Source organism: Paenibacillus ilasis, from assembly GCF_043195395.1.
GTDB lineage: Bacteria > Bacillota > Bacilli > Paenibacillales > Paenibacillaceae > Paenibacillus_AQ > Paenibacillus_AQ lautus.
In genome coordinates this window covers 2292013-2349683 of record NZ_JBHDJG010000001.1, presented here as the reverse complement: position 1 = coordinate 2349683, position 57671 = coordinate 2292013, and the positions used below count along the sequence as shown (strand labels likewise).

The 57671-nt window shown below is 51.0% G+C and carries 49 protein-coding genes and 1 pseudogene (1 of these 50 running past the window's edge); 9 read left to right on the top strand and 41 right to left on the bottom strand.

The window, feature by feature from the left end; translation table 11 throughout:
* From ACETK5_RS10910 to ACETK5_RS10845, 14 genes and pseudogenes are all read right to left on the bottom strand, one after another.
* Positions 1-903, bottom strand: partial view of an extracellular solute-binding protein gene (locus ACETK5_RS10910; RefSeq protein WP_326120558.1) — the 5' portion only. 549 nt of this gene lie to the left of the window's left edge; only the first 903 of its 1452 coding nucleotides appear in the window; its start codon is at positions 901-903; its stop codon lies beyond the left edge, outside the window.
* A 92-nt stretch (positions 904-995) separates the two neighbouring features.
* Positions 996-2024, bottom strand: a complete 1029-nt coding sequence (locus ACETK5_RS10905; protein WP_394055571.1) for an alpha/beta hydrolase family protein — start codon at positions 2022-2024, stop codon at positions 996-998.
* Positions 2011-3918 (bottom strand): hypothetical protein, encoded by a 1908-nt coding sequence (locus ACETK5_RS10900; RefSeq protein WP_394055570.1) that lies wholly within the window; start codon positions 3916-3918, stop codon positions 2011-2013. Before ACETK5_RS10900 ends, ACETK5_RS10905 begins: the two co-directional genes overlap by 14 nt.
* The gene (locus tag ACETK5_RS10895) at positions 3899-5137 is read right to left on the bottom strand and encodes a DegT/DnrJ/EryC1/StrS family aminotransferase (protein WP_394055568.1); all 1239 of its coding nucleotides are present in this window, start codon (positions 5135-5137) and stop codon (positions 3899-3901) included. The genes ACETK5_RS10900 and ACETK5_RS10895 overlap by 20 nt, the downstream gene beginning before the upstream one ends.
* Before the next feature lie 23 nt (positions 5138-5160).
* Positions 5161-6864: a polysaccharide deacetylase family protein gene (locus ACETK5_RS10890; protein WP_394055566.1), complete on the bottom strand. Its 1704-nt coding sequence runs from the start codon at positions 6862-6864 to the stop codon at positions 5161-5163.
* 125 nt (positions 6865-6989) lie between these two features.
* Entirely contained in the window at positions 6990-8585 is a 1596-nt protein-coding gene (locus tag ACETK5_RS10885) for an extracellular solute-binding protein (RefSeq protein WP_394055564.1), read from the bottom strand.
* 88 nt (positions 8586-8673) lie between these two features.
* Positions 8674-9549 (bottom strand): carbohydrate ABC transporter permease, encoded by an 876-nt coding sequence (locus ACETK5_RS10880; RefSeq protein WP_394055562.1) that lies wholly within the window; start codon positions 9547-9549, stop codon positions 8674-8676.
* Positions 9550-9582: 33 nt separating this feature from the next.
* Complete coding sequence (locus tag ACETK5_RS10875) at positions 9583-10545, bottom strand: ABC transporter permease (protein ID WP_326113491.1); 963 nt, start codon at positions 10543-10545, stop codon at positions 9583-9585.
* A complete protein-coding gene (locus ACETK5_RS10870) occupies positions 10533-13031 on the bottom strand; it encodes a heparinase II/III family protein (protein ID WP_394057390.1) in 2499 nt (832 codons plus the stop codon). Before ACETK5_RS10870 ends, ACETK5_RS10875 begins: the two co-directional genes overlap by 13 nt.
* A 428-nt stretch (positions 13032-13459) precedes the next feature.
* Complete coding sequence (locus ACETK5_RS10865; protein WP_394055561.1) at positions 13460-16492, bottom strand: Ig-like domain-containing protein; 3033 nt, start codon at positions 16490-16492, stop codon at positions 13460-13462.
* A 282-nt stretch (positions 16493-16774) separates the two neighbouring features.
* On the bottom strand, positions 16775-17671 hold the full coding sequence (locus tag ACETK5_RS10860; RefSeq protein WP_394055559.1) for an RCC1 domain-containing protein: 897 nt from the start codon (positions 17669-17671) through the stop codon (positions 16775-16777).
* A gap of 529 nt (positions 17672-18200) precedes the next feature.
* Positions 18201-18359 carry a beta-xylosidase family glycoside hydrolase gene (locus ACETK5_RS10855; protein ID WP_394055557.1) on the bottom strand — a complete coding sequence of 53 codons (159 nt, stop codon included), beginning with the start codon at positions 18357-18359 and terminating at the stop codon, positions 18201-18203.
* A gap of 187 nt (positions 18360-18546) precedes the next feature.
* Positions 18547-18851, bottom strand: a pseudogene (locus tag ACETK5_RS10850) (beta-xylosidase family glycoside hydrolase).
* 43 nt (positions 18852-18894) lie between these two features.
* Complete coding sequence (locus ACETK5_RS10845; RefSeq protein ID WP_243390709.1) at positions 18895-19113, bottom strand: family 43 glycosylhydrolase; 219 nt, start codon at positions 19111-19113, stop codon at positions 18895-18897.
* Positions 19114-19211: 98 nt separating this feature from the next.
* Between ACETK5_RS10845 and ACETK5_RS10840 the strand changes: the two genes are divergently transcribed.
* Positions 19212-20078 carry an AraC family transcriptional regulator gene (locus ACETK5_RS10840; protein WP_326120547.1) on the top strand — a complete coding sequence of 289 codons (867 nt, stop codon included), beginning with the start codon at positions 19212-19214 and terminating at the stop codon, positions 20076-20078.
* Between the two features lie 100 nt (positions 20079-20178).
* Here the strand turns inward: ACETK5_RS10840 and ACETK5_RS10835 are convergent, their stop codons facing one another.
* The 18 genes from ACETK5_RS10835 to ACETK5_RS10750 all read right to left on the bottom strand — a co-directional run bounded on the left by ACETK5_RS10835 (position 20179) and on the right by ACETK5_RS10750 (position 41278).
* Positions 20179-21612, bottom strand: coding sequence for a family 43 glycosylhydrolase (locus ACETK5_RS10835; RefSeq protein ID WP_394055554.1), 1434 nt, complete (start codon positions 21610-21612; stop codon positions 20179-20181).
* 140 nt (positions 21613-21752) lie between these two features.
* Complete coding sequence (locus ACETK5_RS10830; RefSeq protein ID WP_394055552.1) at positions 21753-24095, bottom strand: beta-L-arabinofuranosidase domain-containing protein; 2343 nt, start codon at positions 24093-24095, stop codon at positions 21753-21755.
* A complete protein-coding gene (locus tag ACETK5_RS10825) occupies positions 24092-25315 on the bottom strand; it encodes an NAD(P)/FAD-dependent oxidoreductase (protein ID WP_394055550.1) in 1224 nt (407 codons plus the stop codon). Before ACETK5_RS10825 ends, ACETK5_RS10830 begins: the two co-directional genes overlap by 4 nt.
* Positions 25312-25644: a (2Fe-2S)-binding protein gene (locus ACETK5_RS10820; RefSeq protein ID WP_394055548.1), complete on the bottom strand. Its 333-nt coding sequence runs from the start codon at positions 25642-25644 to the stop codon at positions 25312-25314. Before ACETK5_RS10820 ends, ACETK5_RS10825 begins: the two co-directional genes overlap by 4 nt.
* The gene (locus ACETK5_RS10815; RefSeq protein WP_100537396.1) at positions 25644-25916 is read right to left on the bottom strand and encodes a (2Fe-2S)-binding protein; all 273 of its coding nucleotides are present in this window, start codon (positions 25914-25916) and stop codon (positions 25644-25646) included. Before ACETK5_RS10815 ends, ACETK5_RS10820 begins: the two co-directional genes overlap by 1 nt.
* Before the next feature lie 10 nt (positions 25917-25926).
* Positions 25927-27363, bottom strand: a complete 1437-nt coding sequence (locus ACETK5_RS10810) for an aldehyde dehydrogenase family protein (RefSeq protein WP_394057388.1) — start codon at positions 27361-27363, stop codon at positions 25927-25929.
* 42 nt (positions 27364-27405) lie between these two features.
* Positions 27406-28299, bottom strand: coding sequence for a dihydrodipicolinate synthase family protein (locus tag ACETK5_RS10805; RefSeq protein ID WP_394055545.1), 894 nt, complete (start codon positions 28297-28299; stop codon positions 27406-27408).
* A 48-nt stretch (positions 28300-28347) separates the two neighbouring features.
* Complete coding sequence (locus ACETK5_RS10800; RefSeq protein ID WP_394055543.1) at positions 28348-29367, bottom strand: proline racemase family protein; 1020 nt, start codon at positions 29365-29367, stop codon at positions 28348-28350.
* 24 nt (positions 29368-29391) lie between these two features.
* On the bottom strand, positions 29392-30393 hold the full coding sequence (locus ACETK5_RS10795; protein ID WP_100537399.1) for a proline racemase family protein: 1002 nt from the start codon (positions 30391-30393) through the stop codon (positions 29392-29394).
* On the bottom strand, positions 30390-31586 hold the full coding sequence (locus ACETK5_RS10790) for an NAD(P)/FAD-dependent oxidoreductase (RefSeq protein WP_100537400.1): 1197 nt from the start codon (positions 31584-31586) through the stop codon (positions 30390-30392). Before ACETK5_RS10790 ends, ACETK5_RS10795 begins: the two co-directional genes overlap by 4 nt.
* Before the next feature lie 22 nt (positions 31587-31608).
* Positions 31609-32679, bottom strand: coding sequence for a M24 family metallopeptidase (locus ACETK5_RS10785; RefSeq protein ID WP_394055540.1), 1071 nt, complete (start codon positions 32677-32679; stop codon positions 31609-31611).
* A gap of 116 nt (positions 32680-32795) precedes the next feature.
* Positions 32796-33626, bottom strand: a complete 831-nt coding sequence (locus ACETK5_RS10780) for a carbohydrate ABC transporter permease (RefSeq protein ID WP_326113476.1) — start codon at positions 33624-33626, stop codon at positions 32796-32798.
* Between the two features lie 6 nt (positions 33627-33632).
* Positions 33633-34499: a carbohydrate ABC transporter permease gene (locus ACETK5_RS10775; RefSeq protein ID WP_246059525.1), complete on the bottom strand. Its 867-nt coding sequence runs from the start codon at positions 34497-34499 to the stop codon at positions 33633-33635.
* 100 nt (positions 34500-34599) lie between these two features.
* Positions 34600-35976 (bottom strand): ABC transporter substrate-binding protein, encoded by a 1377-nt coding sequence (locus tag ACETK5_RS10770; protein ID WP_100537403.1) that lies wholly within the window; start codon positions 35974-35976, stop codon positions 34600-34602.
* Positions 35977-36075: 99 nt separating this feature from the next.
* Positions 36076-37881, bottom strand: a complete 1806-nt coding sequence (locus tag ACETK5_RS10765; RefSeq protein ID WP_394055537.1) for a sensor histidine kinase — start codon at positions 37879-37881, stop codon at positions 36076-36078.
* A gap of 34 nt (positions 37882-37915) precedes the next feature.
* Complete coding sequence (locus tag ACETK5_RS10760; protein WP_394055535.1) at positions 37916-39433, bottom strand: response regulator transcription factor; 1518 nt, start codon at positions 39431-39433, stop codon at positions 37916-37918.
* Positions 39434-39572: 139 nt separating this feature from the next.
* Complete coding sequence (locus ACETK5_RS10755) at positions 39573-40118, bottom strand: helix-turn-helix domain-containing protein (RefSeq protein ID WP_100537406.1); 546 nt, start codon at positions 40116-40118, stop codon at positions 39573-39575.
* A 275-nt stretch (positions 40119-40393) separates the two neighbouring features.
* A complete protein-coding gene (locus ACETK5_RS10750) occupies positions 40394-41278 on the bottom strand; it encodes a LysR family transcriptional regulator (protein ID WP_394055532.1) in 885 nt (294 codons plus the stop codon).
* A gap of 124 nt (positions 41279-41402) precedes the next feature.
* On the opposite strand from ACETK5_RS10750, the gene ACETK5_RS10745 reads away from it, so the two are divergent.
* Complete coding sequence (locus ACETK5_RS10745) at positions 41403-42884, top strand: carboxylesterase/lipase family protein (protein ID WP_394055530.1); 1482 nt, start codon at positions 41403-41405, stop codon at positions 42882-42884.
* Positions 42871-43644: a sulfite exporter TauE/SafE family protein gene (locus ACETK5_RS10740; protein WP_326120532.1), complete on the top strand. Its 774-nt coding sequence runs from the start codon at positions 42871-42873 to the stop codon at positions 43642-43644. The genes ACETK5_RS10745 and ACETK5_RS10740 overlap by 14 nt, the downstream gene beginning before the upstream one ends.
* Before the next feature lie 73 nt (positions 43645-43717).
* On the opposite strand, the gene ACETK5_RS10735 is transcribed toward ACETK5_RS10740, so the two are convergent.
* Positions 43718-44626, bottom strand: a complete 909-nt coding sequence (locus tag ACETK5_RS10735) for a LysR family transcriptional regulator (protein WP_394055528.1) — start codon at positions 44624-44626, stop codon at positions 43718-43720.
* Between the two features lie 143 nt (positions 44627-44769).
* On the opposite strand from ACETK5_RS10735, the gene ACETK5_RS10730 reads away from it, so the two are divergent.
* Positions 44770-45789 carry an alpha/beta fold hydrolase gene (locus tag ACETK5_RS10730; RefSeq protein WP_100537411.1) on the top strand — a complete coding sequence of 340 codons (1020 nt, stop codon included), beginning with the start codon at positions 44770-44772 and terminating at the stop codon, positions 45787-45789.
* 289 nt (positions 45790-46078) lie between these two features.
* On the opposite strand, the gene ACETK5_RS10725 is transcribed toward ACETK5_RS10730, so the two are convergent.
* Positions 46079-46579, bottom strand: a complete 501-nt coding sequence (locus ACETK5_RS10725) for a DinB family protein (RefSeq protein WP_100537412.1) — start codon at positions 46577-46579, stop codon at positions 46079-46081.
* A gap of 88 nt (positions 46580-46667) precedes the next feature.
* Complete coding sequence (locus tag ACETK5_RS10720) at positions 46668-46976, bottom strand: hypothetical protein (RefSeq protein WP_326113467.1); 309 nt, start codon at positions 46974-46976, stop codon at positions 46668-46670.
* A 238-nt stretch (positions 46977-47214) separates the two neighbouring features.
* On the opposite strand from ACETK5_RS10720, the gene ACETK5_RS10715 reads away from it, so the two are divergent.
* The 3 genes from ACETK5_RS10715 to ACETK5_RS10705 all read left to right on the top strand — a co-directional run bounded on the left by ACETK5_RS10715 (position 47215) and on the right by ACETK5_RS10705 (position 50496).
* Complete coding sequence (locus tag ACETK5_RS10715) at positions 47215-47889, top strand: response regulator transcription factor (RefSeq protein ID WP_394055525.1); 675 nt, start codon at positions 47215-47217, stop codon at positions 47887-47889.
* On the top strand, positions 47874-48956 hold the full coding sequence (locus ACETK5_RS10710) for a HAMP domain-containing sensor histidine kinase (RefSeq protein WP_326120528.1): 1083 nt from the start codon (positions 47874-47876) through the stop codon (positions 48954-48956). Before ACETK5_RS10715 ends, ACETK5_RS10710 begins: the two co-directional genes overlap by 16 nt.
* Before the next feature lie 61 nt (positions 48957-49017).
* On the top strand, positions 49018-50496 hold the full coding sequence (locus ACETK5_RS10705; RefSeq protein ID WP_100537416.1) for a serine hydrolase domain-containing protein: 1479 nt from the start codon (positions 49018-49020) through the stop codon (positions 50494-50496).
* A 67-nt stretch (positions 50497-50563) separates the two neighbouring features.
* On the opposite strand, the gene ACETK5_RS10700 is transcribed toward ACETK5_RS10705, so the two are convergent.
* Positions 50564-51793 (bottom strand): multidrug effflux MFS transporter, encoded by a 1230-nt coding sequence (locus ACETK5_RS10700; RefSeq protein WP_394055522.1) that lies wholly within the window; start codon positions 51791-51793, stop codon positions 50564-50566.
* A 158-nt stretch (positions 51794-51951) separates the two neighbouring features.
* Positions 51952-53001: an NAD(P)-dependent alcohol dehydrogenase gene (locus ACETK5_RS10695; protein WP_394055520.1), complete on the bottom strand. Its 1050-nt coding sequence runs from the start codon at positions 52999-53001 to the stop codon at positions 51952-51954.
* 210 nt (positions 53002-53211) lie between these two features.
* Between ACETK5_RS10695 and ACETK5_RS10690 the strand changes: the two genes are divergently transcribed.
* Positions 53212-53760, top strand: coding sequence for a TetR/AcrR family transcriptional regulator (locus tag ACETK5_RS10690; protein WP_100537418.1), 549 nt, complete (start codon positions 53212-53214; stop codon positions 53758-53760).
* Positions 53761-53871: 111 nt separating this feature from the next.
* Here the strand turns inward: ACETK5_RS10690 and ACETK5_RS10685 are convergent, their stop codons facing one another.
* The gene (locus tag ACETK5_RS10685; RefSeq protein ID WP_100537419.1) at positions 53872-54648 is read right to left on the bottom strand and encodes an NAD-dependent epimerase/dehydratase family protein; all 777 of its coding nucleotides are present in this window, start codon (positions 54646-54648) and stop codon (positions 53872-53874) included.
* Positions 54649-54982: 334 nt separating this feature from the next.
* Between ACETK5_RS10685 and ACETK5_RS10680 the strand changes: the two genes are divergently transcribed.
* The gene (locus tag ACETK5_RS10680; protein WP_100537420.1) at positions 54983-55168 is read left to right on the top strand and encodes a LapA family protein; all 186 of its coding nucleotides are present in this window, start codon (positions 54983-54985) and stop codon (positions 55166-55168) included.
* A 265-nt stretch (positions 55169-55433) separates the two neighbouring features.
* On the opposite strand, the gene vat(I) is transcribed toward ACETK5_RS10680, so the two are convergent.
* From vat(I) to ACETK5_RS10665, 3 genes are all read right to left on the bottom strand, one after another.
* Positions 55434-56063 (bottom strand): streptogramin A O-acetyltransferase Vat(I), encoded by a 630-nt coding sequence (gene vat(I) / locus ACETK5_RS10675; RefSeq protein ID WP_394055517.1) that lies wholly within the window; start codon positions 56061-56063, stop codon positions 55434-55436.
* 398 nt (positions 56064-56461) lie between these two features.
* Positions 56462-57316 (bottom strand): stalk domain-containing protein, encoded by an 855-nt coding sequence (locus ACETK5_RS10670; RefSeq protein ID WP_394055515.1) that lies wholly within the window; start codon positions 57314-57316, stop codon positions 56462-56464.
* Positions 57317-57382: 66 nt separating this feature from the next.
* A complete protein-coding gene (locus tag ACETK5_RS10665) occupies positions 57383-57661 on the bottom strand; it encodes a hypothetical protein (protein ID WP_394055513.1) in 279 nt (92 codons plus the stop codon).
* Between the last annotated feature and the right edge of the window lie 10 nt (positions 57662-57671).

Genomic DNA, 57671 nt, shown 5'->3' with positions numbered 1-57671 from the left:
CGGCGACACATGCTCCTTGTACATCAGCGATACGCAATACTCCAGCGCTTCGATGTTCCGCTCGTCCGCCATCGTGCTCCGGCTGCGGTCTGCAGCCATGATGCTGCCTTCATTTTGAAGCAGAAAGACCGGCCAGCGGTTGGGGGACGAAGAGAAGCAGAAGCCGTAATGATCGGTCATTCCGTCTTCGTTCGGGGCCGATGTGCAGGCTTTGGCCGCCTCCAGCAGCTCCTGCCAGTCGCCAAGACTGACAGGGTGAGTCAGTCCGTGCTGACGGAAGATCGAACGGTTATAGCAGATGACTACCGGAGAGAACACAAACGGCGCCGCGAGCATGCCGCCTTCATGATTGAACAGCTCGAAGACCTGCGGATAGCTTACTCCTTCCTCCATGAGACGGGGAGGAACATATCCTGTCAGCAGATTCGTGCGCCCGCTTTCGGCCCATTCCCGGAAATGCTGATCCGACATGATAAACAGATCTGGCCCTTGACCCTCCTCCATGGAACGGATGATGGTTTCGGTGTAGAAATCCTCGGAGTACAGCACCATCTCCACCTGAACGAACGGATGCTTCCGCTCGAACGCCTCGATCATTTTTTCGATAATCGGAATCTCATAGGAGGAAGAGAACCAGGCGAGTCTCAGCACGACAGGCGTTCTGTCCTCATCCGGCACCTTCACCCGGTTGCCCTTGCCCGCGATTTTCTCGATCAATCCTTCGTTCACCAGCTCATCCAGCGCCTTCCGGATTGATACCCGGCTCATTTCATATTTCTGGCTAAGCGTATTTTCCGGCAAAATAAATTCACCCGGCTGAAGAACACCGGCAACGATTTCATTCCTTAATTCCTGAATAAAGCGTTCATAACGCTCATGAAATTCATTTCTTCTACGCAACAATATATACCGCTCCTATACATGTCTATAACATTCAGTATATCATGAGGGACATCAGGATTCCATGCACTCCGGATAAAGAACGCGGTTATATTTTACTCCGCAAGCTGTTTTTCAAGAAAAGCGTAGGCTCGCTGCCGGATATCCGGCGGAAAATCGTGCCCTTCATGACCGATCCAGCTCTCGAAAGCAGATGAAGCTCCAAGAAAATCATACAAACCATCCAGCTCCCCCAGTCCCGAGGCAATCTCCCTCCAGTTCGGAAAAATCCGGTCTCGCGTTCCGCACCACATCAACATCGGCACCGGAGCCGCAAGCGCCGCGATTTCATGCCACTCAAACGGAAGAGAGCCGTTGTTCATACTGTCCGTAATGGAAGGGATATGGGAAAACCATTCCCGAAGGCCCCAGCGGTTCGGCTCCGGATCGCCGCGAAACATCGTAAATCCGCAGCTCGAGACGACGGCCTTGATGCGTTTATCCATTCCGGCTAGAAACCAGCCGTTATAGCCGCCCAGCGAGTGGCCAATAACGCCGATCCGGCGTGGATTTACCTGGGGCAGCGAGGTCAGCACGTCGACCCCTACCATGTGATCGGAGAGCATTTTGCCGACTGCGGTCCACGCAGGGTGCCGTTGATAGAACGGAGCCGTTTGAAACGGCGCTTCTCCTGGATAGATTCGGGCGCCGAACGTGATGGAGTCCGGAGCCAGCACGGCAAAACCGCGCTGTACCAGCTCTAGTCCGTATCGCCGGTTCGCCCTTCCGGAAGCCAGACTTACATCGTCTTTTCCATTCTCGGTTGTCGGGTGAAGGGCAAGTACAGCGGGATATCCTCCTTCAGCAGGCTTTCCCGAAGGGAGCAACAGATAAGCAGGGATCGAATCCCCGTCCGGTGATTCGTACATGATCGCCTGTCTTATGTGATCTTCTTCCTCATGCACAGAAAGCACCCGGAAGCCCCCGCTGTCTGCGACGGCTCTCGGCCTATAATCAACCGGCTCCGGGGGCTCCCCCAGCAGCTGCAGCCATCGTGCTCTCAGCCTGGACTCCTTCTCCCTCCAGGCCTCAAGAGTATGGATTCCCTCTAACAGCGGCACAAATTCCCCATTAAACCGAATCATAAAAGTAATCACCCTCCTCGTCCATCCGATACCGCCACACCTCAGCACCGGAACCGAAATACACGTCTCCGTTAATGCAGGCGATTCCGCTGGTCGCTTCGACCGGAAGCACTTCCAGCAGTTCCGGCTGCATGCTCGCCGTATTTACGGTGAACATAGCCCGGCTCAGCAGACCCAGAAGGAATGGATGCCCCTTTCGCTCTATCATGAGCAGTCCCTGCCGGACGATACCGCCCCAGGAAGAAAGATCGCGGCAATGAATGACCTTTTGCAGTCCCGCATCATAAACAAAGAACACCGATTCCGAGGTCAAGCCATAGAGAAGCCCGTTTGGCCCGGAAATCAGCTGAGCGATTTCCCTGGCACCCGGAACCGGCACCCAGCGCCGAATCACTTGTCGGGCAGGCCAATTCAGCTCATACATCACCGCTCCCTCCGCCGTGCTGATCCCGCCGCCGGGCGTCTCGATGCTGGTGCCGCCGAATACCCTGCCATCCGGGAGCACTGCAATTGAAATCGTACTCTGCCCGCTGATAATATCCCGGTTCTCCAGCATCTCCACCTGCCCGGCCAGCACATCCACGATGCCGAGCCCGCCGCCTGCCGCACCATAACCGGGAAAGCCGCCGTACAACACATGGCGGCCGTCCGGATGCGCGGCTGCGCATCTCGGCCTGTGGACAGCAGCATTTTCATAGATCAGGCGGGGATTCCGATGGGGTCCTGGATCCGTACACCATTCTTTCGCCGTGTCCAGCAAATGGACCATGCCGCCGGCATAAGCCGCACCCGCGATGATGTTGCCTTGAGCCGCATAAGCGGCAATATTGCCGCCACCTCCCCGCTCCACGATATCGCCGCCCCAATCGGTCAGATGTCCAGCTGCGGTATCGTACGTGAACAGATGAAGCGGGTGATTGGAAGTGCCGTATAGAATGCCGTCCGGACCGCCGAACAGCGGGGAGAGCGGTGTTCCGCCACCCTTGTAGGTAAGCGGTAGCCGGCTCAGGCTTTCGTCCGCTTCCATGATTTCGATCTGCCTGTCGGACAGCTGCCATTTCAGCAGCACTCGACCGGCGTCAAGGTCCAGGTGCAGCTTGTTGTAACCTGTCCCCTTATACAGGGACGGGTTGACCTCCTCCGCCGACACCTGCTCTGCCCCCTGCTCGCTCAGCCGGTGCCATACGCCGTCTCCGTTCTCCCCGGATGGCAGCCAGCCGTAAACGGCGCCGTCACAGCCTTGGTGAACGGCAGCGCTGCCTGTCGTACCCGGCGCTCCCTCCAGTATTATCTCAAGCTCTCCGGTCTCCTCATGAAAACAGGTGATGGCCGGCGACGACGTGCCCAGTCCTGCATAGACCTTTCCGCCGCTCCCGCAGGCAAGCGTCATGGCATACTTCCTCTCGGCATCGAGCCTGCATAAGGTACGCGAGGAGTTCGACGAAGCATCAAGCTCAATCAGATAACTTCCCGGGTAAGTTGTAGCGTAGACCCGACCATCTCCATTCACGGCAAATGCAAAGCCGGCTCCCTCTTCCCCTTCAGGTACCCGGTACTGACCGACAAATGCCGGTTTGAACGGATCTACGACGTAAAAATAGCACCCGGCTCCCGTATAGAACCGTCCCTGGGAATCACTGATCGACGCAAACGGATACTTGCCCTCGCCCTCCGGAAAATAAAGCTGGATGCTGTTACCTGTTCCCGGATCCGTGATCAGCACATATCCCCGGGCTGCGATTACGATGCGCTCGGTCCCGTCGGCTCTCCGGCACACCGCCGCGGATCTGCTCTCGTCGACATCAACGGGTACGCCGATCCGCTCGAAAGCCCCCATCGTCCCCGTTGCCTTGCTGTCGTTCACTTCTTCCGTATCATTCATGGCTTTTCGCATAATAAGCGCCCACCTTGGCAACAGCCTGGATGATATGCTCAATATCCTCGGGCGAGTAGAATTCGTTCATCGGAATCTGCACCGCCGTATCTAAGATCGCCTCCGCGACAGGACATCGGCCAGACTCATAAGAGACGCTGCTGTCATCAAACGGAAAATGGCTCCCCGGATAAGCCTGCCGGTTCTGGAACAGCGGCTGCAAATAGCATACCTGCGGGATATAGCCGGCACGGTTGGGGATCCCCTCTGCCTCCAGCGCCCTGCAAAATTCTTCGCGGCTGCAGGTCAGCTTATCCAAGTCGAGGCGCAGCATATAGAACCAGTATGTACAGTCATGCTCCGGGTCGACCTGCGGCGGAATGACGCCCTGGATTCCCTGCAATCCTTTATTGAGCCGGTCGCCGTATTGCTGACGCCGCCCGCAAATCCAGGGCAGTTTCTTGAGCTGGGCGATTCCGACGGCTCCCTGCAGCTCGGTCATCCGGTAATTCGGTGCAATATAGCTGGTTCCCCGGTCAACCGTGGTTCCGAGACGGCGGTAGTTTTTGTCCGCAAAGGCGTGAGCGGTTTCGTAATCCTCGCGCTTTCCCGAATTGATCAGCACCATGCCCCCGTCCCCGGTGGAGATATGCTTGAAATCGTTCGTGCTGAAACAGCCATAATCGCCGATGGTGCCGGCCAGCCTGCCCTTGTACCTGGTCAGATAGGCCTGTGCGCAATCCTCAATAACCTTGATGCCGTGCTTTCTCGCGACCTCCATGATCGGGTCCATATCGCACGGATATCCCGCCAGATGGACGACAAGGATCGCTTTCGTTCTTGGCGTAACGCAGGCTTCGACCGAGGCCGGATCCAGATTGTAAGTGTACGGCTCCAGATCGGCAAACACGGGAATCGCATTCTGGTACAGAATGCCGATCAGCGTTCCCTGGTCCGTAATCGGGCTTGTAATGACCTCATCCCCTACGGAGACGCCAGCCGCACCCAGCGCGACATGAATCGCCGCGGTGCCGGAGGATGTCGCTACACTGTATTCCCGGCCGTACATCGCATTGAAATCGGCCAAAAACTGTTTAACCTTCGTGCCGAAATGATAAAAGAGCGTGTTCTGCTCCAGCGCTTCAAGCAGCTGCGCGGCCTCCTCTTCCCCGAATCTTTTGCCTGTGCCAAAAGGACCGGTCTTGACCGGCGTCCCCCCATGAATCGCTAACGGTGCCACTGTCTGATTCCTCCTCATTGTCGTTATTCGGCTGCTGTTTTCATAATGCTCGCCGCTTCTGCACACGGCCGCCCAAAGCGCATGACCGCCTGCGAAGCTGACCGCTCCACCTTTGCATCCGACGGCTGGCGCACTACCGCTCCCTGCGGAAGATTCTCGGTGATGAGGGTACCGTCTGCGCCTACCCGGAGCACCGCAGCTCGTCTGGCCTGCTCCCAGCGGGTGATCTCCTCGCTCGTCCAGAACGCATAACCGAGCCCCTTCGCGGTTTCGACCGCTAGCGAAAACGCATGCCGGACGTTCCCTAGATGATGGATGTGCTGCTGGTGAAACAGAAAATGGGCGACGCCGCGGACTTCCGCCACCTTTTCGAGAAACGGGGCAATCACCGACGCATCCGAAAGCGTGGGATGCTCCAGGTCCTGGGTCAGAAAGCCGATCTGCAGCACCCGGTATAGCCGGTTGCGATCATTCGAACGAGCGATCGGGTAATACGGATGGCTGGTACCGAACGGAAAGCCGACATTTCCTTTTTTGCTCGGCCCTCTAGTTTGATCCGCTTCGATGCCGTTCTGTTCGCACCATTCATAGAGGTCTCCCCAGCCCTCAAAGCGGGTGTAGTGGTTCTTGTTCGAAATGACCGGCGCGCCGCTGGTGCTCCGGATTACGTTCAGTTGACGGGAAAATTCCTCGGCGCTCCATATCCCCTTCTCCTGCTCCAAAGCATTATAGTGAAATGCCAGCTCATGTCCGGCAGCCTGAATTTCTTTGTAGAGCGACGGGGAGTAGCCCGGTTCGATCATGCACCAGGTCGAGCGGACGCCGTTATCCTGAAGCACGCTCAGGGTCGTTCGGGCCGCCTCCTCCATGTTGAAGTCGCTATCGTGCGAGATCATGGCCACCTGATTGACGCCTTCCGGCCAATAGTCCAGAAACGGAAGTGTCATTCCCTGCGCATCCGCTTCCTCCATCAGCTGGCGGACCATCACCTCGCGCCACCAGTCTGCATACGGCGTATCAAAGTATGGCATCCCGGTCTCCGTCACCGAGCGGTCCTCATTCCAATCCAGCTCACACCGGTCATCGGCCTTCAGAATGCCTTCGTCCACCGCTCCCGTACCGTCCGGTGCAGGGATGCCGTCCTGGACGACCGGGCCGCTGCCCTGCTGCAGCATAACGATATTCGAGGGGATGTCCACATTCCAGCGGATCAGCCGGCCGGCACCTAGCGGAAACTCCAGAACGGCTGCGGCTGACTCGGCACCAGCTTTACGGAGCCGGCGCAGAACGCCATCCGCTTGAACCGGGATGACGGATTTCTCTGACACCGTCCACGGATCGCTGCATACCGCCCTTAGAACCGGTATGCCTTGCGCATAGCTTAATCCTGACAGGTCCCCATACACCGCTTCCCGGATGGCAAAGCGGCTACAGCCCAGCCGGCCGGCCATACGGTTCAATTCGCCGTAACTGATGAGTGTCGCTCCTCGGCGGGCCCACTGCTCCAGTCGGTTCAGATCCTCTTCCTTCTCTCCCGGGTGCAGTACGACGATGATATCGGGTTCATAAGACTCAAGGGATTCGGCATCGTCAAACCTTGCATAAGGAATGCCTGCATGACCAAGCACCTCCTCCACATAAAGCTGAAACAGGTCCTGACCGTGTCCCCAGAAGTATTCCGCCGACTGCCTGTTAAACCACAGACCGATTTTCGCTGTCTTTCTCATGATTCATGTCTCCCTCCTCCACAGCTCGCATTTCCATAGGCGCTAGGTATCCCAATGCAGAACAGGGGCAAAAAGAATTGCCCCGCTGTCCTACAGATCATCTATAAGGCGTCATTTCAAAGGTCTCACTTAAACAGGGCCTTCGGATCCTTCTCTTTGATATTCGCGTTGTATTCCTGGATGATTTGGGCACCGCCTTTGTCCAGATACTCCTGAACCAGTTTATCCCAATCGGAAACCGGACGGGTGCCTGCAATCATTTTTACCTGCTCATCCATGACATACTTTCTCAGCTCGGCGCCTTTCGAGTTGTCGGTCGGCGACTCCAGTCCATTGATCGGGTTGATATAAAGCTTCATATCCTTGTACATCGTCTCGATGGCGGCTACAAGATCCACAAGCTGCTTGGTCTGATACGTAATGGAATATACATTGTCCGAGTCCTGCGGTACCCACGAGGAATTATCAACATAATACGTTGATGGGCCAAGACCGTCTCTGCCGAAGTTCTCGTTGAAGACAGGTAGGCCGTCTTTCATAACGTAACCTGAACCGACTTTGCCTGAATACCAGTCAAAATCGGCATTCTTTTCATTTTTCTGATCCTGCGGGTAGAATTTGCGTCCGAAATCGATCATCTCCAGTACTTTCTTCAGCTTTTCCGGTTCATCTTGAAGTTTGGCGCTAAGCACGGTAAGACCGTTATAACCTGCTCCGGCCATAAGTCCCTGGTTCCCATATTGGTCTATAAATGGATCCAGATGCATAAACTCGGCTTCGGGATGGATCGCCAGCAGACCGTTCATATAATCCTGCGACATTCCACGAGGCGTTCCGATGAAGATGCCTGCCTTGCCGGAGTAAAACTCCTTGTTCGTGTCTCCCCAGTTCAGTACCGCGTAGTCTTTCGACATCGCTCCCTGCTTATAAAGCTCGGTCAGCATGGTGATGAACTCCCGGCGGCCTTCGCCAATGATGCCTGGGATGTAGTTGCCCTGAGCATCCTGATGGTACCAGGCATCCGGGTCCCAATACGGTCCCTGGTTAAAGTTCGGGTTAATGTCCTGGCCGATGGCGATCCCGTATGTGTCCTTTTTGTTGTTGCCGTCCGGATCTCCGTTCGTAAACGCCAGCGCTACCTCTTTCAGCTCCTCGTAATTTGTCGGTAGTTTCAAGCCAAGCTTATCAAGCCAGTCCTTGCGGAGCACGGTGACGACCTGATACTTCGGGGCATATTGCGGAATCGCATGGATTTTGCCGTTTACCCGCATGGAGTCCCATATGTAATCAGGCACAGCCTTCAAGGTCGGATAATCGTTGATGTACGGCTCGAGATCCAAAAACGCCCCCTGCTTCGCAAACTTATTGTAGCGATTTTTCAGGTCGGTCGACATTAAGCCGATCATATCCGGAATCTGACCCGATGCAAATACGGCGTTGATCTTCTCATCAAATGCGGTATTCGGTACAAAGACAGGCTTGTAGTCTACATTGAATTTTTCGTTGATCATGTCAATGCCTGGACTCGAGGTCGGCGGCGGATCTCCGTAACGGAAATCGATTGCCGTAATCGTAAACTTTTCGTTAGCCTCTACCGGTTTCTTCCCTCCCGAAGCCGGCGCTTTCGGCTGCTCCTCCGCTTTCGGCTGGCCGCCGCATGCAGCCATGCTGATGGAGAGCAAGGCCGCCATGACTGCGGTAAGTCTGCGTTTCTTTAACATGAGCTTTCCCCCATTCTTATCAATGTTGGAGTGTGACCTCCATTTATGATTCATTCGGACAGCTCCATGATCCGGCCGTTCGAAGTCATCAACCCTTGACGGCGCCCAGCATAACGCCCTTGGCAAAGTGCTTTTGCAGGAACGGATACATGATCAGGATCGGCAGGGTCGCCATCAGAATGGCGGCCATCTGAATCGTTTCGGGAGGCGGCGGATTTTCGAGGAACAGGTTATCTCCCCCGAGCGTGCCTGTCGTTTCCCCCACCACCACAATCTGTCTCAGCACGACCTGGATCGTCCATTTGGCCGGATCATTGATGTACAGAATCGGCGCAAAATAGTTGTTCCAGTGCGTGACCGCATAAAACAGGCTGAATGCCGCCAGCGCAGGCTTCGAGAGCGGCAGGATGATGCGTCCGAAAATCTGCAGGTCATTCGCGCCGTCCACGATGCCCGCCTCGATCATATCGCTTGGTATGTTCATGAAAAATTGACGGATGACAATCAGGTTGAAGGGCGCGATCGCCACCGGCAAAATAAGCGACCAGATGGAATCAAGCAGCCCAGTTTCCTGGACGACCAGATAGGTCGGAATCATGCCGGCCGAGAACAAGAGCGCAAAGACGATCATAAACATGACGGTGCGCTGGCCGACGATCGGCCTGGACAAGGCGTATGCCATCGTCGCCGTAAAAAACAGATTGACGATGGTGCCGAGCACGGTAACCACCGACGTGTTCAGCAGCGCCTGCCGAAACGTCCTGGATGCCCAGATATATTCATAGGCGTCGGTCGTCCATTTGGACGGCCAGAGCAGCAGTTTGCTGCCCAGAAAATCCTCGAACGAGGAAAATGAAACCGAGAACAAATATACAAACGGAAAAAGCATGACTGCGGATATGACAAGCAGCAGGCTGATATTCACGCCACTGAACAAGCGGTCCGCAATGGATTTTTGCTTCATACGTCGACCTCCTCCCAGAAAGAATCGAAGCCCCTAATATACGCCCTGCTCGCCGAACCGCTTGGACAGCTTGTTGGCGGCCATAACCAGCACAAGACCGACCAGACCCTTGAAAACGCCGACCGCGGTGGAGAAGCTGTAGTCCGACTGCTGGATCCCCTTGTAATACACAAAGGTGTCGAGCGTATTGCCGATGTGCATGTTAAAGGCGTTCAGCTGAAGGAACACCTGCTCGAAGCCGACCTCCAGCACGTCGCCCAGACGTATGATCAGCATGATAATGATCGTACTTCGGATGGCGGGCAGCGTAATATGCCAGATTTGGCGGAAGCGCCCTGCACCGTCCATGACGGCTGCCTCGTAAAGAGCCGGATTAACGCCTGCCAGCGCCGCCAGGAAAATAATCGTTCCCCAGCCGGCTTCCTTCCAGATGACCTCCAAAACCAGAAAAGCTCGGAAATAATCGGGCTCGGTGAGAAAAGGGATCGTCTGCTGCAAGCCAAACAATTCTCGCAGCACGTCGTTGATCAAGCCCTCGTTGCGGAAAAAGATCGTCACGATGCCGACAACCACGACCCAAGATAGAAAATGCGGCATGTAAACGATGGACTGCAGCCCTCTTTTCAAGAGCGGATTTGCCACCTCGTTCAGCATGATGGCCAGAATGATCGGCGCCGGAAATGCGAACGCGATTTGCAGAAAGGAAATGGTCAGCGTATTCCAGATAACCTGGATAACCTCCGGGCTTTCGAAAATCCGGGCAAAGTTCGCGAATCCGACCCAAGGACTCTCCGCGAACCCCCGGAACGGGCTGTATTCTTTAAAGGCAAGCGATATGCCCAGCATGGGCAGATACCGGTACACGATAAAGTAAAGCAGGCCCGGCAGCAGCAGCAGGTACAGATAACGGTCCCTCCACATTCGGGTCCGGATTTGCTTCCATGCGCTCTTTTTGGCGGCAGCGGATGGATTGACCTCCGAAATCACGGTTTCCACACAGCTTCTCTCCCTTCCGCCTGATCACCTCTGCCGATATTCATAAGAACATAATAGCCAGGTGGTGCGGTTTGTTCGACTTCCACGCCAGCAGTTACCTGCTTCAGCTTGAAGGAGACCTCCACAGGGTGGGGGTTATGAACAATGCAGGATGAACGGCGGGCATCGCTGTATACGCTCAGAGGCAGCTCCGCCTCAAAATCGATGTCCCCGCCGGACAAACGTTCAGCCTTCCACAAATTAAGCAGGCCGTTACCCGATATGCGGGCGGCTTCTCCCTGGAAAGTAACCCCCCGGTAGCAGGCTTCCACAGCGTCAGCGCAGAACAGCCAGATATCCTCCGCCCCGCCGGGCCTTTCCACCGTTAACCCGGCAGCCAGGCTTCCGGTATCCTGCTCCTCCTGACGGATGGCCAACCTCTCGCCGTAATGGACCCGCGGATTGATCAACGTGACGAACCGCCGTCTTTTCCCCCTCGTGCCACCCACGGCTACATAAGGACCGTAGGTTTCAGCTCCGGGGTACTCGCGGAGGGCGAGCACCTTCTCCTTGGGAAAAGGACTCATAAGCTGCAGAGCGGCCTTTTCACCCTGGAATACAACGGATTCACTTCCCAGATTCTCGCCCGGAGCCTTGAGCTCTTCCCCATCCTGAACCGCCGAGGTCGTATGAAACAGCAGCTCGACCTCATCCGAATCCTGATGAAGCTCCACCTCATCCACGACGAAGTAATATGACGAATCGATATGTAGGACAGATCGTCGGAAGGATTTCAGCAGCCCGCCATAGCTTTCCGCAGCGTCCCCGACAACCGCCTCAAATGACGGGAGTAACAATTCCTCTTGGAGACCCCCGCCTCCCAGGTGGATCTGCCCCTGACCATTGACGAGCAGCGAATTGTGGCCGACCGTGCCGGTCGTGTAATCCGCCTTCGGACCAGGTACATAATCCTGGTAGCCGGGATTGGTCAACAGCCACTCTCCGCCGACATTGATCACCAGATTGTTCTGGTCCTTGTGATTATGGTCCTTCGCCGAGCAGCTTGAGGTAAAGCACAGCAGATGATCCTCATCGCCCCATCCCGACCGCAGGGCGGCCCAGCCAATGCTCCGGAACACCGCGGAAGCGCTCTTGCCGTACAGTTCCGATGGGCTTGTTGGTGAGGTATCTTTCCGTAAATATAGAAGCGATGCGTGATGCGTTGCAGCATGCTTATGCAGGTACCACAACGCTGCCGGATGGTCGTAATGGGTAGCTGTCATGGCCATGAGATAGGCGATATCCAGCTTGTAAAACGAATCCGACAGATTCGGGAATGAGCTTTCTTCCCCCGGCGCCAGCAGCCGGAAAAAACGTTCAGGAAGCTCTTCCCGTAAATACGGATGCTGAATCAGGCTGTCATCGCCGCTGATTCTCCGATAAAGATCCGCCGCCATCCAGGCATGGCGCGCAGCCACATTGTCGTACAGCAGCCCCTCTGTTTCTCCGGATTCCCTTTTTCGGTCCAGATAGCTTTGAAGATAAGTGAATCCGGACTGTAAATATTTGGCGGCGAACGGGCTCTCATCCATGATGGCCGCCGCGCCGTACAACATCGCTACCTGCTTGGCTGCCACGATGTTGTGCATATCACGGCTTCCGATATCGATGGCCAGCGGATGAAGCCCTTTTTCCAGAATGGCTTGGCGAATGGATCGCCGCTCTTCTTCCGTCAGCAAGCTGTGAATGGCATCATAGGCGCACGAAGCGCCAAGCAGCAGATGGGCGTTGCTCAGATTTCCTTCCGCGCCCCGCTCGTCAAACTCATACCATTTGCCGAAGGCGGTCAGGGACAACAGATGCTGCTTCACTCGAACCGCATACTTTTTCTCTTCCGTCACCAGGAAGGCCGTGGACATGACGACCAGCCGATCCTCTATCGTCCTGGCATACATCGTCCAGAACGGGAAGAAGGTATGGCCTTGCGGTTCTGGCATCCGCTTCGGCTCCGTTAGAGGCAGCGCTATCTTCCACCGATCCGATATGGACGGATACAGCACCTCGAAGCTATCTTCCTCCACATAGGCATCAGCTTTTGCCAGGTATCCGGCCCATAGCCTGGCTGCATCGACTACCTTCGCGGAACTGCCATCATCCCGCTTAATCCGTTCCCGAAATTCCGCGAGCTCCTCGTTCGAAAACAACATCCTCGGACGGTCCTGCAGCTTCATTTTCGCCGATAAACCTGCCGGCCGTACAAGAACCTTCCATCTAAACACCGAGAATCTATCGTTCAAAAGGTCTAAGGCAATTTCGGTCTCGCCCGGCTTTAGCCCGGTGATCACGCTGCCGTTCACCTCAACGATCTCCGGGTCGCTGCAAGTCATGCTAAAGGCCATATCCGATTGCGGCTCCATTCTTCCGCAGGGGTGCACAAGCATGAAGTTAAGCCGATGTTTCTCCCCGGTCTCCAGCAGCGAGGGCTTTATAAATTCCATCCGCAGCATCAATCGTAAGCTCCTCCTTTAATACATGAGTTTCTTTCTTTTCAATCGATCAAGAAAACGCTGTCATAAGTTTTTGCAACAAAGCCCTAATCGAAGCCATCCGCTGTTCCGTAACTCCTGGTCGCCACGCTTCAATTGAATTCTCTTGTTAATATACATGTATATTACTTGTATTTTAAACGATCTGTCAATTCAAAATTTTGTCTTATTCATCCAACTGCAACGTGATCAACAGAAAGCCAATCCCCTTCATAGGGCCTGTACAGGGAAACTTGCCCGTTCCAAAGCGTTAGGCTGTAACCCTATTTATTTCCGACTTAAATCCTTGTTGTTAATCTCGGATCCGTTACTTACGGCGTCCGATAAGGGTAATCCCAAATGTAAAGCAGCACCAAACATTCCATTTGGTGCCGCCTCTTTTTGGCCTGCTATTTAACCGTGACTACACATTCCGCCGTCTTGCTGCCATCCAGTGTCGTGACCTTAATAACCGCCGTGCCCGGCTGCAGTCCTTTGACGACTCCGGCATCGCTGACGGAAGCAACCGCGCTGTTGCTGGAGGTCCAGGACACATTCTTTACCGTTGCAAAAGATGGCTGAACCTCCGCTTTTATTTCGGCCGTTTGATCGACGGACAGCTCGAGGGTGCTGACGCTTAGACGCACCTCGGTAACCGCAGCTTTGTTATCCTCGATCACATGACGCCAGAGCTCGTTACCTGTCACAAAGTACAGGTTGCCCATGATATCCCGTGATAACCAGGCGGCCTGATTCCTCATGATCGTCATTTTTTTGTCCTCAGGATGGATGGAGAACAACTTGCCGCTCATTGTTCCGTAGACGAGGCCGTCTTTCCCGATAACGAGGCTCGCATCTCTCCACTGTCCCCCCGCTTCCGGAAACTTCTCATCCTGATACACCACCTCTCCGGACGAAGGGTCATAAATAAACAGCGTGCCCATGGCAAAACCCCAGATGTTCCCGTCCGGACCTTCCATCAGTGAAGTGATAGCTCCTTTGCCGGGGACAGGAACCAGCTCCCTTTCCTTGACTCCCTTCGCAATGTCCCACACCAATAACTTCGCTTCGCTTTCGGTCGGCGTGCTGCCGAGACCTCCACGGATTGAACTGCCTGCATAAATCTTTCCGTTCTTGTAGGCCAAAGACACGATGCTCTGATTCGGCACGATCTGCGTATGAACCGACAAATCATGGGTTGCCGGGTCATAGACGCTGAAGGCTCCGCCAAGCTTACCGTAGTCCGGAACCGTGCCAATGAACAGCTTGTTTTCCGCTCCTAGCATGGCAAACGGCCGATCCTGCAGATGATCCGTTTTCAAATCAAACAGCTTGCTCACCGTTCGGTTAGTACCGGAGCTTCTCCAGGGCTTCGTCGTGTCATATTCAAAAATATTGGCGCCCGGATAGGTGCCGAAGTACATTTTGTCTCCGATAGAGGTCATCCCCTCGGTCTGCCCGATCGAGTTATTGGTGGAGAGCCCTGTGTCCGGATCATAGATGCCCATGCCGCCGGGAAGAAATCCGCCGGCATAGATGTTCCCGTCAGGTCCTTGTCCGGTAATATGCAGATCGATAGGCTGCTTAGGAAGCGGCATGACGGCCTGCTTCAGCGTTCCCAGCTCCAAATTGTATTTGATCACTTTTGCCGAAGCATTTCCGGCAACGCCGATCAGCGTCGGACCGGGATAATCGGGCTCATCAATCAAGGCTGTTCCCCAACCGATTACGTTGGAGACAAAGTTGATCTTTTCACTGCCTGTGTATACTTCCTTCACTTCGTTGGTCGACAGATCATAGGTTTTTAGAATGCCGCCGTAAGTAAAATACACCTTACCATCGTGCGGTTCGGACACCCCTCTGGAGTGAATCAGCTCATCATCTTTAATCACTGAGCCGGTTCCTTTGTCCAGCACGATCATTTTGTAGCCGGGATCCATCTTCAGAAACAGCTTGTCGCCTACGATGTTCAGATCATAGGTGCTCGTCAGATTATACTGTGCCGGCATGATGTTGGTCTTCTGATCGGTATTCAAATCATGGCGAATGAGATAATTTTTCGTTCCGCCACCTCCAACATATAGGACGTTCTCCTCCTTGTCGTATGCCACGCTCCGCGGATAAATCTGACCCGGCATAGGGTTGCCGAAATTCGTAAAGCCTTTTACCGGGTCATATTCGAACACGGAGCCTGACGGGTAAACACCACCGTAAACTTTGCCGTCCAATCCCGGAGTCAGCTCGAAGAATTGAGTGGTTTGACTGGCCGTGCCTTCGGCTGGGTCACCGAGATTGACGATCGTATCGGTCGGCGGATCATACCGGTAGAGTGAAGCGGTGCCGTAGGAACCGAGATAAACCCTGCCGTCCGTTGCTACCGCCATCCCCCAAGCCCCGGTTGCCCCCGGCAGATCGATCGCCTTTAACGTCTCCTCGGTCTGAATATCGACGACGACAAGCTGGGCCGGATCGCCGACCTGAACCATATAAGCGACATCGCGTCCGTTTTCATTGCCGAACACTGCCCGCATGACATAGTTGTTATACACCTGGATGCCCAGATTTTGATAGGCGGGAACGACTTCCACGGATTCCTCGTCTTCTGCCAGCACGTCGCCGCTTTCGCCGTCGATCAGCCGATAGCTGAAGGTGTACTTACCGATTTTCGAAAATTTAACCCGCCAGTCCTTGGTGGAAGAGTCGTCTGCCGGCAGCTCAAAACCCGGCTTTCCGTAATCCCCGCTGTTCAGTATCGAGTGATGTCGTCCCTCTTCGTCCTGAACCGTGAACATAGTATCACCGTCTCCCTGGGTTTTGGACACCTGTAGATAAGCGGATTTGTTTCCTCCGTTCTCGTGAGCTTTCGTGGAAATCGTGACAGGCAGCGTCAGGTATTCCCCCGCACCGGCCTGATCCAGATCCGTGATCTCGATCTGATACGGCGATCGGCCCGGGGTCACATTCACCTTCTTTACCGCGGCAGCAACCACCGTTCCATCCCGACTGACTACTTTATAGGTCACCGTATATTCTCCCGGCTGATCGAACTCTGCGGTCCAATTCGAGGTGTTAGCATATTGGGGAGTCAGGCGGAAGCCCTCTTTTTGCAATTCCGACCGGTCAATGAAGGATACCTCTCCGGCTCCGGGAACCTCGGGAGAGCTGTAATCCGCGCGGCCCGGCCCGCTCGTATTCACTTCAAAATAAACATTGCCATAGGTTGCAGGAGCAGGTTCATAGGTAGCAAGCGTAACTGTGTAATCGATCATGTCTCCTACCGTAACCGTGTCCGGCAGCGTAAGGTCCAGACGATAGGACGGATGTGCGGGCTTGGCGCTGCCGTCAGCATCGGCGACCTCCGGCATAAGCAGCTGGGGAAAAATCAGTGCAAATGCTAGGGTCCAGGTCCAACCTTTGGAGCGGAATAATAATCGAGACTTCATTTCATCAACTCTCTCCTTTGACTAATTAGATTTGTAGACGCTTTCAAACAAACCGTTTTGTTCTGCTTTTATCCTGGTATGTAATTGTATTCCCCCTTTAAAAATACATGTATTTAACATGTATTTGTTGATCATAAGTTACCATGTATAACAGGCAGCGTCAACGCCTGATTATTCGTTTCTCTTCTACCGTTCAAAGTCGCTCTCACCGAATTTCCGGCCCCAAGAACTTATATACTGATAACAAAAAAAAGCCGCATCTCATACGGCTTTCAGAAACAACTACTTGCCGGGCAGCTGGATACCGTGCCATTCGCTTACATCGCATTGGCCATATTCATTATCACCCACGGCTACCACCGTGCCGTCCGATTTAAGGCCGAGCGTATGAACGCAGCCCGCCGCTACAGCTACAATGTCGCGCCAGCTCCTTACATTGCATTGGCCATGCTCATTCCAACCGACAGCCATGACCGTACCGTCCGACTTAAGGCCGATAGAATGATAACTACCTGCCGCGATCGCCACGATACCCCTCCAACCACTTACATCGCACTGGCCGTGCTTATTTAAACCCGCAGTCGCCACCGTGCCGTTCGATTGAAGCCCGACGGTATGAAGGTAGCCCGCCGCTGCCGCCACGATGTCGCGCCATCCGCTTACATTGCATTGGCCGTACCGATTATTCCCCACGATGGTTACCGTGCCGTCCGTTTTAAGACCGACGGTATGCCAGTCACCTGCCGCGACCGCCACCATATCACGCCAGCCGTTTACATTACATTGACCTTCATTATTTCGTCCCACAGCCACCACTGTGCCGTCCGATTGAAGCCCGACGGTGCGACGCCAACCCGCCGCGACCGCAACAATATCAGACCACCCGTCAACATCGCATTGATCATGCTTATTCCAACCCACAGCCGCTACCGTTCCGTCCGATCTAAGACCGATGGTATGAGCATTACCCGTGTTCGTTGCCATATGAACATTACCTGCCGCGACCGCTACCATATCGTGCCAGTCACTTACGTCGCATTGGCCGTATTGATTATCTCCTGCAGCCGTGACCGTTCCGTCCGATTGAAGGGCCACGGAATGACGTCGCCCCGCCGCTATGCTAGGTTTGGGCCACCGTTTTTCCTTTATCACTGCTTCTGTCAGTGAAGTGTAATCCATGCTTGACCTCCTCGATTTTTTATACCAACTTCGATCATATAACATTCAGGCAAGAATTCGCTTGATAGACCAGGAATCCTTGCGGGGAGGGGCATTGACTCTTAAAAAACGGGTATAGAGTAATTACCTCGAGCGAATTAAAAAAGATTATTGTGCTGAGCAGTTTAAGGGAAACCGTCTTTTTCATTGAAAGCATGCCCCCCTTAAATCATAAATTAAAGTCCCATCATAAAGAGCTTGATGGGACTTTAATTTTGAAAAATCACTGTCGCATCCTGGCACAGATCTCACCAAGCCTTGAATCCTTCCTTGTTCTAGAATTGACAGACCAGGAGAAAACCTCGTTCTCACGCCTTTCTGTATTGAGTTCATACACGCTTCATGAGTTTCATTACATTATGATCAATTATGAGTTATTACCCAAGTAAGGGTGACGAAACGTTGATTCCCCTCTTTATATAGATAGACGTGAGCACCCCATGATAAGTTACGTCCACTACTTGAATAATTTGTTAAGCTTCAGGTCACTCTATTCCCCGCTTGACGGACAATCGATGACTTCAAAATCAAACCAGTCAAACAGCGCAGGGGTTGTTTCGTTGTCACCGAATGCATACATTGCTAACATTACGCCTGTAAACCCGCCGGCAACTTCCGTCGAAAGCAGATGGGTTTCGCCCGATCCCATAAAGATGACCTCGGAAGAGTTTTGTTCGATGGAGAATCGGAAAATGCTCGGGCCTAGCTTCGATCCTTAATACGACGGGTCCCTCAGTACATTGACGGGTTTGCTCTGTGCTAATCGACCTAACGGTACGTCTGAATACGACGGATTTTTGCCCGTTGACCGGCCTTACAGCCAGATCATAATGATACTATTCATTCATAAATACGGTTAATCCCGCTTCCTCTCCCTCGTGTACAGGCTCATAGTCCAGGGCCGTGGATATATTGCAGGAAAATGGCATAAACGGCGTCCGACAAAAGCGGGGGAGCCTGCATCATGTAGAGAGGATGGATGGCCCCGAAGCACAAGATATCCCGGACGTTCATGCAGTGACCAGCTTTCCTGTAACGGATTGCGCAAAAAGACCCAGTCCAAACCAAGGCTGCCCTCATCGAAATTATCTCTGATCGGCTTTGCAGGCCACCGGAGCTCGGGCAGCTGCGGCTTGTCCATCTCCTGCTCCACGCGTCCCTCGATGCCGATGCTCGGCCAACCGTCAGCCGTCCACGTGACGGGAGCCAGAAATGTCTCTCTGCCGAGATGATGACGCATAGGATAAGAAAACGGCCCACCAACTGCCATCCTGGGCCTGCACCAGATCTGCGTGTCCTGTCGCGTGTATGCTGCTTCTTCGGCTTCGATGCGACAGGATGGGATTATGCGGACAGTACTCAAACGGTCCATAAGGACGTTGGCTTCGTGCGACGGTCACCATATAATTTAGAACTTTGTCCTCAATCCTTGATTTTAGAGTCTAAAAACAGCATGATAGGGCAAGTGGTCACTGCAAGTCATGATTGGGAGGGAGTTCGAATGAGAAGCGTTCATTTGAATTGGTTTACGACCGATGAGCAATTTAAGTTCTTTATTCAGTACGGCAGACATGAGGAGGATATGTATGTGCATCGCCATGCTGATTTCTCCGAACTCGTTATTGTTTTGCATGGGAATGCCACCCATATTGTCAATACAGAAGAATCGTTTATCAAGAAAGGGGACGTATTTGTCATTAACGGCACAACCTCCCATGGATATAAGGATCCTCATGAGTTTCGTATTTGCAACATCATGTATAAACCCGAGATGCTGGAATCGGCAGGTCCTGAGTTCAAAAGATCGAACGGGTATCAGGCGCTTTTCGTTCTGGAACCGTATTACCGCAATATTAACCACGCCTTGAGCAAGATGAGCTTGCCGATCTCAAGTCTGGATTACGTAACGTCCGTTGTTGATTTCATGATTGAGGAGTACACAAACAAGCTGCAGGGCTACCAGACCATTTTGCGTTCACGTTTTATGGAGCTCGTCGTCCAGTTGTCAAGGCAGTATGAAAAACAGGAGCGGCGTCAAGGGGCCCAAAGCAATCTGATGCACTTGGCCGAGGCCATTTCCTTTATGGAGGATAACTATTTGCAGCCCATTTCTCGTGAAGAAATTGCGGCGAAATCGAATATATCCGTCAGACATTTGAATCGGATTTTCCAATCCTATTACCAAACGACACCCTTCGCCTATCTCCTGCAGCTCCGCTTGGAGCACGCATGCAGGCTGCTGAAGACGACCAGCCTTCCGATTTCGGAAATTTCTTATCAGAGCGGATTCAACGACAGCAATTATTTTACTCGTCAGTTCACCAAGGTCTTTACACTATCTCCAAAAGCATATCGAAAAAACAGGTAAGTGCTTTCCACTCGTGGCCACGCAGGTTCATCTCCACACACGACGCCTCGCTAATGGAAGAAGCGACGCACCTGTGGATAAAAGGTACGTCGCTTCATGATTACAACTTCTGATAGTTAAAGTTTTTAAACGTAACCTCGCCGGAACCTTTCATCCGGAGAGCGATTCGTAATGCAAGAAATCCGCCCAACGAATTGTGATGCCAGCCGGAAGTTTCGAATGAGTGTTCAAATTTATTCCATTCCGATCCATCCGCACTGTAATAAAATACGACCTCATGCTCGTTATTTTCAAGACGTACGATGACCCGCCGATGCGGATAAGCCTTTGAAGGGGTCTCCCAGCCGCGAATAATACCGTATAAGCCCTCTTGGGATATGCCAAATCCGCTATACGTCGATTCATTATAAAACAATAAAAACTGCCCTTCCGATTCTTCGGAGAGCTCAATCTCCACTTGTGCCGCATACGAATGGTCCTCCGGCATAAAGACCAAGGGTGCCGCCTCGGTCGCAGCCTGGAGCGTTATCGCATGTTTCTGAAGGGTATACTGCATCTCATTGCTTGATTGATACCAGCTCCACGGATATCCCAGCCCGCCGGACGCGGCTTGAAATTCATCGTAAGCCATGCCGTGTGTGACGGCCCCGCCCGGCGGTTTAAGAATGGGCTCGTCGGTCTGACCATGAGGCGGGACGCGGAACCATCCGTCTTCCGTCCATTCCAGCGGTTCGAGCAGCGTTTGTCTGCCGAGCGTGTAGTACCCTTTTTCGTACGCGTGATAAACGATCCACCAGCCGCCATCCGGGGTGTCAACCAGTGAACCGTGCCCTTTGGAGCACCATCGTTCATTCCGGCTTTGCGTTCGAATAATCGGGTTGTAGGGAGAGTGCTCATATGGCCCCCATGGTTCTTTGGATCGGGCAGAAGCGACCATATGACTTGTCGCAGGACCCGATGTTCCTCCTTGCGCCACGGTAAGATAGAAATATCCGTTATGAAACGTGAGTTTGGGTGATTCCATAAAGTTTCCTTCCACGACCCATTCCTTCGGAAACGGCCAACCATCATACACTTTGCGAGGGGCGCCAACGGCCGACAGTCCGTCCTCGGCCAGTTCTACCATATAACCATCGCTAAAAAACAAATACCGATTTCCATTGGAATCCGCGACATGTCCCGGGTCAATTCCTTGAACCCCCACTTTTTGGGGATCGCTCCAAGGTCCGTATGGATGTTGTGCCGTAAGCACCATGATCTCTTCTTGGATGGGAGCATAGATATAAAACCGGTCTTTGTAGTATGTCAAATCAGGTGCCCACACATCGCCGGCATAATCGGTTAACGCTTTGGCGATGGGTTCCCAGTTCACCAGGTCTTTAGAGTGCCAAATCAGTAACCCCGGCGCAAACTTAAAACTGGAGTGTGTCATATAATAATCGTTTCCGACTCTGACCACGCTAGGATCCGCATAATCACCGGCCAATATCGGATTTCTATAGGTGCCGTTTCCTAAATCTCCGCTTGCTTGCATAATCCAAACTCCTCACATTCCATGATGTTATAACCTGTCCAAACTACAATTATAAGCAGATCGAAATGACTGGACCTTGATTATACGGTCATGGATTAGCACGATTGAGACATGACAGTGGCGGATCAACCATTTTATTATCAATTCCCGGCTTGCAGCAAAACCCGATCAACATAGACGTGATAGCGTTCATGATACACATGCGCAAGCGGGATGAACAATACATCATCCGCAACATGGCGGAAAGCAATCTCGTGCTGCTCTGTTTCCTTGATGAAACTTTCCTGTAACGACTCTTCGCGCAGCGGAAGGCGCAGATAGCCTTTTGCTTCAGAGAGCGCAGCCAAAATGTACGGGCCATACGCCAGCGACACACGCTCTTTCCGATCGGGCGCAGCTTCCAGACGGAGCCGGCAGTCCAAGAAGAGTTTGATCTCATCTCCGTCCTGCCAATCCCGACTCACGCAGATGTACCCTTTGGAATCTGCGGCCATATCGGCCTCCCGTCCGTTGATCTCCATACGACAGTCCGGCCCGCTCCAATATGGACGGCGAATCTTCAGTTCGAATGTCCCCGTCCCTTCCATCCGCAGCGACACATTCCCGGGGGTGTAAGTATCTACGTCCAGCATCAGCTTCACCTGCCGTTCCCGCCAATGGAGCGTTGAAGGAACAAACAGGTTTACGTACAGGGCGGACTCATCGTAAAAATAAACCGCCTCCGTATATTTCAAATGATTTTCCAACCCGGTGCCGTGACAGCAGGTGTTCCCCGCCACGTCAAAGGACTTCGCCCCAGCGGGCGCCAGCGGCATGAAATACGTGCTCCCTCCCGTCGGCTTATGATCGCAGGAGGCCAAAATGTGATTGAACATTGTTCGCTCGTAATAATCCATATATTCCGTATTCGGGCAATATGCAAACAATGCCTTCGTCAGTTTCAGCATATTATAGGAGGCGCAGGTTTCCGCGGTTTTGTCACTGAGATACTCACCGATCCTGCCCGGCTGCCGGAACATTTCGCCCTCACCGGTGCCGCCGATGGAATACGTATGGGCGCTCGTTACGGCCTGCCAGAAAAAGCGGGCCATATTGTAATATTCTTTCTCCCCGGTGGCCTGGAATATTTTTAGCGCGCCGATGATCTGCGGAATGTGCTGGTTGGCATGCAGTCCGCCGATGGCGTCAATCTCCGCGCGCATCGGGACAAACAGACGGTCATTGTCGAACAGTCTTGCCGCAGCTAGATGTTCGGGTTTATGCGTAATGGTATACAGCTCAGCGAGCGATTCGTTGATGCCGCCAAATTCGCCGGCGATGTACATGCCCCACATGGTTTTCAATACACGGTTCGAAAGCCTGCTTAAGCGGTGGTACACCCAATCCCCGAGCTTATCGGCAATCACCAGCGCCGTGCTATTTCCCAGATGGCGGTAACAGTCAAGCAGTCCGGCGAAAATTTTATGCAGAGTATAGTAAGGAGCCCATATCTCCGGATAGCGGGTAAACTGCTCCAGCAGGTCAAACTGCTCCTCAGAGTATCCGCTAAGGAAGCCGCCGTGAAAACCGGGTTGGCTTGCAAAAGCAAGCTGGCATTCCTCCAGCGAAGCGATCATATACTCTGCCTTCTGTTTAATGTCTTCATCCCCTGTAGCCGCATAGCACAATGCCAGCGCCGACAAGTAATGTCCTGTCGTATGCCCTCTCAGCAGGCAATCCGGCGAATCCCAGCCGGTCATTTCAGGGGCTCCGCACGTATCCAGCCCGGCGGCTGCCCGGAAATTATATAACATTTGGTCGTCATAGACCTCCTTCAAGAAAGCGAGGCTTCTGTCTTGAGCGGCTTTAAAGGCCGTTCCGGGCTTCAGAATGACTGCCCCAGCGGGAAAGCTATTCATGGCGGGAGCGGTGTCCATCATTTCACGCTCCAGCTTGGCCGCCGTCCAGACCTCCGCGCTTACCGGAATGGCCGTGTCTTTTAGCACCCCTTGGATCATGACGGAACCTGGCTCCTCAAAAGAGCGCTCTTCTCCTTGTTCCCAATCCACGGCATGGGAAATGACTTCCCCCTCTACCGTTTCGACCACAGCCACCGCCGGTAAATAAAATGTCCTGCCCAGCTCCGCTTTTAGACGTGTCGGATAAATCTGGGACACTTGAATTTTGTTTTCTTCCTCCAAAATGGTCACTTCATAGACTTTTTCCTTGATGCAGCCACCATACTGAAACGTAGCGTGCAGCGGGACCGTACGTTTGCCGATTCCGTATTTCGGCCGGGTCACCGAGCCGTCGTCATGGAGAAAGCGGGAATCCTCTGATGTCCAAGTGATCTTCGAGCCGTATTTTCCTTTCCGGGGCAAACGCAGATCGAATTCCACCGTTGCCAAATTACCCAGATACAGCGTCTCTATATCCTTCTTAACAATGCGCTCATCCTCTTTAACCGTACTCATGTCATGCCCAAGGGAAAACGATTTTTTCATATCCATGCCTCCTCTTCCCATTTCTTATATAACTGCTCTCTGGCATCTGGAATGCCTGAATGAAACTGGATCAAGGAAGAGGCGCGAACCCGGCGGACATGCTCCATCGCTTCATGCAGGTATTGTTCCTGATCCTTCCCCAGCGCCCCGGCATCGCGACAAATGGTGACGGCCGCAACCCTTCCCTGGGCCATGGCCACCCGTGCGCTCTCAATTCCCGCAATATTGCCGGCGACATACAAGCCCTCCGCGGGTGTCTGCATGTTCTCGTTGTGAATCGGGATATGACCGCCCAGTTCCTTCACATAAACAAAAGGGCAGCCGGCTACCGCAGCCAATTCCGCGAGCGGGTACAAGCCGCCGGCAAGAGCCACGAAATCCACCTGCTCCTCCCGCTCGCTTCCATGAATGATTTCACCTGCTCCGGTTATATCCGCCAGCGTCACGGATTCCACATGATGTTTACCGTTGATGGATATCGCGGCAGTACGCAGCTGCAAAGGAATATCCCAAATTTTCATTCCGCCCCGCGGAAAGAAGCGGGACACCGCACCAGCCATTCCCAGGCTTGCAGCCAGCTTTCCTCCGATTCTCATCAGCGGAGACGGCGCCATATGAGCAAGGTTCAGCAATCGTTTCACCGCTTCTTCAGGCAAAGCGTCCTTACCGGATACAGAACTTCGTTGTGGCAGCACAATCCCCGCAATCGTTACCCCGCTGACGGACAACTCGCGGGCAATCGCCATAGCGAGTACATTCACGCCGATAATCAGCCCTCGGCGGCCCGGCTTTACATAATGTACATTGGCCATCACCTGAGCGGCCCCGATCGACATGACCCCGGGCAGCGTCCAGCCTGGGGTCGGCTGAGGAATTTCGGCGGCCCCGGTGGCGAGCAGCACCCTTGGAGCCGTGAGCGATCCGCATGTGGTTCGTACAACCCAGCGCCGGTCAGTCCGGAGCATGCCGTGAACGGAAACACCGCAGCGGATGTCTACCCCCAGAACACGGCATTTTTCTATCAGCTGTTCCGCAGCCCGCCTTCCTACCCACCAGCGGCCATTTTCCTCGTGAAATTGCCCTAGCATGCGTCCACCCGGCTCTGGGAATTCATCCAGCACAGCTACACACAGGCCATGCTCGGCCGCCACTGCTGCGGCGGATAATCCTGCCGGACCAGCTCCTACAATCAACAGATCGAATGACGGTGTCTTGGTCATGGCAGCTTCCTCCCCGTAATATCATTGGGAAGCTGCCGCCCTTCGTAAATAAGCATCCCCTCTTCGAGCGGGGTAAGGCAAGAGCGCACCGGCCCCCTCCCTTCCACGTTCAGCCGGCATTCCATGCAGTGGCCGATGGCGCAGTACAGCCCCCGGGCCGAGCCGGTCTCCTCGTGTCTGCGCAGCGTTCGAATGCCGGAGGCCAGCAGGGCCGCCGCGATCGGCTCGCCTTGAAGTCCGGTCAGCTTCCTCCCGTTAAACGTAAAGCTCACCGGTTTCCGCTCTTTCCTCTGCGGTCCCAATATCGGATGAACAGGAATCCTCTCCATTACACATCATCCTTTGCCAGCTGGCCGAAGGTTACGGGCCGTACCGGCGGACGGTGCGCGAGCAGCTCCGGATCCCGAGGGGAATCCGGATTCTTGGTATGAATCCAGGCTTCGAGAAGCTGTCTGCATACCCTGCCTTGACAAGCTCCCATAGCGGCCCGCGTTTTCATTTTTAACTGCCGAGAAGTGCGGCATCCTGACTCGTAGGCGGCCTCCAATTGAACAAGGGTCACTTCTTCACAGCGGCACATGATCATATAAGAACCATTCATCGGAAGCCTCCTATCGATAAGAAATAGCGCACGTCTTAAGCTGAGTATAGAAATCCAGAGCAGCCTGCCCCTGTTCGCGCGTATGGGAGCTTGACAGTTTCATGCCGCCGAACGGGGACTGATATTCGACTCCCGCCGTTTCCTGGTTAACACGGACCATTCCCGCCCGGGCCTCGTCCAGGAACCGGTGGGCATAAGATAAATTTTGAGTAAACAACGAGGCGCTCAGCCCATAAATCGATTGATTGCATATGGCCACCGCTTCATCAAAATCGGTCGCTTCAAGCACTGCGGCGACGGGTCCGAAAATTTCCTCTTGAACCAGGGGATGCCCGGCGTTCAAGCCCCCAGCCACCAGCGGCCGGATATAGTAACCTTCCTGATCTCCGGTTACAGGGGGGCCTTGCGCCAAAATTTCCGCTTCCTCGTTGGCCAACTGCACATAAGACATCACCGTTTCATACTGGCTTGCGGACGCCACGGGACCCAGATAAGCCTCGGAGTCAAGAGCCGGAGCAAGCTTGATTTGGGATACGGCTTGTGACAACGCCTCGATAAATGTTTCATAAATTCCGGATTCAACGATAATCCGGCTTGTTGCCGTGCATTTCTGGCCAGCCGATCGAAACGAGCCGCTGACAACGAGCGGCACCGCCGTTTCAAGATCGGCGTCGTTTAACACAATCGCGGCATTTTTACCGCCCATTTCAGTCTGGTATTTAATATTGCGTTTTGCACAGATTTGAGCGATGTTCAGCCCCGTAGATGTTGAGCCAGTGAAACTTAAGGCATCCAAAGGGATTTGCTCCAGAAGGACATTGCCGATCTGACTGCCCTTGCCGACAACCAGATTCATGACGCCTGGCGGAAGCCCCGCCTCGGCAAAAACTTCAGCGAGCCTGGTCGCGGTTAACGACGCAAGCTCCGCCGGCTTCCATATCACCGTGTTTCCGCTAATCAATGCCGGGGCTATTTTCCAGATCGGAATCGCAACCGGGAAGTTCCAGGGCGTAATAATACCCGCCACGCCGAGTGGAACCTTTCTCGTGTACTGCAGCACGTTCTGCTCGCTGGAAGGGATAACCGACCCGTTTGCGCGGACACCCTCCGCTGCGTAATATCGGAGCAGATTCACTCCCCGCTTGAGTTCCCCCCGCATTTCTGCAATCGGTTTTCCCATCTCCATGCTTGCAAGAAGAGCCACGTCATCTGACTTGGCTTCGAGTACATCTGCCATGCGGTCCAAATGCCCGGCCCTGGCTGAGCCGCTCATGCGGGACCAGGAGGCACAGGCCTCGCGCGCCGCCTGCTCGGCCTGAATAACGTGTGATGGATCCGATAAATGCAGCACCCCCACCTGCTCTTTAGTGTTGGATGGATTGGTCACGGCGACTTCCCCCGCCGCAGGCTTGATCCACTCTCCGCCGATCCAATTACGGCTGTTTATCATTTCCTTCCCTCCTATTCCTGAATCCTCTAGCTTTTTGACCTAGGGCTTTATAGCTGGCTGATTCCGGTTGACGGCAAACTCATACGCTTCCTTGATCGCTGCATAATCGGCTTCAGGCAGCGGAAGGCGAGGCGGACGCGTTGGGCCTACCGGAAATCCGGCCAGCTCCATCATGTACTTGATCGATTGAACCAGCTGCGGACTGGCATCGAAGTGGAACAACGGGAGAAGATGGCGATACAGTGCGGACGCATCCTGAAGCTTGCCTTGTCTCGCCAGGTTAAACAGCTCCACGCCTTCCTTCGGCAGGGCATTCGGCACGCCGGAAATCCACCCCGAAGCTCCGAACAGCGCTCCTTCCATCGCTAAATCGTCGACGCCGATCATCACTTCCAGATCCGTATAGGCCAAAATATCGTGCACACGGCGGATGTCCCCGGAGAATTCTTTGACGGCAACTACATGTTCGAGCTTGGATAGTCTAGAAAGCAGCTGCGGCGTCAAATCGACCTTGTAATCATGCGGATTGTTGTAAACGATAACCGGCAGCCCCACTTCATTGATCGCCTCATAATGAGCGATAACCTCAAACTCAAGCGGTTTGTAATTAATCGGAGGCAATGCCATTACGCCGGCAGCGCCCGCATCCTTGGCATGCTGTACCCATTCGACCACCTGCTTGGTGGAAGGTGCAGCAGAACCGACTACTACCGGCACCCGGCCAGCCGCGGCTTCGATGACGGTTTCAACAACCTTGGCCCGCTCTTCCCGGGTCAAGGCTGCATATTCACCTAAAGATCCGGTCGGGATCAGACCGTGCACGCCTTGTGAGATGAGAACATCACAAAGCTCGACCAGACGCTGGTAATCAACCTCGTAATTCGGTGTAAACGGTGTGACAAGCGCGACATAAACCCCTTCAAATGTTGCCATATCGACATTTCTCCCCTCTAATCCGGTTTCGTTCCATATCCATTTCTATCAGTAAAGAACAAATCCTTCCGACAGCGGATCGGTCGGATCCAGCACGAAATTCATAAATCCCATAATATAAGCGGTTCCTGTAAGCCGAGGAATGACGGCTTTGTACCCGTGCGTTTCCGTTTCCTCCGCGATGCTTCCAACCGTTTGAGCGCCAGCCATCCCCTCGTAAATGACCGGCTGTCCCGGCTCAAGCAAGCCGTGGGAATGTAAAACCGCCATATGGGCAGCGACGCCGGCGCCTCCCGGCGACCGGTCAAGCTGAACTCCGGCAAATACAGCCGTGCTGCGATATGCGGGCCGGTTCGGGGTTCCGCCATCGCACCGTTCAACCCTTTGATAGAAAAACACGCCATGAATCCCGGAAATCCAGTCCAGTTCCGGATGCTTCACCTCGTGCTGCCGTTCGAGCTCATCGCGGATCAGCCTGCCCCACTCCCGCAGCTTCTGAAGCGGGAAAGCGCCTTCGACTCCAAATGCGGTTGTGTCGACCACGGCATAAAATTCGCCGCCAAAAGCAATGTCGACCCTCGCTGCCACGCCTTGAACATTCACCGTAACCTGCTTGGCATAAACGAAGCTCGGAACATTCAAAAAGGAAACGGACCGGACTTCATGCCCTACGCAGTCGGCATAAGCCGTTACAGTACCAGCTGGGCAATCGATCAGGACCCCATTGACCGCATCCGAAGGATCCAGCTGTCCCGTCGCCGTCCATGCCGCGACGGCCGCGATGATGCCGTGACCGCTGACGGCCGCGAGACCTTCCTGATTCAGGAAGAGCAATCCGAAGCGCGCAGCTGCCGTTGACGGTGCCGTGACAATCGCTCCCGTCATCTCGCGATGCCCTCGCGGTTCGGCCAGCAGAAGCTGTCTGACGGAATCGAAATGCCTTTTGAAAAATAATGACTTTGCGTGCTGCGAGGAGCCGCTTAGCTGCGGCAGGCCGCCAGTGATGATCCGCAGCGGCTGGCCGCAGGAATGGGTATCCATCGCCGCATACCATTTCGTTGTTTCCATAATGCTTGCCTCCGGTACGATTCATTAGAGCAGGAAAAAGCCCTGGTTCAGTTGATCCTGATCCTGCAAAGCAAACTGATGAAAGCCCGTGATCCAAGCCGAACCGGATATTTCGGGAATGACCGCCGACAAACTGCCCACCGTCGTTTCCTCCACAACCTTGGCCCGGAACAGGGAGCCCACAATGCTTTCATGCCAAAACTCCTCCCCCTTTTCAATCTCCCCCTTGGCGTATAGCACGGCGGCTTTCGCTGAGGTTCCCGTCCCGCAGGGGGAGCGGTCGATGCCTCCGGGAGGAACCACAACCGTATTCCGGCAGCGGGCCGACGGTGATTCGGAATCGCTGTAAAACTCAATATGGGTGAGCCCGCGAATGACGGGATTCTCGGGATGTACAACCTCCACCTCGCGATTGATCGCCTCCCGTATTTTTATCGCCAGCCGCACGATATCCGAGCCCCGGCCGGGAACCAGCGGCAGATGAAGCAATCGTGCATCCACAAGCCCGTAAAAATTGCCGCCGTATGCAATATCGACAGAAATTTCGCCGAGGTTCTCCACGTGAACCCGAACATCTTGCTTGTATAAAAAAGAAGCGACATTCGTGAACGAAACCTGCTTCACCTTGCCGTTCTCCACCATAAGCCTTGCTTCAACAAGTCCCGCCGGAGTATCCAGCTTGATGACGCTTTTGCTCTCGGGATAAATTCCTCCCTCGACCAGCGCGGTGCATAAACCGATCGTGTCGTGACCGCACATCGGCAAATATCCACCGCTTTCTATGAAAACAACCCCGATATCGGCTCTTCTGTCGCACGGGGGTGTCAGAATACAGCCGGACATCACTTCATGTCCCCGTGGCTCCAGCATCAGAGCTCGACGAAAATGGTCGTAATGCTCAGACATATACACCATCTTCTCAGTCATCGTTCGACCGATCAGCTCCGGCGCTCCGCTTGTCACGGTCCGGGTCGGGTTTCCCCCCGTGTGTGTGTCGACTGTACTCACCAGCTTGGATATTCTCACAAGATGACCTCCTGACGAACCGTCCCGCGGTGGAAACGGTCATAACGCAGCGGCTCTACCGGAATGCAGGTCGCTGCTCCGCTCAGCATTTCACTGATCGTTTTCCCCGTGACGGCGGCCAAACTGATGCCGTCGCCTTCATGTCCCGCCGCAATATAGAATCCGGGGATTTCATCAACGGGCGAAACAATCGGCAGATGATCCGGGGTCCAGGGACGCAATCCCGCGTAGGTTCGAAGCAGCGGAATCTGCTCCAGGACGGGAAAGAAGCGGATCGCCCTTTCAGCGATGAGCCGAATGACCTCCTGATCCACGCGGGCATCCATCCCTGCAAATTGGCGGCTTGAGCCGATCAGGAAATTTTGCGAGGCGGTCGGTTCAAAAACGAGCGCGATTCCGTACTGCTCAAATTTCGGATCAACGCTGCGCTTCCCGCCAAATTTGCTGATCAGATAGCCGAATTCCATCACCTTCCGTTTCCCGATGCTCTCCCATCGGGAAGCTACCAGGATATGCCCTTTGCGGGGCTCGATCGGAATATCGAGTCCGACCATTCGTCCAATATGCTTCGACCATACTCCAGCCGCATTGATGACGGTATTCGTGCGAATCGTACCGCCGGCTGTCTCCACACCGCGGATTCTACCGCCCGCATCAAGCAAAATCGACGTGACGGGTGTATGCACCCGAAGCCTGGCCCCATATCGGCGGGCGGCGGATGCCAGCGAGTAGGTGAGCAAAACCGGATTCACCGTAGAATCCGTGGCGCATTCCAGGCCCCCCAACAGATCTTCGGCCATATGGGGCCACTCGCCGCGCAGATCCTTATGGTCGAGCATGCGGAAGGGAAGGCCTGCCTCCCGTTGGCGTAAAACCCAGTTTTCGGCTGCAAGCATCTCCTCTTCCGTCTCGCAAACCAGGATGCTGCCAGGAGCCCGATACTCAAATTCCTCGTCGAGGTCCTGTACCCATTCCGCCACCAGCTCCTGTGATTTTAAGGACATCTGGCTGTCGAAGCCCGGATCCTTGTCAATCGCCAAAATGTTGCCGTCGCATTTGGAGGAGGTTCCCCCTGCGATTTCACCGCGCTCTACTACCATCACGTCCATTCCCGCTTTCGCCGTATAGTAAGCGATGGACATGCCGATAATCCCGCCGCCGATCACGACAACTTCCGCAGATTCAGCATTCATGGATGGATCCCATCCCTCCCCTCTATAAAACGATCAGCTCTTTGTTCGATGTTGTCAGTACTTCAATGCCGGTTTCTGTCACCAGAATGTCGTCCTCGATGCGAACGCCTCCGTAATCAGGAAGATAGATGCCGGGCTCAACCGTCAAAATCATCCCTGGCTCAAGTGGCTCTTCCGTTTGTTGAGAGAGCCGCATAGGCTCATGAATCTCCAAACCGAAGGCGTGGCCGAGGCCATGGCCGAAATATTCTCCGAATCCGCGGTTGGAAATATAATCCCTGGCCAGCGAGTCTCCTTCCTTCCCGGTCATTCCCGGTTTTAGCCCCTCCAGGGAAGACCGGTTGGCTTCCAGCACGATCCGGTAAATCTCCCGTTGACGTTCCGACGGTTTGCCGATAAAAACCGTCCGCGTCAAGTCGGAGCAGTATCCATCAACATTCGCACCAAAATCAAGGGTCACGAATTCATTCAAGCCCAGCAGCTTGTCGCTGGCTATTCCGTGCGGCAGCGACGAGCGTACGCCGGAAGCGATGATGGCGGGGTACGCCGACGAGACCGCGCCGTTTTTGCGCATGAAATATTCCAGTTCCGCTGCCACCTCCCTTTCGGATACGCCAGGCTTCATAAAACCCAAAATAAACTCAAAGGCCTTTTCCGTAATTTCGATCGCCTTTCGAATACAACGCTGCTCCGCCTCGTCCTTGATGCCTCGCAGCTTTTCGATGATTGGCCCGATTGGCAAGAGTTCGATGCCTCCAAACGTCCGCTCATACGATTCATAGTCCGCATAGGAAACATGATGTTGTTCGAACCCCAATTTCTTGACGCCGACCTCGTTCAATTTCTCACGGATCAGCTCAAGCGGCTGGCCCCCATGCTGCACTACCTCAAATGCCTTGGCCTGCTGCTCCGCTTGGCGGGTGTATCGGAAATCGGTTACTAGCCAAGCCTGACCCTGTGTAATGACCGCCCAGCCCGCGGTACCCGTAAAGCCGGTAATATATCTCCGGTTAAACGGGCTGGAAATCAACAGCGCGTCTATTTCCTTCCGCTCGAGCGCTTCCCTTGCCTTATTAAGTCGTTGAGACTCCATATTCTTCACACTCCCTCCGCATTGTGACAAATCGAATTTCATTGTTTTCAGAACTTAATGACATTACATTGAGTTATATTCAACTATGTTGAACTATAGGTATGCAAACACCCGCATCATCCTTTTATTCCGGTCAACGTAATCCCCTCGATAAAATAACGCTGACCTATGAAAAACACCACGATGACCGGCAGAATCACCACGGTCGAAGCTGCCATCAGCAGATGCCACTGCGCGCTGTGAAGCGACTGGAACATTTGCAGGCCGAGCGCGAGCGTGAACTTTCTCTCCTCATTTAAGTACACCAGCGGTCCCATAAAATCGTTCCAGGAATTCATAAAGGAAAACAAACCGATCACGATAAGGGGCGGTCTGGACAAAGGAATAATAATCCGGGAGAAAATGGTCCACGGGCCGGCTCCATCCACATAAGCCGCTTCGTCCATATCTTTAGGTATCGTGGAATAAAACTGCCTCAGCAGGAAGATATCAAAGGCTGAGCCGAACCATACCGGCAAAATTAACGGCACATAGGTGTTAATCAGATCGGCAAACCTCCAGCCGATAAAGGTGGGAATCAAAGTAACGGCACCGGGAAGCATCATGCTGGCCAGTAGCAAGCTGAAGAACAGTTTCCTTCCCGGCCAATCCAGCCTGGCGTAGCTGTAAGCACCGATCGAGCTGCTGAAGAGAGCCCCAAACAAGCAGCTGAGGGTAATGATCAGCGTGTTGCGGAAGAACCGGAAAAAGTCAATGGTTGTCAGCGCCTCGACATAATTTTGAAGTCGAAGCGGCGAAGGGATCCACTTCGGCGGCATCTCAAAAATCTGCAGTGAATTCATCATCGAACTGCGCACCAGCCAAAACAGCGGCAGCAAACAGAAGGCAGCTCCCACAACGAGGACCGAGTAAACGATAATCTGCGAAATACGGCGGCTTCTTTTCACAGGGAGCTACACCTCGCTTTCGTAAAATACCCAGGACTTCGACGTCCGGAAGAAAATCACGGTGACCAAAAGGATGATGATAAAAAGAATCCATGCAATGGCCGAAGCTTGCCCCATTTCTCCAAACTGAAAGGCCTGCCGGTAAATGTAATAGTTATAAAACAAGCTGGCGTTATTGGGACCTCCCTGCGTCATAATCAACGCCTCGGTAAACACCTGAAAAGCTCCGATCGACCCCATGATCAAATTAAAGAAAATAATTGGCGTCATCATGGGAATCGTAATATGCCGGAATTTCCGGATGGCGCCGGCGCCATCCACGATGGCCGCCTCGTACAAGGATCTTGGCACCCCTTGCAGGCCCGCCAAGAAGATGATGATGGTGCTTCCCATTCCCCATAGGCTCATCAAGACAATCGAAGGCACCACGGTTTCTTCGGAATACAGCCAGTCGAGTGTGGGCAGATTCAGTGCTTCTAGAAAGCTGTTGAACAATCCTAGATCAGGACTAAACAACCATAGCCAGATCATCGAGGAGGCGACCGCAGGTACGATGGACGGCAAATAAAAGATCGTGCGGAACACGGATTTGCCTCGGATAAATCCCATATTCAGTAAAAATGCGGCGATGAAAGAGAATACCAGCCCCAGTGGAACACGGAGGATCACATATTTGAAGGTGACCCATAACGAGTTGTAAAAATAGGGATCCGTTCCGTCAAAGAGCCGAGTATAATTGGTGAATCCGATAAATTTAGGCGTGTTGACAATGCGGTAATCCGTAAAGCTGAGCAGCAAGCTGGCGATCATTGGCAGCATGACAAACAACATCAGCCCCAAGATGCTGGGTAGGGCAAACAGGATGCCTGCCATTGCAATCCGGCGTTTGTGCAGAATATGAATCCCCCCCTATCTTAAATAACTATCGTTAAGGTCTAACAGGCCGTGATTTAAAGCGGCTTTTCGTAAAGAATCACCTACCGTAATATCCTTCGATCAGCGGCAGTACTTTGGGCTCCACGCCTCTTAACGCTTCTTCCGCGCTTTGTTTGCCCGTCCACACCAAATCAAGGGCGGGTGTGACGAGCGCGTTGATTTTATCCAGGTTCTTGACTTCAAATCCCGGGGTGCGGATGCCGTTTTCAATGGTTTGCTTCATAAAAGCTTCCGTATAGCCTTCCGGATGCGCTTTGTTCCCTGCCGCCCATTTGTTGATCTTCTCGGGATTCGTGTACCATTCTTTCTTCAGCGGCATCCATAACCCGCCCTCGATCAGCGGCAGCACCGATTCGGGATCCGCCATGTATTTATACAACAGCCATGCCTCTTCAGGGTGCTTGGTTGATTTGAAAATGACCGTCGGCGCGCCATCAAGCAGCGTGTTGCTTACCTTAAGCTTCGGCAATACCCCGACACCGAGATTAAAGTCCTGCTCCGCAAAGGCTTGAAGAGCCCAGTTGCCGGACACCGTCATGGCGACTTTTTTCGTCTGCAGCGCCGTGTCCGGCAGGTTTTTGGTCTGCAGCGGGGTAGGGGAAACATGATGAACATACATCAGATCCGCAAGCTTTTGAATCGCTTCGATCGCCTCCGGCTGGGCAAGCCCAAAACCTTTGCCGTCTTCGGTCAGAAAGTTGCCACCATTGGAGACTACCGCCGCCATCATGTTGTAAGGGTCATACTGAAGGCCGAACTGCCTGATTTTGTCCGGGTTAAAATTCGGATCCAGCGCATTTCTTCCTTGGTCATCCAGCGTTAATTTTTTGGCGTATTCCACAAACGTGTCCCAATCCCACGCTTTATCCGCCTCCGTCGGAGGCAGCTCGACTCCCGCTTCCTGCAGCAATTGTTTGTTGTACATTAGACCGTAGCCTTCAACGGCGGTGCTCATCCCGATGGTATTGCCTGGATCAATTTCATACCATACCTGGTCCAGGTAGTCCTCTTTGTTAAAATCAGGGTCGTTCTCCATCAGCGGCGTGAGGTTCAACAGTTTCCCGTCACGCCCCCAGCTCAAAGCCGCTCCCGATGACAAATAACCGAGATCCGGTGCCACATTGCCTGCCACCATCGTAGTCAATTTTGTCAAATAATCAGCCGGAACATGCATTGGCTCCACCTGGATGCCGGTCTCCTTCTCGAAGCGTTCAAGCGCTTCTGTAACCGTTTTCTTTTCAATCGTGTCTCCCCAGAAGGAAAATTTAAGCGTAACCGTTTCCTCCTTGCCTTGGCCTTCCTTGCCAACTTGCCCTTCTGAAGCTCCTCCGCTGTCCGAACAGCCTGCCAGCAATACGCTGATGGCCAAAGTTGACGATAAAACCGCCCCTGCAAGACGTTTGGTTATGTTCATCTACTCACCCTCCATTCATTGGCTGATCGTTCATATATTTATTGTAAAAAAGAGCCGTCCCAAAAAAAATTCTAACATTTTTGTATTGGTGGAGAATTTTCAGTTATTTGATATAGGCAGGTTGATGTTTACGATGGTGCCCTTTCCTTCAACCGAAGTCAGGGTGATCCCGTAAGCTTCCCCATAAATGAGTTTGATTCTTTTATCCACATTTCGGATGCCGATGGAATCGCCTTCGAGCTTGATCAGTTGTTCTAATTTGGCGGGTGGGATGCCCGTTCCGTTATCCTCCACCGTAAACTTGCGCGCCTCGCCAGCCATCCATCCCCGAATGGCAATCCTTCCCCCGCTGTGCAGACGGGAAAATCCGTGGACGATCGCATTCTCGACAAACGGTTGCAGGAAGAGTTTGGGTACACGGTAAGCATAGAGCTCAGGAGCGATGTCATACTCGACGGTAAACCGGTCCTCGAAACGCTGATTCGTGATGAATATGTAATGTTTCAGCCAGTTCAGTTCCTCGGCCAAATCACCGGTGTCCTGGCTGTTCTCGGAGGTATAATGCAGCATGGAGGACAAGCTGACAATCATGCGGCTTAATTCTCTTTGGTTGTTTTCAAGCGCCGTCCAATTCATGATGTTCAGGGTGTTGTATAAAAAATGAGGATTCAGTTGTATGTTCAGCGACATGATCTCGGTTTCTTTTTCTCGTAGCTTGACTTTGTAATTCTCTTCAATCAAATTGTTGATCTTGAAGTTCATTTGATTAAATTTGTGGATTAACAGCCCCATCTCGTTGTAGGATTCCACCGGTATTCGGGTATCAAATTCACCTTCGCCCGTCTTTTTGATCGCCTGAAGGAGTTGATGAATGGGCCTGATAACGGTATTGGCAAAAACAAACGCAAGCAGGAGCGAAAAAAGCAGGAGGGCGACAGCCAAGTATAAAGTGTAGGATTTAATCTCCGGCAAAAAAGCGGCCGCCAACGCTTCGGGCGATATGGTGACACCCGATATCCAGCCCGTTACCTCCGATGTATCAAAACAAACGATGAGCGGTTTCCCATCCTGCGTAACCGTCAAGGTCCCACTCTTCAATTTCACCATTTTGTCAAGCCAACCGGGATCGACGCCCCTATCTCCCTGCTCGATGCTCGTGCCCGCCACGGGCTTTCCGTCCGGGCTGACAATAAAAAAAGAAGCTCCTGTGGAAGGGAGCGTGTCAGCGAAGCGGGAATGATAGATTTCCGGATGATAAACAATCGCCAGCACCGGGAGTTCAGCCTTGCCCTCTAGTTCGATGACTTCGCCATTGTTGATGTTGAACAGCTTCAGCAAGCGGACACCCGCCAGCAGGCGGTCATATTCGGGAGGCTTGGAGCGGCTGATATCCTGCTTAAACATCTGATCAAACGAGAAGGTAGGCACCCACTGCATGGCACCGTCCCCCTGTAATGCAGCCTGGTATAAAGCCGTTTGATTAAAATTCCCATATGGGATGAAAGCGGAGGCGCCCGTTGGGCCAATGTTGGAATAACTGGTCATGAGGTGGATGGAATAGATTTGCTCCAAATCCGTAAAGTATTTGTTTAACGCGCGGCTGACCTTTTTCTCCATCGTGATCATGCTGTATTCGTCATGCGGATTTGCATGCAAATACTGCTCATACAACGTTTGTTCTGCGATGATGGCCAGGCTGCTTTCTTCCACCCGTGCAAGCTCCGTGTCCATGATTTCATTGTTTTGTTTGACGATGGAATAAAGATTTTGCCGGGCAAATTCGGAGACAAACTCTCTGCTGGAGTTAAAATATTTCCAGCTCAGGATGCCAAGAGGTATCGAAACAATGAGGGCATAGGTTAAAAAAAGCTGAAACCTGTAGCTGAGATCTTTTAAGCGCGGCAATAAACAACGTCCTCTCAAATGACATCCCTTCCTTTTAGCGAGTAGCGGATAAATGGCGATATTCTTCCGGGCTTGTGCCAAATTCCTTGCGAAACAGTCGTATGAAGTACTTTACATCCTTATACCCTACGCACTCGGCAATTTGGTAAACCTTTTGAGAAGTTTGCAGCAGCAGGCCTGCGGCCGCTTTCATTCTAGTATGTGTGATGTACTGATGGACGGTCATGCGGGTATGCGTTTTGAACAGCATACAAAAATACGAGGCATTAAAATGAAATTTTACCGCCAGTGTGCTTAGTGACAAATCACCTTCACTATAGTGCGCATCAATATAGGCTTTGCAGCTGTCGATAATGGACCCGGCATTGTACTGCCGCCGTTGTTCCAGGCGATCCGTCAGCTCGAGGATCCATTGCCGGGCCGCCTTAACTAATTCATCAACGGTATGGCAATGCAGCAAAGCTTCCTCGTAGACGGCGCTATGTAAGGGAGCGAGCCCTTTCTCCATTAGGAGAGAGGTGGCTTGATGGATAGAGGCCGCGAGAAAGTATTTCAATTTTTCCGGCTCGGGATAACCGCTGCTGACGGCCTGGTGAACAGCCGAATCCAGACAGGCTTCGATTTCCGGCTTATTTCCGGATAGTACCGCTTTGGTTAATCCACTGAATTCAAGCTTCACGACGGCCGGACGATCTGCGTTATCCAGTGGCTCGGCTTCATACACCGCCCCTCCGCCTTTATAAAATCTTGTTTTGAGTGCGTGACAGGCCTGCTGGTAAGCTTGTTTGGCTTCCTGTCTCCATTCCGTAAAATAACGGCCCATGCCAAACGTTAGTTCCACCCCGTATTCACGCTGGAAGTATTGAATGACCTCCTGCAGCTTCGAGTTCAAACCGGGAACAACCATGGAGGGAGGATCGGAGCTTATCATCAAGACGGCGAGCATTTTGTCCTGTAAGCAAAAAGCGCAGGAAAACCCCAATTCCTCGATCATCGGCAGCAGTATCCCTTTAAGTCCGCTCAGCAGAAGTTTGTGATCTTTCGCCTCGCCAAAAACAGCGGTGAGCACGATACCGTGCTTAAATTCCGGGAACGTGCTCTCCAGTAACCGATAATCCTCGTCGGACGGACATCCCTCCAACATCTCGGAAAGCGAGGATTCAACGGACGCAAGGCGTACAGCGCTTGCTCTGCGCTCCGCTTTTGCAAGCAGCGGCAGAATGTTTTGTTCTTCAACCGGTTTCAGCACATAATCGCTGGCGCCCAACTGGAGCGCGCGCTGCGCATAAACAAAATCGGAGTAAGCGCTCATAATAATGATGCTTTCATTCCCCCCGTGGCGGGTCAGATGCTCCATCAATTCCAGGCCGTCCATCACTGGCATCTGAATGTCCGTAAAGACCAGATCCATCCGCTGAAGCTCCATGCTGTGCAGAGCTTCCGCCCCGTCCCTGGCATGAAAAATGTTATACTCCGGCTTCAGAGCCTTCAGCATCCGTGACATTCCTTTTCTGTGCTTCGGTTCGTCATCCACAACCAAAATGTTTAACATGATCCATCCCCCTTGTACTGTGATGAAAAAAAGCCCACGCGGAAATCAAGTAAATGGGAAGTTTGAACTGCCATCGTTTACATGAGTCCTGCATGGGCTTCATTAACATTGCATGATATTTATTTAAAATCACCCTCTCCTAAGCATTGGAGTTGGAGCAAAACACCGACAGATACTTGACCTCATCGGTAACCAGTGTATATGAATGATTTTCAACCGAATCGAAGTACAGGCTGTCACCGGCATTTAACGTGTACTCTTCTTTCCCTACGTAATAAATCATCGTGCCTTCCAGCACATAAATAAATTCCTGCCCGACATGAGAATATGTCCTTTTGCCCGTTTTCCCTTTCTTTGCAACAAAATAAAACGGCTGCATTAATTTCTCCGGCCGTTCGGCCGCAATCGCGGAAAACGAATACCCTTTATCCGTCTGAACCATTTTCCCTTCACTTCTAGCTTTCGGTGTATATACCGTTCCATTCAAATCGCTGTCGTCCAGCAAAATCGAAATTTTGGTTCCAAGCGTTTCGGCAATCTTGATGAGCGTTCCGATGGGAGGCACCGTCTTCCCATTTTCGATTTTGGACAACAAGCTCTTGGTGAATCCGCAAGCCTTTGCGATGTCATCCAGGCTCCGGTTTTGCTCCTTTCGAAGCCTTCGGATTTTGCTTCCCAATTCCATACGATTGTTCTCCTAGTAAAAATAATGTCATTCAACCTAGTTTAATAAAATGAAACAACATTAAATTAAAGTTGTCAATAAAAATTAACAAATATGCCTAGACAATTTAACATACCTGTGATTTTTAAAATGCGGAGGGAGAATAAATCAAATCAGTATTACCCGACCTTTAAAAAACCTCTCGTGGGCAGATATACTCCGCTAACGAGAGGCTTCTAACGAGTACAGTGATCGACAGGCCGAGATGGCCAGGAGAAAGCCTGAGGAATCCTCAACTATCCATGCGACCTACCCAATCTTGCAAAGTAGCTCACTACAAAATCACGAAACTGCACTGCAGTATGGGTTATATAGCGGTCCTGAGGCCAAGATAGGGCAATCGAGCGATTGCACCAGTTTTCTTCTAGTCGCAGCAAGACGACTTCAGATCCGTTGGAACCGCCCCAAGTAATAGATGGAAAAAAAGCAACACCTTGACCCGCGCGAATCAACCCGCGGACTGTGGCAGGGTCATCGCTCTCATATCGGATCTTCGGAGTAAACCCCGCAAGACGACAAAATGCATCGGTCGTCTCTCGTAACGATTTTCCCCGAGGAAGCATAATAAAACTCTCATCCTTAAGCTCCCTTATTCCAATATGTCCGCGGTTAGCAAGATGGTGCGTTGTGGGAACTGCAACGTAAATGTCCTCCTTAAGCAATGAAACAGACGCGGTCCCCTGTGGAAGTGAAACAGCATCGGAAAGGCAAAGATCAAATTTTGTTATTCCGGTATATGATTCGGAATGCTGAAGAAGATGGAATTCAGCGTGGGGACATTCCTTACGGAAATCGGCCAATAAATCTGGTAGTAGGTGGGATGAAACACGAACGTCCAGAGCTATGTAAGGTCCAGCCGCACCGACTAGATCTTGCAGCTGCAGTTTACCATCTTCAATCGCTTTCAAGGCGATATCCACTTGATGAAGAAACAACGCGCCATGATGATTCAAACGTATCCGTTTGGGCTCACGGTCAAAAAGCTTGGTGCCCAGCTCAGCCTCGAGGGAAGCGATCATTTTGCTAAGTGCTGGCTGAGAAATATGTAAGTAGTCTGCTGCTTTCGTAAGATGCTGCATTCGAGCCGCGGTCTGGAAATATTTTAGCTGAAGCAGTTCCATTGCTGTTCCTCGCTTCCTATGATACATAACTTCTAGGTTATGTAAATTATGAATTAACATATATTATAGCTCATGCAGAAAACAAGTTATACTAATTCAAACCATATGATAGGAGATGACTCCTTTGATCGTACAAACGGATGCCGGGAAAGTTGCAGGTGTGCTATGTAAAGGCGCCCACGTATTCTGGGGCATACCTTATGCGGCTCCAGCAAACGGAAATCGCAGATTTAAGCCTCCTGCACCTCCACTCCCATGGTCAGGTATAAAAGACTGCCGTCATGTCGGAACGATTGCCCCTCAAAACGTTGGAGCGCAGAGTTCAATTACAACTCTTGTTCAGTCAGAGGATTGTTTACATTTGAACGTGTGGACCTCTGGCTCTGACAAAGAGCTAAAGCCAGTGCTGGTGTTCATCCATGGCGGTGGGTTCATATCCGGAAGCGGAGCAGACAGTGACGGTTCCCGGTATGTGGTGGAAGACGGGCTGGTTTACGTATCCATTAATTATCGTCTCGGGGTGCTAGGTTTTCTCCACCTAGAGGACATTCTTGGTGAGGAGTACATGACTTCTGGGAACAACGGCATGCTTGATATTGTATTTGCGCTGGAGTGGGTCCAACGGAATATCTCCGCCTTCGGCGGTGATCCGGAACGCGTTACTGTCAGCGGGGCTTCCGCCGGTGCCAAATGTACCGCTTCGCTGTATGTGATGGAGGCTGCACAGGGGTTATTTTGCCGAGCAATTGCTCAGAGTGGTGCCACTCAGGCGATAAGGGATCGAAGCACTGCGAACGTGACAACACTTCGGATACTTGAAAAGTTGGGCTTGTCTAGTGATCCTGGGCGATTGTTGAAGCTTCCTTTCGAGCAATTAATTGAGGCACAGTCCGCCGTTGGATGCGGCACCTCGCGCAGTCTGCATATGTTCGGGCCAGTAGCAGATGGGCGCATCATACCCTTGAAACCACTCTCAAAATTGGCTAATCGTGAGAAGATGCCGCCGATGCTGATTGGAACAAACGAAGATGAGTCTACTATTTTCATCCACAACGATATTGAGCTTCAATCTCCAAACCCAGTAACACTGGAACGATTCTTCGGGAGAAATGCTTCAACTATATGGGCAGCGTATCTATGTTATTCCGAAACGATGTCAGATGCAGATGCATGGCGCACGATATTAACCGAACATTTATATACGGTTGGAGCCATCCAGTTCGCGAATGCACTGGCTTCCTCAGGAACCCCTGTATGGATGTATCGTCTACGCAGCGGCGGTGTCCTGGGAGCGACGCATGGATATGAAAGCAGCCTCATTCATTTGGCAAATTCATCGTACCCGGTCCCTGTCCATCTGACCAATGATCCCCACACCATACCAACTGAACAATATGAACTGGCAAGGAACATGCGTAAATCCTGGTTAACCTATATTCGTCATGGGAATCCCAATTCAGACGCATTACCCGTTTGGCCAACTTATAATAATGAATGTAGTACTATGGTGCTGGACAAAGTCAGTTACGTCCAAGAGAATATGCCTCAGCCTGCAGGTATAGGTGTTCACCATCAAGTATGGAGAATTTTAGATGCAGATGATTAACATTACGCTTGTGATGGTATTGCTTGGCCTTCTCTTAGGCTTTGTTGGCGCTGGGGGCTCTGGTTTCATTATCTCCATATTAACGGTCGTTTTCGGTTACCCCATACATTTAGCGTTAGGAACGGCATTAGCGGCCATGTTTTTCTCCTCTCTTTCCGGTTCGGTCAGCCATTATCGTGAGGGGAACATGATATTGAAGACAGGTATTATTGTCGGTTTAGCCGGAGCAGCGGGCGCATGGATCAGCTCAGGCTGGTCATCATTCATTCCGGGGAGCTGGTTGGGCCTGATGACCTCCGTGATGCTATTTGCATCAGGGATTGCCTTGTGGCTAAGAATGCTTCTCGCCCGCACGGGTCCGAATGGTTCAGAGGACATGACACTGGCTCTCGCCAAAGGGCTGCGATATTGGTCCTACGCGATACTAATCGGTCTTGTTACCGGAATCTTGTCTGGACTGTTCGGCATTGGCTCCACGCCCTTCATCCAGTTGGGACTTATGCTGCTCCTGGGCATGCCCATGCGTTATGCTGCAGGTACAACCATGTTGGTTATCATTCCAACTGCACTGGCAGGTGGAGCAGGCTATTTTAAGATAGGTTATCTAGATGTACATCTGCTAATTGCAGTTGTGATTGGAACCATGTCAGGTTCGTACGTAGGGGCAAAATTCACAAAACGTGTTCCTGTGGCTTGGCTTAAAACATGCATGGTTATCACGCCGATGATTGGAGCAGCAATATTACTGCTGAATGTATAATATGAAGAATTACTTTTTCTATGCTAGTTTAGCGACTTCGAATGGTACCTCGTCTCGCAACAGCTAGATTAAGCTAAACGGTTTTATACTCCTCCTCTTTAGCGATAACCTCCCTTGCTGCTTCTATGAAAGATAATATGATGGGTGAAAGCCACTTGTCTTTATGCCATAACATCTGTGTATACACGTGCAAGTCCGGAATTTGCCATGGAAGAGCAACAAGCTCGCCCCGTTCAACTTCGGCTCCCGCGACGATTTCAGGAAGAAAGGCAATACCGATTCCCGTGATTGCACATTGTTTAATGGCTTCGGCACTCTGAAACTCTAAATACGTAATACTATCAATGCCCTCTTTCTCAAATGAGCGGTCAAACATCGTTCGATAGGGACAACCCTTTTCATTCGTCAGGAACACTTCTCCGTGAAAATCATCCAACTGCAGCACAGTTCGTTTAGAGAGCGGGTGGTCTGGAGCGGCGAAAAGGCGGAACGTTTCTTCCAGCAACGGCTCCACTGCAAGCGTGCTTGCGCGAATGGGTTCGTCCAGCATGAAGACGACATCCGAGGTTCCCTCAAAAAGCGTTTGCTTGAGCTCCTGATTGGGAACGGAGCGGAAGATCAGACGCACTCCAGGATAGCGCGAACGAAACAGGCGAAAGACAGCGGGAAGCCGATAGGCGCAAAGAACCTCGTTGGCACTGATCGTTAGAGTGCCGCTTAAGCTTTCGTTGTCATGAACGACGCTGCGAGCTTCGTCCAATTGGTTTAACACGCCTTCGATATGAGTCAAAAAGCGTTTACCTGCAGTTGTAAGAACGAGCTGTTTGCCCAAGCGGTCAAAGAGACGAACACCAAGCTCATCCTCCAACGCTTTCATTTGCATTGTGACGTTGGAGGGGACATAATTCAGCACTTCCGCAGCCCGACTGAAATTTAAAGTTGATGCAACCGTGCGGAACGTGTTCAGTTGGCGCAATTCCATCATTCCATCTCCCTTTACTTTCAAAATTATTGAATATAGCTTTGAAAACCATTCACTTTTATTGAGAGTATCACGGAACTATACTAACAACAAGAAATACATTCTAAATATATGGTTTCATTTTGAAGGGAGTTAACAATACGATGGATTATGAGATTTTTGATTTGGGTGACGTAACCTTGCAATCAGGAGTGACGTTACCGAGCGCTTTTCTTGCTTATAAGACTTATGGAAGATTGAATGAACAAAAAGATAATGTCATCGTCTATCCAACGGCTTTTGGCGACCAGCATGTTCAGAATGAATGGTTGATTGGAAACGGCATGGCACTGGATCCGGACAAATATTTCATTATCGTTCCTAATCTGCTGGGCAACGGATTATCTTCGTCCCCCACGAATACGCCGCCTCCTTTTGACAGAGCTAACTTTCCACAGGTAACCATCTATGACAACGTTAATTTCCAGCATCGGCTGGTGACCGAAAAATTCGGTATTCAAAAGATCGCTCTCGTCGTTGGATGGTCCATGGGAGGCATCCAGGCATTCCAATGGGGGGCAAGTTACCCCGATATGGTGGAACGAATTGCTCCTTTTGGGGGCATTGCCAAGCCTTGGCCCCATACATTTGTGGTTCTGGACAGTATGAAAGCTTCGCTGCTGGCTGCGGTAGGCTTCGATTCAAGTAAACTAAACCAGCTGACTTCTTCAGACATGCGCGCCGTTGGCCGGGTCTATGCGGGATGGGGATTATCACATGCGTTTTATAGAGAGGAACGTTATCGTGAGCTGGGATTTGACTCCCTGGAGGATTTTGTGGCTGGTGTTTGGGAAGACAGCTTTATGAAGATGGATCCGCATAATGTCCTGACCATGTTATGGACAGGCCAACATGCAGATATTAGTGCAAACCCCTCTTATAACGGAGATTTCGATAAGGCGCTTAAGAGCATTAAGGCTCTTGCCTGCATCATGCCGGGGAGCACGGATCTCTTTTGCACTGCGGATGATAACGAATACGAGGCTAAGCTTATGCCGAATGCTGAGTTTAATCCTATCGAGTCGATCTGGGGCCATTTTTCCGGCCGCGGAATCAACAGTGCCGATAATAAATTTATTGATGACAACCTAAAGCGCTTGTTGGGTCTTAGTGCTAACGGATAAATCATATTCACAGAAAAGGCGGTGCAGCTAAATGCTGCGCCGCCTAGATTTGAGTTGTCACCGTCTGGCGTTCGCAACATAACAACTTCCTCTTTAACGTCTTGAAGCCCTATGATCCGCTCCACCCACTCGCATTTACATCAATTGTTGCGCTATCTCCCAAATATGTCCGCCCGCCTCTTCATAAAACGACTTCGAAGCATGCAAATCCTCGACAAACAAAGTAATGACAGTTACGCTGCAGGACCCTAAAGAAGTCATTTCTACACCTCATCTCGTTTTTTATGTATCAGACAAAGAGTCCGCCTAAGCGATCATCGGCAGGAGGGGGATTGCCTAGATGTTTTGCCATCGATACGATTTGACCTTTGTGATGAAATTCGTGTGTCACAGCATGGGTTAACAGCAGCAGAGGAGTAGGTCTCCTTGGGTAACCCTGCCATTCATCACCTTGCTCAATAGGTTCAAAACAGCGATCGTAATACGCTTTCAAAAATCGTTCCACGATTTCGTCTACTTCCGTAAATCTGTTACGGACATCCTTCACATCTGCACCTTCAATCTCGTGTACAGTAGTTTCCTTGTGTTCACTGATCTTCTTAAATGCGAAGGATCCCAGCCAGAACCGATAAGAATCTGCAACATGAAATTGGGTCCGTAGGATCGTCCCGTGCCCAAACTCGGGAATTGTTTGATGTAATACATTAGAGGGCATCTCTTCCAAAAACGTAAACAAGGTTTCCCTAGCGGATTTGATCCAATCGTATTGTTGCTGCAAGATTTCAAGCATTCAAATCACCCCTCTAATTTTAGATTAAATGATTACTTCCCTCTTTGGCTTATCCTAACACAATGCAAGTAGTACGATTTCTTATCATTTACCCTTCCACGATATCTGCCCGTAAATCAGTTGCAATTTCAATCATGAGGGGCACGAGCTCTTGATGGGAAACGGCTACATACAACTCCCCCATATAGAGTCTGAATGGAATCAAGGCTTCTCCATGTTTCCATACAAAGAAATCCCCTTCTATAGACATGGTGCTCTCCTCCCCTTTCACAGTCAGCACCGTCTGATAAGTAAAATCAGCTTTGGATGAAAAATATGATTGGCATTCTTCCAATGAAATCTCCTGATTGTTAGAGTTTGGTTGCATGGATCTCGTGATCCGAAAACGTTGATTCATAAATATCCTCCAGAAATAAAATAACTTGTATCTTCGATTACTTTTATCGTTTAGCTCTTCTCTACGGTAGAGGTATCGAAGCCCCACCGACTCAGTCCAATACTATTCATACCACGATTGGTTAACCTCGTCTACACTGCCACTGACTTTCCATGCGTTCAATGAAAATCCGATTGGTATGCCGGATCATCTTTGATATGCTGAAATCAAACACATGAAAACTGGAGATGAAGCATGAATGTATAAGATACTAATCGTGGACGATGAAGCGGATCTTCGAAAGCTGCTGACCGATTACTTTGAAATCAACGGATATTTCGTCATGACGGCCAAGGACAGCCGGGAAGCTCTGCGAAAAGTGGAGCTAGGACCTGATCTCGTTTTGCTCGATATCAACATGCCTGAGGAGAACGGCCTTGAAATATGCGAAAAGATCAGAGGTTTTGTCTCGTGCCCCATCTTATTTTTGACCGCTCGAATCGAAGATGCCGATAAAATTGCCGGCTTTCGGGCAGGAGGCGATGACTATATCCTAAAACCTTTCAGTATTCGTGAGCTCGGCGCCAGGGTCGAAGCGCATTTGCGCAGGGAACAGCGAATCCTAACCAAAGCCTCGGTGAGGTTTAATCACGATTTAGTCATTAACTATACGGCCCGGGAGCTCTATTTCCAGGATAAACGAATTCCTCTGGCCAAAAAAGAGTTCGACATTATCGAGCTGCTGTCCATGAATTCCGGCATGGTGTTCGAGAGGGAGCGCATGTACGAAAAAATTTGGGGATTGGACGAAGAAGGCGATAGCAGCGTCATCGCAGAGCATATTCGGCGAATTCGCTCCAAATTCAAGGAATACGGCTGCGACGATCGAATCGAGACGGTTTGGGGAGTTGGGTACAAATGGCCAAACTCGTGAATAGGCTGCTGCTAAAAAGACTTAACTTGCTGCAATCCTCCATCCTGTTATGCATTCTCACGCTCTTGGCCGTGCTGGCCATCATCACCGTGGAGTTCGCCTGGGCGGAGAACCTGCGGGAGCGTTTTGGAGAGACCGATTGGATTCTGCCCTCCCTCGTCGCGGCGGTGCTGCTGACCGTGGCCGCCGGAATTGTCAGTATGGCCGTTCTATTGTACAGATGGAAACTTAAACGACCGCTGGAGATACTGAAGCAAGCATCCGAGAAGATTTCGGCCAACGATTTAAGCTTCAGCATCTCCTATGACAGCCGGGACGAGATGGGCGAGCTGATCGCCGTATTTGAAAACATGCGATCACAATTGGAAAAAAATTTAAAAGCGCTCTGGCGTTCGGTTGAGGAGCGCAAGCAGCTCAATGCTATTTTTGCCCATGATCTGAGGACGCCGCTGTCTGTGCTGAAAGGATACGCCGAGTTTCTCGAGACCTATTTTCCCGAGAAGAAATTGTCAGAAGCAAAGGTGCTGGACCTGATCCATACCATGAACCTTCACATCGTTCGCCTGGAGAACTATGCGGAGGCCATGAACTCGATTCAAAAGCTGGAGGATGTCCCGGTGCATCGCGATCGGATGGACATCCTCCCTTTCACGGCTATGTTGAACAATAGTGCCGAACAAATGGTTAGACAATCCGGCAAAAGCTTCGTCTTTTCCATTGAAAACGCTAATGCTGAAATCAACCTGGATGCCCATGTCGTCATGCAGGTATTCGAGAACCTGGTGGCCAATGCGGCCCGATACGCAACCCATCAGGTGAACGCTCGCTATGTCATTCGGGGTGACTCTATGCATATTACCGTCACGGACGACGGACCCGGTTTCTCGGAGGAAGCCCTGGATAAGGCTGCGCTCCCTTTTTACCGCGGGGACATGTGGGATGCAACCGAACATCGTGGGCTAGGACTATATGTTTGCAAGGTGCTTAGCGAAATACATGATGGGAGCTTGCAGGTCGAAAATGGACCTCATGGCGGAGGATGTGTGACGGCAAGTTTTGGATTGTAGTTGATAAATAGTTGAATATTATCCGATAGCATTTCCTTAACTTGATTGAAGGAGTGCTATGATGCCGAACACTAAACAAAGAATGTTAATCGTATTTACCTGCTTGCTGCTGCTATGGACCGCGATGGCAAAGTCCGTATCCGCCTTGGAAGTCCGAGACCGCACGAAAATTTGGCGGGAGATCGACGAATACATGAGTCAGAGCATGAAGGCAAACCATATCGAAGGTGCGTCCTTGGCGATTTCCCTAAACGAAGAGGCTTTCTACACTAAAGGCTATGGTACATTTGCAGATAGCAAAAGCATAACGGGCGAAACCCCTTTTCCCATTGCTTCGCTCAGCAAGTCCTTTACCGCATTAGCCGTACTGCAGTTGGTGGATAGCGGCCGGATTGATCTGGATGAGGCTTACGTTTCTTATTTCCCCGAACTTTCACCACGGGATCCCCGAGTGCATGACATTACGGTTCGGCATTTATTGAATCAGACCAGCGGTCTGACTGATAGAACAAATCCAGATATGACAAGGACTCCGCAATTCCAATCACTGCCTGAAGCAAACCGGTTATTAAACGAGGTTGAGCTCGCCCATAAACCTGGAACAACTTACAGTTACCATAATCCTAATTACGTGCTGTTGGCGAACCTCGTGGAAAGCATCAGTGGAGAGCGTTTTTCGGATTACTTGAATCGTCATATTTTCAACCCCCTGGGTATGAACCATACCTACAGTGTCAGCACGACGCATCAAATCAATGGGAATGAAGCTATCCCACCAGGTCATTACTCGATTCTAGGCCGCTCCGTGAGTCGCTCAGAGCCGCTGTGGTTTATTGACGGTCCTGCAGGCATCGTTTCAACCGCGGAAGACATGTCCAAATGGATGATTGCCCAATATAGCGGCCACCTTCTTTCCCCGGCGCTGAGGAATCAATTTCATTCAGCCGGAGAGACTTCGCCGTACGGCATGGGATGGCTCGCAGACCAAGACGAATCACGCGGCCGTACAATCTCTCACAGCGGCATTTTCTGGACGTATAAGTCGGAAGAAACGGTTTATTTGGACGAGCAGATGGGGATTACGGTGATGTTTAATTCGGGATTGAACGCATTTGTGAATTACTCGGAAGTCATCGATGGGATCGCGGCTATTATGAGGGGAGATCAGCCCGAAATCTCTTTTCTTAACGACCGAAACATGGCAATGATCATGATGACGCTGATTCTCGCAACGCTTGTCTGGGGTGCCTATGCTTATGTTCGTATCCGTCGGAGGAAGAAACGCCTTACTGCCGGTATGTTCATTCTGACAATGGTCGTTAGGCTGATTCCGGTCCTCATCCTCTTGTCTCTCCCCCCATTGCTGACGTTTATCGGCGGAGGGCGCGTGCTGCCTTGGTCCGGTCTTTGGACTACCCTGTCGTCACCTATTATATGGCTTGTTGTATGGTCGCTTGTCAATTTCGTGCATGTGGCTTGCTACTATAACAACTATACTCAATACACAAGGAATGGCCAATTGAAGGCTAACAAACCATAATGCCACAACGTTCACCATCATACCGATTGAAGAAAAAGGCAGCTTTATAACTGCCTTTTTAAATCGTTCACCTATGAGATTCAGAGCTAGTTATACCGCCGGATAATCTTTGTCTCCCTTGAATCAGGAAGAGATAGGCAGCAATCGATAATAAACTGGTAGAAAAGATGACCATTCCAAAAGGAATCGCAGAGTTTTCTCCCGCAATTCCCACAAGCGGAGACGTCACGGCACCTAACGCGAATTGTAAGGAGCCGAGCACGGCGGAAGCGCTGCCTGCAATATGCCCCTGCGACTCCATGGCTAACGTAAAGGAGATAGGCTCTATGATCCCAATGGAAAAAGCGAATAAGAAGATCGAAATAAACATGGCAGACAGTGCTCCATGTACCAATACGACGAACAAGATTGCAGCGGAAGATAGAAACGCTATAATTAACCCGATCCTAAATAGCCGGCTTTCAGTTAACCGGCCTGCGAGAAGCTTGACGAATTGAGATCCCGCAATAATAGCAAGTCCATTCAACGCAAAGAGGATCGAGAACGATTGCGGCGACACGCCGTACATGTTTTGATAAATAAACGGGGTGCCCGCAACATAGGCGAAGACACCTGCGAACAAGATGCCATTGACCAGAGCATATCCCATAAACGACCGCTCTCGGAACAAGCTGTTATAATTTTTGATCAACGACCGGGGATTGCTTGGTACCCGCTGCAGTACAGGTAAGCTTTCCTTTAATCCTCCTACGGTTATCGCGGTCAGTGCGATGCCGAGCGCCCCTAAAAATAGAAATACACTTCCCCATGAGCTGTAAGACATAACCGCACTCCCGAGCGTTGGCGAAATTAACGGAGCTACATTGCTGATCATCGTTAAGAGCGCGATAAACTTCGTCATTTCGACACCGCTATACCGATCTCGAACAATAGCTCGCGAAATCACGAGTCCGGCCGACGCTGCAACCCCTTGAATAAATCTTAAACATATGAACCACTCTATGCTTGGTGCAAAAGCGCATCCAATCGAGGAAAGGATGTACAATATCATGGAGGTCAGCAAAGGCGGACGTCTTCCATACATATCGCTTAGCGGCCCCATGACCAACTGTCCTAATCCTAAACCTAACAGGCTGGTGGTTAAACTCGCTTGAACCGCCGCTGCGCTTGTTCCAAAAAAAACAGCGATTTGTGGAAGTGATGCAAGATACATATCAACCGTAAATGGCCCTAATGCCGAAAATGCTGCCAAGATCAGGGCAAATCCAAGAGTATTCTTTTTGGTCTTATATTTCATTCCTCTATCTCCTATGACTGATTGAATGTTTTCTTTAAAATAACGCATTTGCTTTAGGTGTTATCGCATTTAGTCGTACGCTCGACCGACTTTCCTCATCTTAACTAAAGGGCACACCACTCGGTGTGCCCTTCATTATTTTGGGATGCAATGAATTCTTATTCATTCTCCATTGTGCTGATATCAATGACAAATCGATACCGGACGTCCGAAGCAAGTACACGTTCCCAAGCCTCATCAATCTGATTAGCGGAGATAACCTCGATCTCAGGCGTAATGTGGTGTTCAGCGCAGAAATCCAGCATTTCCTGTGTTTCTCGAATACCGCCGATTGCCGATCCAGCAAACGATCGACGATGCGGGATAAGCGAGAACACTTGAACAGGCAATGCCTCCGGCGGTGCACCGACGTTCACCAAGGTACCGTCCACCGCCAGCAGTGACAGGTAGGCATTCAAATCAATCTTGGCGCTCACCGTATTCACGATGAGATCAAACGTACCGGCTAGCTTCTTAAATGTCTCCGGATCGTTGGTGGCATAATAATGGTCGGCGCCTAACTTCAAACCGTCTTCTTTTTTCTTCAAGGTTTGAGAAATAACCGTTACTTCTGCTCCCATGGCATGAGCAAGCTTCACAGCCATGTGTCCAAGGCCGCCAAGTCCAACAACCGCGATTCTTTTGCCGGGTGCAGCACCCCAATGGCGCAGCGGCGAGTACGTCGTGATCCCAGCACACAAAAGCGGTGCGGCGGCATCAAGATTTATGCCGTCCGGAATTCGAACCACGAAATCTTCCGTTACGACGATGTGGGTGGAATAACCACCCTGTGTATATTCTCCATATCTATCGATTGCTGCATAGGTACCCGTATGTCCATTAAGACAATATTGCTCCTCTCCTCTTCGGCAGCTCTCGCACTCACCGCAGGAATCAACCATGCAGCCAACCCCTACTCGGTCACCAACCGTATACTTTGCGACTTCCGAACCAACCCGGGCGACTATGCCGGCGATTTCATGTCCTGGAACGAGTGGATATTGGACCGGCCCCCAGTCCCCGCGAGCGGTATGGATGTCAGAATGGCAAATACCGGCGTACTTGATCTCAATGAGGACATCATGCGGCTTAAGATCCCTACGCTCAATTGTAGTTCGTTTGAACGAACCTTCCGGACCGAACACAGCACGTGCATTAGCATTCATCATGTATAACCTCCAGGTAATATCATTTTATTTGGGAATCGTCGTGATCCACAGAGAGTGAATAAACAAATTGAGTTGTTTAATCAACTTGTGTCTATTATTATAGAAAAATAAAGTATAAGTTCAATGGTTAAAAAAACGGAATTTGTTGATATATCAACAAGATCATCAAAAGTGTTCATTATGTTGGGGATGTTAGGAGGAAAAGAAGAAATGGCCAAAGTAGATCGGAGAATTCTAAAAACGCAGGAAGCCTTAAAAAATGCCGTTATTGAATTGATGACAGAAAAAAACTTCGATGACATTACCATTCAAGACATTGCAGACCAGGCAAATTTAAACCGCGGTACGATTTATCTTCATTATCAGGACAAGTATGATTTATTGAATCAAATCATGGAGGCACACATTCATGAATTAAAAGAGATGGATACATGGGCATGTGAGATGGAATGGGCGGATGCTCTTGTTCCGTATTTCGAATATTTTGAAAAGAACTATGTGCTATTTTCAACCATGTTAGCGTCCAAAGGCGCCCCTTCCTCTTTCAGAACGCGGCTGCTTACTTCTTTCATGGAAGGATTCAGAGGTGAGATTGACAAAGAAAGCGGAAAAAATGCGGAATTAAATGAAGATGTGATGCTCCAATATGCAGGGACTGCTTATGTAGGGATCATTGAATGGTGGATCCGAAATGGAATGCCCTACTCGCCGCAAGTCATGGCCAAACAAGTCGGGACCTTGTTAGAAAGAAGCCTTTAACTCAAAATGAAAAAAGCCGCAATACATGCGGCTTTCAGTCGCCAAGCCTGCAGACAACACCGATCTTTATCGATGCTTGGACTCCAGGTTACCGGTGAATCTTCGAAGTTGCTATTGCTGCTGTCCCCCCTGATAGACCGTCTCATCCTGATGCACCTTGCGTCCCGCTGCCTTGGCTAGCTCAAGCAGCTTGGTTGCGTCATCCTGAGGTTGGTATCCGATCAATTGCTCCAGATAATCGATGTTGTAGTAGTTATCGCTATTGGCGGAGGTGCCGTACAGATTTAAATACTTAAGTTCGTCATCAGCCTCAATGCAACAAACGATCAGTTGGAGCATATCACGCTCGGATATCCAGATATGCCCCGCACGCTCTGAATGAGGACGATCGTCCCCAGGAAAGTTGCCAATACGAATATTGAACGAAGAGATCTTGCCCTGATCTGAATAAAGTCGGCCCAGCAGTTCGATATAGCATTTGCTGAGCCCGTAAAAGCTATCCGGACGGTACGGATCGTCAGGCTCCACCTTCTCGGAAGTCTTGTAGAAACCGGTTGCATGATTGGAACTGGCAAAAATAATGCGGCGAACGCCATTTTGCACCGATGTCTCAAATAACTTGTATGCACCGCTCACGTTTCCCTCCAGCACCTTACCGAGAAAATCCCCGTTGTCCTTTATCCAGGCAAAATGAAGCACCGTGTCAATACCTTTCGTGAGCTCGGCCAACCGGGCCTCGTCCACGATGTCCATTTGTACAATGCCTTGCCTATCATCCGCCTGTATATCCGCTCCGACAATGTCATACCGATTGTCTTTTTGCAGCCCCTTGTAGATTACATTCCCTATGGTGCCCGCCGCTCCGGTTATTAACAGTTTGCGTTTCATTCGTTTAAACTCCTTTCTCGCTTCGTCGTCACGCGATTGCTGTGCTGTTAGTAATTACCCGTTGGGAGAAGGATATATACGATAATGTTCGTCTGACTTAGTACCATTTAAAGAATGAGTATTCTAACACGAGTGCAAACTCGGGACCATAAGTTCATTAAAACGGAAATTAAGCTTTCCATAGCCACCCTTGTTTACGTTTGGAATAATATGGGTTGTATTATTATGGTTAAAATATCCGATTTTATGTAGAAGATCATTCACGACGTCCGACATATGCCGTGGCATAAGTTCATAACTGAAAAGGAAATACTCTTCATGAAGGAGGGTTAGCATGGTTAAAATCAACAGCTGGCTCGGACAAATGGCTCACAATTATTTGCTAATTGTAATTGCAGCCATCATCTTTTTTGGTATCAAATCAATTCTCGGTTTATTAACTTACAGACACTACAATAAGGAACTGCAACAATTGCACAAAAAAATAGATCTCCTTTCAAAAAAAATTTCAAAAGAATGAAGTATGGCTTGTAGGAACAGAACTAAGCCCCCTCCCTCCAACCTCCATCTATGGAACCGTCCCATTTTGTACGGAACTTTCTGTTTCTTAAACAACACGTAACAATACAAAAAACTCTCATCCTAAACGAAAAAAATGACCGGCGTTCGACCGGTCATTTTACTTGATGCTCTTATCCTTAGACCATGGGTATAAAGGGTCCAGCACTTGTTTGCCCGTGAGCCTTGAAATCAAATCCTTGCTCGTACGGTGAAGAATTCGCCTTCTACCGTCTCATCTTTCTAAGCAAATCCATATTGCCGCTTCCAATCGCGCCAATATATTGATTGATGACTTCGATATCGTAATCCCACCATTTGATTTCCAATAACTCTTGTATGATTTCAGTTGAAAACCGCTTGCGGATTTCCCTTGCAGGATTTCCTCCAACGATCGTATAGGGCTCCACATCCTTTGCAACGACAGCTTCTGAGCCAATGATAGCCCCGTCGCCAATCTGTACACCCGGCATGATCGTTGCACGCCTTCCGATCCATACGTCATTTCCAATGATCGTATCTCCCTTGATCGGCAAATTTTCTATAGATGGAGTGAATTTCTCCCAACCGTTTCCAAAGATATTAAAAGGAAAGGTTGAACCGTCCATCCGATGGTTCCCTCCATCCATCATAAATCTGGTTTCGGAAGCAATTGAACAAAACTTGCCGATTATTAATTTTGTTCCAATGAATTCATAATGGTACAATACTTGATCCTCAAATGATTCTCCGTTTAGTGCATAGTAGTATGAATAATCACCTGCGATAATATTAGGTTTTGTAATCGTGTTCTTAATAAATTGGAGATTGTTATCCCCGGGTAGAGGATATCTCTCATCTGGATTCGGTCCTGTCATTTCTACATCATCCCTCTCATCGCAATTTATCCGACTGGAACGCTACCATCTTTCAAACCATTATCGGCCACACAAAAAAAAGCCTCCTTTCCGGTCAACGGAAAGGAGGCACACATACAAACACAAAGACGTGCTGCTATACAAAAAAGCAGTCGCACATTATGTTAATATATAAAAGCCCGACTAATCCTATCCCGAAAACCTGGAAAATAGATTTTCTTTGGTGGATAGGATTAATAAATCATCGGCTTGGGGTCACCCTTTCTTTACTGAATAAGACAAATTTACCATACTCCACATATGGAATCAACTCCCATTAACCGTTTCTGTTCCTCCAGTCATTTGAAATGGTGAAACTCGAGTAGCTTCCGCCTTCCTCTTCATTTAACACTAGCCATTTACCGAGACATCACGTTAAGTACATTGCCGCTTCCATCATCAATAATACGTATAATTTTATCATCAAGGAGTTGAATGGTGCCGTCCGACTTCAAGATTTCATGCGGCTCCATTAACCCATGAGCAATGGATTTGCGAATCAGCCCTTGATTCTTGAATACCAATGCATACAGATCGTAGTCTCCAGTCTTTCGGTTAGTATATTCAATGCTTAGGATAAGTAGATTCCTGGGAGACCTCTTGAAGTTAAAGGTAAGATCATGAGTATTTACATTAATGTCCTTTATGCCTAGCGGAATCGAATGCTTTTGACCCGTATAAGCATTAGTAATCTCAAGATCCCCTTTTGCTGCGCGAATCATATAGCTGTATCCCATCATGCTGTCATTAAAAGTATCCTTATAGTTGTTGAGTCCCGTCACGGTTACCTTCCCCGTCTTCGTGTCCCGATTGGCCACTTCCCCGTCCAAAGCAGACGCGAGGAATCGAATCGGCACATAAAGGTTACTGATGTACCACACAGGTTCTCTGCCCATATCCACTTCTCGACCATCTACTTCGGCAATGCTGCTTCCCATGTGTACAACAATGCGCTTCTGATCCCGCTTCAGAACCGCCGTATTGTCATTTTCCATCCCCCAACGCAGACCTGCTAGGTTACCTAGCGAGAACAAACTTCCGTAAGTCACTCCGTCCTTATGAAGCGTCTCAATATGAGTGGTACGACCGTCTTCCCATTGCATTTCCAGTTCGACGTACTTGGAAGCCGCATCAGATACTTGAGCCCCCAGAGGTAAAAGAACAGACATGATAAATAAAACGGCAGCTGCATGTTTCCAATGCTTCGTTTTCATACTAATCTCACCCACTAATTGTAATTTTTAATGCTAACAATAAAGACGATTATAACTGGTAAAAGGTTACTCACAAATATATTCGTACACCTCGCTCATAATATCCAGGACGTCGTGCTTGCTTGGGGCAAGATAATAGATTAATCCGAAAGCCTGATCACGCGTTAAATCATAAACTGCCTGGAACGCTTCTTCATCTCCCTGGCTCATCCGGATGAGCCAAGGCTGGATATCCATTTCATTCATAGGGCTGGCCTTCATTTTAGGACTTACACCTGATATTGGCTCCATCGCCCAATAAGGTTCAATGCGATGTGAAAAAACCTTGGGTAAGCTCGTCTTCATAGTACAAAAA

Bases quoted from the DNA above. Each gene is read 5' to 3' on its own strand.
- ACETK5_RS10905 (WP_394055571.1), bottom strand. From the start codon at position 2,024: ATGATTCGGTTTAATGGGGAATTTGTGCCGCTGTTAGAGGGAATCCAT.
- ACETK5_RS10900 (WP_394055570.1), bottom strand. From the start codon at position 3,918: ATGCGAAAAGCCATGAATGATACGGAAGAAGTGAACGACAGCAAGGCA.
- ACETK5_RS10890 (WP_394055566.1), bottom strand. From the start codon at position 6,864: ATGAGAAAGACAGCGAAAATCGGTCTGTGGTTTAACAGGCAGTCGGCG.
- ACETK5_RS10885 (WP_394055564.1), bottom strand. From the start codon at position 8,585: ATGTTAAAGAAACGCAGACTTACCGCAGTCATGGCGGCCTTGCTCTCC.
- ACETK5_RS10880 (WP_394055562.1), bottom strand. From the start codon at position 9,549: ATGAAGCAAAAATCCATTGCGGACCGCTTGTTCAGTGGCGTGAATATC.
- ACETK5_RS10870 (WP_394057390.1), bottom strand. From the start codon at position 13,031: ATGCTGCGGATGGAATTTATAAAGCCCTCGCTGCTGGAGACCGGGGAG.
- ACETK5_RS10865 (WP_394055561.1), bottom strand. From the start codon at position 16,492: ATGAAGTCTCGATTATTATTCCGCTCCAAAGGTTGGACCTGGACCCTA.
- ACETK5_RS10860 (WP_394055559.1), bottom strand. From the start codon at position 17,671: ATGGATTACACTTCACTGACAGAAGCAGTGATAAAGGAAAAACGGTGG.
- ACETK5_RS10855 (WP_394055557.1), bottom strand. From the start codon at position 18,359: ATGGGATCGGGCGAAACCCATCTGCTTTCGACGGAAGTTGCCGGCGGG.
- ACETK5_RS10845 (WP_243390709.1), bottom strand. From the start codon at position 19,113: ATGGTGACCGTCGCACGAAGCCAACGTCCTTATGGACCGTTTGAGTAC.
- ACETK5_RS10840 (WP_326120547.1), top strand. From the start codon at position 19,212: ATGAGAAGCGTTCATTTGAATTGGTTTACGACCGATGAGCAATTTAAG.
- ACETK5_RS10835 (WP_394055554.1), bottom strand. From the start codon at position 21,612: ATGCAAGCAAGCGGAGATTTAGGAAACGGCACCTATAGAAATCCGATA.
- ACETK5_RS10830 (WP_394055552.1), bottom strand. From the start codon at position 24,095: ATGAAAAAATCGTTTTCCCTTGGGCATGACATGAGTACGGTTAAAGAG.
- ACETK5_RS10825 (WP_394055550.1), bottom strand. From the start codon at position 25,315: ATGACCAAGACACCGTCATTCGATCTGTTGATTGTAGGAGCTGGTCCG.
- ACETK5_RS10820 (WP_394055548.1), bottom strand. From the start codon at position 25,644: ATGGAGAGGATTCCTGTTCATCCGATATTGGGACCGCAGAGGAAAGAG.
- ACETK5_RS10815 (WP_100537396.1), bottom strand. From the start codon at position 25,916: ATGAATGGTTCTTATATGATCATGTGCCGCTGTGAAGAAGTGACCCTT.
- ACETK5_RS10805 (WP_394055545.1), bottom strand. From the start codon at position 28,299: ATGGCAACATTTGAAGGGGTTTATGTCGCGCTTGTCACACCGTTTACA.
- ACETK5_RS10800 (WP_394055543.1), bottom strand. From the start codon at position 29,367: ATGGAAACAACGAAATGGTATGCGGCGATGGATACCCATTCCTGCGGC.
- ACETK5_RS10790 (WP_100537400.1), bottom strand. From the start codon at position 31,586: ATGAATGCTGAATCTGCGGAAGTTGTCGTGATCGGCGGCGGGATTATC.
- ACETK5_RS10785 (WP_394055540.1), bottom strand. From the start codon at position 32,679: ATGGAGTCTCAACGACTTAATAAGGCAAGGGAAGCGCTCGAGCGGAAG.
- ACETK5_RS10775 (WP_246059525.1), bottom strand. From the start codon at position 34,499: ATGGCAGGCATCCTGTTTGCCCTACCCAGCATCTTGGGGCTGATGTTG.
- ACETK5_RS10770 (WP_100537403.1), bottom strand. From the start codon at position 35,976: ATGAACATAACCAAACGTCTTGCAGGGGCGGTTTTATCGTCAACTTTG.
- ACETK5_RS10760 (WP_394055535.1), bottom strand. From the start codon at position 39,433: ATGTTAAACATTTTGGTTGTGGATGACGAACCGAAGCACAGAAAAGGA.
- ACETK5_RS10755 (WP_100537406.1), bottom strand. From the start codon at position 40,118: ATGGAATTGGGAAGCAAAATCCGAAGGCTTCGAAAGGAGCAAAACCGG.
- ACETK5_RS10750 (WP_394055532.1), bottom strand. From the start codon at position 41,278: ATGGAACTGCTTCAGCTAAAATATTTCCAGACCGCGGCTCGAATGCAG.
- ACETK5_RS10740 (WP_326120532.1), top strand. From the start codon at position 42,871: ATGCAGATGATTAACATTACGCTTGTGATGGTATTGCTTGGCCTTCTC.
- ACETK5_RS10735 (WP_394055528.1), bottom strand. From the start codon at position 44,626: ATGGAATTGCGCCAACTGAACACGTTCCGCACGGTTGCATCAACTTTA.
- ACETK5_RS10730 (WP_100537411.1), top strand. From the start codon at position 44,770: ATGGATTATGAGATTTTTGATTTGGGTGACGTAACCTTGCAATCAGGA.
- ACETK5_RS10725 (WP_100537412.1), bottom strand. From the start codon at position 46,579: ATGCTTGAAATCTTGCAGCAACAATACGATTGGATCAAATCCGCTAGG.
- ACETK5_RS10720 (WP_326113467.1), bottom strand. From the start codon at position 46,976: ATGAATCAACGTTTTCGGATCACGAGATCCATGCAACCAAACTCTAAC.
- ACETK5_RS10715 (WP_394055525.1), top strand. From the start codon at position 47,215: ATGTATAAGATACTAATCGTGGACGATGAAGCGGATCTTCGAAAGCTG.
- ACETK5_RS10710 (WP_326120528.1), top strand. From the start codon at position 47,874: ATGGCCAAACTCGTGAATAGGCTGCTGCTAAAAAGACTTAACTTGCTG.
- ACETK5_RS10705 (WP_100537416.1), top strand. From the start codon at position 49,018: ATGCCGAACACTAAACAAAGAATGTTAATCGTATTTACCTGCTTGCTG.
- ACETK5_RS10700 (WP_394055522.1), bottom strand. From the start codon at position 51,793: ATGAAATATAAGACCAAAAAGAATACTCTTGGATTTGCCCTGATCTTG.
- ACETK5_RS10695 (WP_394055520.1), bottom strand. From the start codon at position 53,001: ATGATGAATGCTAATGCACGTGCTGTGTTCGGTCCGGAAGGTTCGTTC.
- ACETK5_RS10690 (WP_100537418.1), top strand. From the start codon at position 53,212: ATGGCCAAAGTAGATCGGAGAATTCTAAAAACGCAGGAAGCCTTAAAA.
- ACETK5_RS10685 (WP_100537419.1), bottom strand. From the start codon at position 54,648: ATGAAACGCAAACTGTTAATAACCGGAGCGGCGGGCACCATAGGGAAT.
- ACETK5_RS10680 (WP_100537420.1), top strand. From the start codon at position 54,983: ATGGTTAAAATCAACAGCTGGCTCGGACAAATGGCTCACAATTATTTG.
- ACETK5_RS10670 (WP_394055515.1), bottom strand. From the start codon at position 57,316: ATGAAAACGAAGCATTGGAAACATGCAGCTGCCGTTTTATTTATCATG.
- ACETK5_RS10665 (WP_394055513.1), bottom strand. From the start codon at position 57,661: ATGAAGACGAGCTTACCCAAGGTTTTTTCACATCGCATTGAACCTTAT.